At 32.3% G+C, this 57671-nt stretch carries 54 protein-coding genes (2 of these 54 running past the window's edge); 24 read left to right on the top strand and 30 right to left on the bottom strand.

Translation table 11 applies throughout. The features are described from left to right. From PBN93_RS10495 to PBN93_RS10485, 3 genes are all read right to left on the bottom strand, one after another. A protein-coding gene (locus PBN93_RS10495; protein ID WP_077406836.1) for a DUF4136 domain-containing protein crosses the window boundary here: on the bottom strand, positions 1–69 show its start. The gene continues 456 nt to the left of window position 1, outside the view; the window shows 69 of its 525 coding nt (coding positions 1–69); its start codon is at positions 67–69; its stop codon lies off the left edge, out of view. A 101-nt stretch (positions 70–170) separates the two neighbouring features. Further along, positions 171–1172 carry a GTPase ObgE gene (obgE, locus tag PBN93_RS10490; RefSeq protein WP_077406838.1) on the bottom strand — a complete coding sequence of 334 codons (1002 nt, stop codon included), beginning with the start codon at positions 1170–1172 and terminating at the stop codon, positions 171–173. Between the two features lie 41 nt (positions 1173–1213). Next, positions 1214–2320, bottom strand: coding sequence for an adenylate kinase (locus PBN93_RS10485; protein WP_077406841.1), 1107 nt, complete (start codon positions 2318–2320; stop codon positions 1214–1216). Positions 2321–2447: 127 nt separating this feature from the next. Here PBN93_RS10485 and PBN93_RS10480 point away from each other — a divergent pair, with 127 nt between their 5' ends. The 3 genes from PBN93_RS10480 to PBN93_RS10470 are packed head-to-tail and all read left to right on the top strand — an operon-like array spanning position 2448 to position 6171. Further along, complete coding sequence (locus tag PBN93_RS10480) at positions 2448–3602, top strand: 5-(carboxyamino)imidazole ribonucleotide synthase (protein ID WP_077406844.1); 1155 nt, start codon at positions 2448–2450, stop codon at positions 3600–3602. Positions 3603–3605: 3 nt separating this feature from the next. Then, on the top strand, positions 3606–4097 hold the full coding sequence (gene purE, locus PBN93_RS10475; protein ID WP_077406847.1) for a 5-(carboxyamino)imidazole ribonucleotide mutase: 492 nt from the start codon (positions 3606–3608) through the stop codon (positions 4095–4097). Positions 4098–4155: 58 nt separating this feature from the next. Beyond that, positions 4156–6171 carry a M3 family metallopeptidase gene (locus tag PBN93_RS10470; RefSeq protein ID WP_077406850.1) on the top strand — a complete coding sequence of 672 codons (2016 nt, stop codon included), beginning with the start codon at positions 4156–4158 and terminating at the stop codon, positions 6169–6171. Between the two features lie 81 nt (positions 6172–6252). Here PBN93_RS10470 and PBN93_RS10465 read toward each other — a convergent pair whose 3' ends face one another. After that, a complete protein-coding gene (locus PBN93_RS10465) occupies positions 6253–6834 on the bottom strand; it encodes a DUF4494 domain-containing protein (protein WP_077406853.1) in 582 nt (193 codons plus the stop codon). A gap of 342 nt (positions 6835–7176) precedes the next feature. Between PBN93_RS10465 and PBN93_RS10460 the strand changes: the two genes are divergently transcribed. The 3 genes from PBN93_RS10460 to PBN93_RS10450 all read left to right on the top strand — a co-directional run bounded on the left by PBN93_RS10460 (position 7177) and on the right by PBN93_RS10450 (position 9279). After that, on the top strand, positions 7177–8193 hold the full coding sequence (locus PBN93_RS10460; RefSeq protein WP_077406856.1) for an LLM class flavin-dependent oxidoreductase: 1017 nt from the start codon (positions 7177–7179) through the stop codon (positions 8191–8193). A 110-nt stretch (positions 8194–8303) separates the two neighbouring features. Beyond that, positions 8304–8888 carry a hypothetical protein gene (locus PBN93_RS10455; protein WP_077406859.1) on the top strand — a complete coding sequence of 195 codons (585 nt, stop codon included), beginning with the start codon at positions 8304–8306 and terminating at the stop codon, positions 8886–8888. A gap of 13 nt (positions 8889–8901) precedes the next feature. Further along, positions 8902–9279 (top strand): hypothetical protein, encoded by a 378-nt coding sequence (locus PBN93_RS10450; RefSeq protein WP_139344269.1) that lies wholly within the window; start codon positions 8902–8904, stop codon positions 9277–9279. 6 nt (positions 9280–9285) lie between these two features. On the opposite strand, the gene PBN93_RS10445 is transcribed toward PBN93_RS10450, so the two are convergent. The 7 genes from PBN93_RS10445 to PBN93_RS10415 form a co-directional block, all read right to left on the bottom strand. After that, positions 9286–11028: a leucine-rich repeat domain-containing protein gene (locus tag PBN93_RS10445; protein WP_077406865.1), complete on the bottom strand. Its 1743-nt coding sequence runs from the start codon at positions 11026–11028 to the stop codon at positions 9286–9288. Positions 11029–11068: 40 nt separating this feature from the next. Next, entirely contained in the window at positions 11069–11953 is an 885-nt protein-coding gene (locus PBN93_RS10440; protein WP_077406869.1) for a hypothetical protein, read from the bottom strand. 35 nt (positions 11954–11988) lie between these two features. Then, complete coding sequence (locus PBN93_RS10435) at positions 11989–12384, bottom strand: hypothetical protein (protein WP_077406872.1); 396 nt, start codon at positions 12382–12384, stop codon at positions 11989–11991. 10 nt (positions 12385–12394) lie between these two features. Then, entirely contained in the window at positions 12395–12913 is a 519-nt protein-coding gene (locus PBN93_RS10430) for a hypothetical protein (RefSeq protein WP_077406875.1), read from the bottom strand. Between the two features lie 15 nt (positions 12914–12928). Beyond that, entirely contained in the window at positions 12929–13450 is a 522-nt protein-coding gene (locus tag PBN93_RS10425; RefSeq protein ID WP_077406878.1) for a hypothetical protein, read from the bottom strand. A 362-nt stretch (positions 13451–13812) separates the two neighbouring features. After that, positions 13813–14229, bottom strand: coding sequence for a hypothetical protein (locus tag PBN93_RS10420; protein WP_077406881.1), 417 nt, complete (start codon positions 14227–14229; stop codon positions 13813–13815). A 122-nt stretch (positions 14230–14351) separates the two neighbouring features. Next, on the bottom strand, positions 14352–19343 hold the full coding sequence (locus tag PBN93_RS10415) for a DUF4132 domain-containing protein (protein WP_271080595.1): 4992 nt from the start codon (positions 19341–19343) through the stop codon (positions 14352–14354). Positions 19344–19603: 260 nt separating this feature from the next. Between PBN93_RS10415 and PBN93_RS10410 the strand changes: the two genes are divergently transcribed. Genes PBN93_RS10410 through PBN93_RS10385 form a run of 6 tightly spaced genes read left to right on the top strand, consistent with a single transcriptional unit; the run spans position 19604 to position 23276 of the window. Beyond that, positions 19604–20107: a GbsR/MarR family transcriptional regulator gene (locus tag PBN93_RS10410; RefSeq protein WP_077406890.1), complete on the top strand. Its 504-nt coding sequence runs from the start codon at positions 19604–19606 to the stop codon at positions 20105–20107. A gap of 7 nt (positions 20108–20114) precedes the next feature. Further along, complete coding sequence (locus PBN93_RS10405) at positions 20115–20492, top strand: DoxX-like family protein (protein WP_271080594.1); 378 nt, start codon at positions 20115–20117, stop codon at positions 20490–20492. A gap of 1 nt (position 20493) precedes the next feature. Beyond that, positions 20494–21228 (top strand): DUF2071 domain-containing protein, encoded by a 735-nt coding sequence (locus PBN93_RS10400; RefSeq protein WP_077406896.1) that lies wholly within the window; start codon positions 20494–20496, stop codon positions 21226–21228. Continuing rightward, positions 21222–21974, top strand: a complete 753-nt coding sequence (locus tag PBN93_RS10395; RefSeq protein WP_271080593.1) for a methyltransferase domain-containing protein — start codon at positions 21222–21224, stop codon at positions 21972–21974. Before PBN93_RS10400 ends, PBN93_RS10395 begins: the two co-directional genes overlap by 7 nt. Positions 21975–21985: 11 nt before the next feature. Beyond that, positions 21986–22384 (top strand): hypothetical protein, encoded by a 399-nt coding sequence (locus PBN93_RS10390; protein WP_271080592.1) that lies wholly within the window; start codon positions 21986–21988, stop codon positions 22382–22384. Positions 22385–22388: 4 nt separating this feature from the next. Beyond that, complete coding sequence (locus PBN93_RS10385; protein ID WP_271080591.1) at positions 22389–23276, top strand: TIGR01777 family oxidoreductase; 888 nt, start codon at positions 22389–22391, stop codon at positions 23274–23276. A gap of 4 nt (positions 23277–23280) precedes the next feature. On the opposite strand, the gene PBN93_RS10380 is transcribed toward PBN93_RS10385, so the two are convergent. After that, positions 23281–23640, bottom strand: a complete 360-nt coding sequence (locus PBN93_RS10380) for a rhodanese-like domain-containing protein (protein ID WP_077406908.1) — start codon at positions 23638–23640, stop codon at positions 23281–23283. A gap of 71 nt (positions 23641–23711) precedes the next feature. Between PBN93_RS10380 and PBN93_RS10375 the strand changes: the two genes are divergently transcribed. Together PBN93_RS10375 and PBN93_RS10370 are read left to right on the top strand one after the other, a co-directional pair. Next, the gene (locus PBN93_RS10375) at positions 23712–24260 is read left to right on the top strand and encodes a sigma-70 family RNA polymerase sigma factor (protein WP_077407158.1); all 549 of its coding nucleotides are present in this window, start codon (positions 23712–23714) and stop codon (positions 24258–24260) included. Between the two features lie 2 nt (positions 24261–24262). After that, a complete protein-coding gene (locus PBN93_RS10370) occupies positions 24263–24496 on the top strand; it encodes a hypothetical protein (RefSeq protein ID WP_077406911.1) in 234 nt (77 codons plus the stop codon). Here the strand turns inward: PBN93_RS10370 and PBN93_RS10365 are convergent. Next, positions 24489–25313 carry a UbiA prenyltransferase family protein gene (locus tag PBN93_RS10365; RefSeq protein ID WP_271080590.1) on the bottom strand — a complete coding sequence of 275 codons (825 nt, stop codon included), beginning with the start codon at positions 25311–25313 and terminating at the stop codon, positions 24489–24491. The genes PBN93_RS10370 and PBN93_RS10365 overlap by 8 nt on opposite strands. Positions 25314–25448: 135 nt before the next feature. On the opposite strand from PBN93_RS10365, the gene gcvP reads away from it, so the two are divergent. The 4 genes from gcvP (at position 25449) to PBN93_RS10345 (ending at position 30915) form a co-directional block, all read left to right on the top strand. After that, positions 25449–28301, top strand: a complete 2853-nt coding sequence (gcvP, locus tag PBN93_RS10360) for an aminomethyl-transferring glycine dehydrogenase (protein ID WP_271080589.1) — start codon at positions 25449–25451, stop codon at positions 28299–28301. 157 nt (positions 28302–28458) lie between these two features. Continuing rightward, the gene (locus PBN93_RS10355; RefSeq protein ID WP_077406920.1) at positions 28459–29517 is read left to right on the top strand and encodes a 3-oxoacyl-ACP synthase III family protein; all 1059 of its coding nucleotides are present in this window, start codon (positions 28459–28461) and stop codon (positions 29515–29517) included. A gap of 1 nt (position 29518) precedes the next feature. After that, positions 29519–30043, top strand: a complete 525-nt coding sequence (locus PBN93_RS10350; protein ID WP_077406923.1) for a class I SAM-dependent methyltransferase — start codon at positions 29519–29521, stop codon at positions 30041–30043. A 20-nt stretch (positions 30044–30063) separates the two neighbouring features. Further along, a complete protein-coding gene (locus PBN93_RS10345) occupies positions 30064–30915 on the top strand; it encodes a glycosyltransferase (protein ID WP_271080588.1) in 852 nt (283 codons plus the stop codon). On the opposite strand, the gene pafA is transcribed toward PBN93_RS10345, so the two are convergent. Then, a complete protein-coding gene (pafA, locus tag PBN93_RS10340; RefSeq protein WP_271080587.1) occupies positions 30912–32606 on the bottom strand; it encodes an alkaline phosphatase PafA in 1695 nt (564 codons plus the stop codon). The two genes, PBN93_RS10345 and pafA, sit on opposite strands and share 4 nt — an antisense overlap. Before the next feature lie 113 nt (positions 32607–32719). On the opposite strand from pafA, the gene PBN93_RS10335 reads away from it, so the two are divergent. Together PBN93_RS10335 and PBN93_RS10330 are read left to right on the top strand one after the other, a co-directional pair. After that, positions 32720–33457, top strand: a complete 738-nt coding sequence (locus PBN93_RS10335) for an MlaE family ABC transporter permease (RefSeq protein WP_077406932.1) — start codon at positions 32720–32722, stop codon at positions 33455–33457. Further along, complete coding sequence (locus PBN93_RS10330; RefSeq protein WP_077406935.1) at positions 33457–34224, top strand: ABC transporter ATP-binding protein; 768 nt, start codon at positions 33457–33459, stop codon at positions 34222–34224. Before PBN93_RS10335 ends, PBN93_RS10330 begins: the two co-directional genes overlap by 1 nt. Here PBN93_RS10330 and PBN93_RS10325 read toward each other — a convergent pair. From PBN93_RS10325 to porV, 9 genes are all read right to left on the bottom strand, one after another. Then, positions 34221–35726 carry a DUF389 domain-containing protein gene (locus tag PBN93_RS10325; protein ID WP_077406938.1) on the bottom strand — a complete coding sequence of 502 codons (1506 nt, stop codon included), beginning with the start codon at positions 35724–35726 and terminating at the stop codon, positions 34221–34223. The two genes, PBN93_RS10330 and PBN93_RS10325, sit on opposite strands and share 4 nt — an antisense overlap. Before the next feature lie 11 nt (positions 35727–35737). Continuing rightward, the gene (locus PBN93_RS10320) at positions 35738–36808 is read right to left on the bottom strand and encodes a mannose-1-phosphate guanylyltransferase (RefSeq protein ID WP_077406941.1); all 1071 of its coding nucleotides are present in this window, start codon (positions 36806–36808) and stop codon (positions 35738–35740) included. Positions 36809–36813: 5 nt separating this feature from the next. After that, positions 36814–37413: a SprT-like domain-containing protein gene (locus PBN93_RS10315; protein ID WP_077406944.1), complete on the bottom strand. Its 600-nt coding sequence runs from the start codon at positions 37411–37413 to the stop codon at positions 36814–36816. A 179-nt stretch (positions 37414–37592) separates the two neighbouring features. Then, the gene (locus tag PBN93_RS10310) at positions 37593–38273 is read right to left on the bottom strand and encodes an SDR family NAD(P)-dependent oxidoreductase (protein ID WP_077406946.1); all 681 of its coding nucleotides are present in this window, start codon (positions 38271–38273) and stop codon (positions 37593–37595) included. Then, positions 38273–39235: a M28 family metallopeptidase gene (locus PBN93_RS10305; protein ID WP_077406949.1), complete on the bottom strand. Its 963-nt coding sequence runs from the start codon at positions 39233–39235 to the stop codon at positions 38273–38275. The genes PBN93_RS10310 and PBN93_RS10305 overlap by 1 nt, the downstream gene beginning before the upstream one ends. An 85-nt stretch (positions 39236–39320) precedes the next feature. Then, positions 39321–40946: a pyruvate dehydrogenase complex dihydrolipoamide acetyltransferase gene (locus tag PBN93_RS10300; RefSeq protein WP_271080586.1), complete on the bottom strand. Its 1626-nt coding sequence runs from the start codon at positions 40944–40946 to the stop codon at positions 39321–39323. A gap of 3 nt (positions 40947–40949) precedes the next feature. Continuing rightward, positions 40950–41948 carry a pyruvate dehydrogenase (acetyl-transferring) E1 component subunit alpha gene (gene pdhA / locus PBN93_RS10295; protein ID WP_077406954.1) on the bottom strand — a complete coding sequence of 333 codons (999 nt, stop codon included), beginning with the start codon at positions 41946–41948 and terminating at the stop codon, positions 40950–40952. 168 nt (positions 41949–42116) lie between these two features. Further along, entirely contained in the window at positions 42117–42599 is a 483-nt protein-coding gene (locus PBN93_RS10290; RefSeq protein ID WP_271080585.1) for a cytidine deaminase, read from the bottom strand. Further along, positions 42600–43751 (bottom strand): type IX secretion system outer membrane channel protein PorV, encoded by a 1152-nt coding sequence (gene porV, locus PBN93_RS10285; RefSeq protein WP_077406961.1) that lies wholly within the window; start codon positions 43749–43751, stop codon positions 42600–42602. It lies immediately after the preceding gene. Between the two features lie 405 nt (positions 43752–44156). On the opposite strand from porV, the gene gldJ reads away from it, so the two are divergent. After that, positions 44157–45824: a gliding motility lipoprotein GldJ gene (gldJ, locus tag PBN93_RS10280; RefSeq protein WP_077406964.1), complete on the top strand. Its 1668-nt coding sequence runs from the start codon at positions 44157–44159 to the stop codon at positions 45822–45824. A 65-nt stretch (positions 45825–45889) separates the two neighbouring features. Continuing rightward, on the top strand, positions 45890–47167 hold the full coding sequence (locus tag PBN93_RS10275; RefSeq protein WP_271080584.1) for a UDP-N-acetylmuramoyl-tripeptide--D-alanyl-D-alanine ligase: 1278 nt from the start codon (positions 45890–45892) through the stop codon (positions 47165–47167). Positions 47168–47202: 35 nt separating this feature from the next. On the opposite strand, the gene PBN93_RS10270 is transcribed toward PBN93_RS10275, so the two are convergent. Genes PBN93_RS10270 through PBN93_RS10250 form a run of 5 tightly spaced genes read right to left on the bottom strand, consistent with a single transcriptional unit; the run spans position 47203 to position 51579 of the window. After that, complete coding sequence (locus PBN93_RS10270; RefSeq protein ID WP_077406970.1) at positions 47203–47979, bottom strand: RMD1 family protein; 777 nt, start codon at positions 47977–47979, stop codon at positions 47203–47205. Between the two features lie 2 nt (positions 47980–47981). Next, positions 47982–48281, bottom strand: a complete 300-nt coding sequence (locus PBN93_RS10265) for a hypothetical protein (RefSeq protein WP_077406973.1) — start codon at positions 48279–48281, stop codon at positions 47982–47984. Between the two features lie 2 nt (positions 48282–48283). Next, positions 48284–49258 (bottom strand): deoxyhypusine synthase family protein, encoded by a 975-nt coding sequence (locus tag PBN93_RS10260; protein WP_271080583.1) that lies wholly within the window; start codon positions 49256–49258, stop codon positions 48284–48286. Then, positions 49248–50192 carry an agmatinase gene (gene speB / locus PBN93_RS10255; protein WP_271080582.1) on the bottom strand — a complete coding sequence of 315 codons (945 nt, stop codon included), beginning with the start codon at positions 50190–50192 and terminating at the stop codon, positions 49248–49250. Before speB ends, PBN93_RS10260 begins: the two co-directional genes overlap by 11 nt. Beyond that, entirely contained in the window at positions 50176–51579 is a 1404-nt protein-coding gene (locus tag PBN93_RS10250) for an arginine decarboxylase (RefSeq protein ID WP_077406982.1), read from the bottom strand. Before PBN93_RS10250 ends, speB begins: the two co-directional genes overlap by 17 nt. A gap of 588 nt (positions 51580–52167) precedes the next feature. Between PBN93_RS10250 and PBN93_RS10245 the strand changes: the two genes are divergently transcribed. Beyond that, the gene (locus tag PBN93_RS10245; protein WP_271080581.1) at positions 52168–54090 is read left to right on the top strand and encodes a DUF294 nucleotidyltransferase-like domain-containing protein; all 1923 of its coding nucleotides are present in this window, start codon (positions 52168–52170) and stop codon (positions 54088–54090) included. Beyond that, a complete protein-coding gene (locus PBN93_RS10240) occupies positions 54087–54752 on the top strand; it encodes a 3'-5' exonuclease (protein ID WP_271080580.1) in 666 nt (221 codons plus the stop codon). The genes PBN93_RS10245 and PBN93_RS10240 overlap by 4 nt, the downstream gene beginning before the upstream one ends. Positions 54753–54816: 64 nt before the next feature. Here PBN93_RS10240 and PBN93_RS10235 read toward each other — a convergent pair whose 3' ends face one another. Then, entirely contained in the window at positions 54817–55230 is a 414-nt protein-coding gene (locus tag PBN93_RS10235) for a heavy-metal-associated domain-containing protein (protein ID WP_271080579.1), read from the bottom strand. Between the two features lie 73 nt (positions 55231–55303). Beyond that, positions 55304–57671, bottom strand: the 3' portion of a protein-coding gene (locus PBN93_RS10230) for a heavy metal translocating P-type ATPase (RefSeq protein ID WP_271080578.1). It continues 128 nt past the right edge of the window; the window shows 2368 of its 2496 coding nt (coding positions 129–2496); the start codon falls outside the window, past its right edge; it ends in the stop codon at positions 55304–55306.

The raw sequence follows: 57671 nt of genomic DNA, 5'->3' as shown, positions 1-57671 counted from the left end.
ATAATTTACACGTACAGCATTACAAGAAACTAGCAGTATAATTAACAGTAGAGATATATAATTTTTCATTGGTATATTATTAATAGTCTTATTAATTATACGGTACAAATAAGACGTATGGCCTTTTAAAGTTATCAAAAAGATTTAATAACACCCTAAAATATAACTTATTAATTGTTTAGCTGTTGCCACAATTTATCTTTTAACTCTTGTAATCCTTGCTGTGCAACAGAAGAAATAAACATATAAGTAGCACCGTCTAAATCTTTGTCTAATTCTGCACTCATTTCAGCAATAAGCTCATCATCTAACATATCACTTTTAGAAATTACAACAAAGCGCTCTTTATCTATTAGCTCTGGGTTGTACCTCTTAAGTTCATCTAACAGTATTCTATATTCCTTTCCAATATCTTTACTATCTGCCGGAATTAAAAATAACAATGTAGCATTACGTTCTATATGTCTTAAAAAATAATGACCAAGACCTTTACCTTCTGCGGCACCTTCAATAATACCAGGAATATCTGCCATTACAAAACTCTGAAAGTCTCTGTATTTTACAATTCCTAAGTTAGGTTTTAGCGTGGTAAATTCATAATCTGCAATTTTTGGTTTTGCAGAGGTTAGCACAGATAGCAATGTAGACTTACCTGCATTAGGAAAACCAACTAAACCTACATCTGCCAAAACTTTTAGCTCTAAGGTAATTTGCATTTCTTCGCCAGGTAAACCAGGTTGTGCGTACCTTGGTGTTTGGTTGGTACTGCTTTTAAAGTGCCAGTTACCACGGCCTCCTAAACCACCTTTTAGTAGTATAACCTCTTCTCCGTGTTCTGTAACCTCTAGTACAATTTCGTTAGTTTCTGTATCTCTAACAACTGTACCTAGTGGCACATCCATAAACACATCTTCACCATCTGCACCAGTACTACGGCCTTTACTACCGTGTTCCCCGTGCCCAGCTTTAAAATGCCTTTGTACCTTATAATTTAATAAGGTCCATAAGTTTTTATTGCCACGTAAAATAATATGACCGCCACGGCCACCATCACCACCATCTGGACCTCCTTTGGTAATATACTTTTCTCTATGCAAATGCACAGAGCCTTTACCTCCGTTACCAGAAGAAACCGTCATCTTTACATAGTCTACAAAATTACCTTCGGTCATTGTTTTAGGTTATGGAATTAATATTATCTGTGTTTTTAGGTTTATAAAGTATCTATTACTTTACTTAACCTAGCTGTAATTTCTTTTATTTCTCCTATACCATTTACGGTATGAAACTTACCTTGCTTATCATAATAAGCCTGTAATGGGGCTGTTTTTTGGTTGTATTCTTCAAACCTGTTACGAATTTTGCTTTCGTCTTGGTCATCCGTTCTTCCACTTACTTTACCACGTTCTAATAAACGCTGTATTAAAACTTCATCATTAGCATCTAAAGCAATTGTAGCATCTATCTTCATATCTTTAGTAGATAAAAAGTTGTCTAATGCTTCAGCCTGTGCAGTTGTTCTAGGAAAACCATCAAAAATAAATCCGTTTGCTTCAGGATTTTTTTCTACTTCTTCCTTTAACATATTAATAGTTACCTCATCTGGTACCAACTCACCCTTATCTATAAAAGACTTAGCTAACGTACCCAATTCTGTACCATTTTTTATATTGTAACGAAAAACATCTCCGGTAGATATATGTTTTAAATTGTACTGTTCTTTTAAAAAATTTGCCTGTGTGCCCTTGCCAGCTCCCGGTTTCCCGAATAGTACAAGATTTATCATATTATTTTGATTTAGTTGATACACTTCTCTTAGGTTTCTACCAAGCTCATTATAATCTAGCCCGTAACCTACAATAAATTTATTTGGTATTTCTATACCTACATAGTCTATGTTATACTCTCCAGAATATACAGATGGTTTATAAAATAATGTTGCAATTTTAAACTCCTTAACATTACTATTGCTAAACATATGTACTAGCTGTTTTACAGTACGTCCTGTATCTATAACATCTTCTAGTATTATTACGCTTCTGCCTTCTATAGTGTCAGACACGTCTATAAGTGTTTCTACAATACCAGTAGAAGATAAGCCACTGTAAGAACTTAATCTAACAAAAGAAACTTCACAATTGTGTTGGTACTCTTTTAATAAATCTGCTACAAACATAAAAGAACCATTAAGTACACCAATAAATACTGGAGTCTCGTTTTTATAATCATTGGCAATCTGACCTGCAATTTTTTTTACTGCAGCTAATATTTCTTGCTCTGTTAAATAAGGTCTAAAATATTTGTCGTGTAGCTTAATCAATTGAATGTTCTTTTAGTAAAAGCGCAAATATACCATTTTGATTTCTCTTTTTAGGATATACAAGAGCAGTTTTAAGATTTAAGTGTATTTTTGTTACCAAGTTAACAATACTGCTAAAATTACAAAAATGAACTTTTTTTCTTCAGATTTTAAACTTGGCATCTTAGGTGGTGGCCAATTAGGAAAAATGATGCTTTATGAAACCCGTAAACTAGACATATTTACTAAGGTTTTAGAGGCCTCAGAAGATGCACCGACTAGCATTGCCTGCAACCAATTTGTGAAAGGTGATATTTTAGATTTTGATACTGTTTACAATTTTGGAAAAACTGTAGATGTACTTACCATTGAAATAGAAAATGTAAATTTATCTGCGCTTGAAAAATTAGAAGACGAAGGCAAAAAAGTTTACCCACCGACTAGTGCTCTGCGCGTTATACACAACAAGGCTACCCAAAAGTTGTTTTATGTAGACAATGCAATACCTACTGCAGATTTTACCAGGTTTGCTTATACAAGTGAAATTAAGGATAGTGTAGAAAATGGAGGTTTAGCTTTTCCGTTTGTTTGGAAATGTGCACAATTTGGGTACGATGGTCAAGGTGTAAAAGTTGTTCGTAATTTTTCTGATTTAGAAGGGTTGCCAAATGTAGAGTGTATTGCTGAAGAAATGGTACCGTTTAAAAATGAACTTGCGGTAATTGTTGCACGTAGTAGTAACGGTGAAGTTAAAACATACCCTGTGGTAGAAATGGAATTTCATCCAGAAGCTAACCAAGTAGAGTATGTTATTTGTCCTGCTAGGATACCAGATGACGTTTCAGAAAAAGCACAAAAAGTGGCTTTACAAGTAGCAGATAAAATAAAACACGTTGGTTTATTAGCTGTAGAAATGTTTCAGACTAATGAAGATGAAATATTAGTAAACGAGGTTGCACCTAGGCCACACAATAGCGGACATTATAGTATTGAAGCAAGCTACACCAACCAGTTTGAGCAACACATACGTGCTATTCTTGGTTTGCCTTTAGGTAACACAAAAAGTAAAGTTGCTGGTATTATGGTAAACCTAGTTGGTGCAGAAGGGTACACTGGCAATGTTGTGTACCAAAATATGGAAGACATTTTAAAATTAGAAGGTGTTACACCACATATTTACGGTAAAAAACAAACAAGACCTTTTCGTAAAATGGGACACGTAACTATTGTAAATAAAGATATAGATAAGGCTCGGGAAATAGCAGAGCAAGTAAAAAATACAATTAAAGTAATAAGCGAATAAATTATGAGCAAAGTAGCCGTAGTAATGGGAAGCACAAGTGACCTTCCTGTAATGCAAGACGCAATAGATATTTTAAAAGGATTTGATATTGAGGTGGATGTAGATATTGTTTCTGCACACCGTACACCAGAAAAATTATTCGACTTTAGTAAAAATGCACACACAAACGGTTATGCAGTAATTATTGCAGGTGCAGGTGGTGCAGCTCACCTACCTGGTATGGTTGCATCTATGTCTCCTTTACCTGTAATTGGTGTTCCTGTAAAAAGCAGTAACTCTATAGATGGTTGGGATTCTGTTTTATCTATATTACAAATGCCTGGTGGTGTACCTGTTGCAACAGTAGCTTTAAATGGCGCAAAAAACGCTGGTATATTGGCTGCACAAATTATTGGTGCATCTGACAAATGTGTATTGGATAAAATAATTTTTTACAAAGAAGGATTAAAACAAAAAGTTATTGAAGGAGCTGAAAAAGTTAAAAGTATAAAGTAACAATTACAGTATACCTTTTTAAAACTTCTCATTATTCTAATAAGTAAAATATTAATAAATGAATCCATTATTATCCACTTTTGATACTGCACCGTTTTCCAAAATTAAAAATGAGCATTTTATGCCTGCTTTTACAAAAGCTATGGCAGATGCAAGAGCAGAAATAGATGCTATAACAAATAACACCAACACTCCTACATTTAAAAATACTATTGAAGCTCTAGATTTTGCTGGTGAGCAATTAGACCGTATCTCAAGCGTATTTTTTAATTTAAATTCAGCAGAAACTAATGAAGAAATTCAGAAAATAGCACAAGAAGTTTCTCCTTTATTGTCTGAGTTTGGTAACGATATTACTTTAAACGAGGCTTTATTTAAAAGAGTGAAAACCGTTTATAAGCAAAAAAATAGTTTAGACCTAACTGTAGAACAACAAACGTTGTTAGATAAAAGATACAAAGGCTTTAGCAGAAACGGTGCAAACTTGGCTGATGATAAAAAAACAAGACTTAGAGAAATAGATGCAGAATTGTCTAAACTTAAACTAAAGTTTGGAGAAAATGTATTGGCAGAAACCAATAAATTTAAAATGCATTTAACTAATGAAGAAGATTTAGATGGTTTGCCAGAAGGTGAAAAAGAAGCTGCTGCGCAACTAGCCAAATCTAAAGACTTAGATGGTTGGTTAATAACATTAGATTATCCTAGCTATATACCTTTTATGAAGTATGCCAAAAACAGAGAACTTCGTAAAAAATTATCATTAGCCTTTGGCAGTAAAGCGTTTAAAGGTGATGAGTTAGACAACCAAGAAAATGTACTAAAAATAGCAAAATTACGCCACGAACGTGCCAATTTACTTGGGTATGCAACACACGCAAATTTTGTATTAGAAGAACGTATGGCAGAAACGCCAGAAAAAGTACATTCTTTTTTAAATGAATTATTAGTAAAAGCAAAGCCAGCTGCTGAACGCGAGTTTAAACAACTAGAAGATTTTGCCAAAGAGTTAGATGGCATAGACCAATTGCAAAAATGGGATGGCGCCTATTACTCAGAAAAACTAAAACAAAAGTTGTTTAGTTTAGATGATGAGATACTAAAACCATACTTTAAACTAGAAAATGTAATTGCTGGAGTATTTAAAATAGCCGAAAAGTTATTTGGCTTACAATTTAAAGAAGTTACCAATGTAGATAAGTACCATAAAGATGTAAAAATATATGAGGTGTATGACGCAGATAATACTTTTGTGTCTTTATTTTACGCAGATTTTCACCCAAGAGCAGGCAAACGTGGTGGTGCTTGGATGACATCGTACAAACCACAATATATAAAAGACGGTGTAAATGTACGCCCGCATATATCTAACGTATGTAATTTTACAAAACCTACAGACACTAAACCATCGTTATTAACTTTTAACGAGGTTACTACATTGTTTCATGAATTTGGTCACGGTTTACACGGTATGCTTGCAAATACTACTTACCCAAGTTTATCTGGTACATCTGTGTATTGGGATTTTGTAGAGTTACCAAGTCAGGTTTTAGAAAACTGGTGTTATGAAAAAGAAGCTCTAGAACTTTTTGCTACTCATTACCAAACAGGAGAAGTAATACCAATGGAATTGGTACAAAAGATAAAAGAATCTGCTACTTTTCAAGAAGGTATGCAAACCTTACGCCAATTAAGTTTTGGCTTGTTAGATATGTCTTGGCACGGTGTAGATCCAACAAACTTTACAAATGTAAAAGCACAAGAAGAGAAAGCTTTTACAGGTACAGATTTATACCCTAGCACAGCAGAAACGTGTATGAGCACTGCTTTTTCTCATATTTTCCAAGGAGGATATTCTTCTGGATACTACAGTTATAAATGGGCAGAAGTTTTAGATGCAGATGCATTTGCTTACTTTAAAGAAGAAGGAATTTTTAATAAAGATGTTGCTACTAAATTTAAAGACAATGTACTGTCTAAAGGTGGTACAGAAAACCCTATGGTATTATACAAACGCTTTAGAGGTGCAGAACCAAAGGTTGAAGCTTTATTAGAAAGAGCAGGACTGTTATAGTCCTAATTATTTATAAAGCACAAAGCAGGATAATAGTTATTAATTATCCTGCTTTTTTATTTTTGCAATAGTAATAACTGCTTATTCTTCTTCATCTAAATCTACGTCTGCACTAACAAGTGCTAACGCTTCATCTTCTAAAATTTCTTTAGCCTCTTCTGTTTCTTCTACTTCAGGAACAGAATCTTTTATTTCGTTAAATTTATGAATACGATCTAGTTCTCCTTCTTCACCAGAAAAATAAGGAAAAACATCCATTATTGGAGACTCTGTAATAGATGGTATAGTATATTCTCCCATAGTATCTTTCATTACAGCAACCGTATTATCATAGGCTTCTTTTACATCATTAGCTTGCACTAATAAATACATATTGGTTTTACGCTCTTTACCACTTTCTTCATCAAAAGCAATTAAAGAAACTTTACTTTTAAACCAACGATCTGTATTTTCAAAAGGATGAATTTCTGCAAAATTAGCAACCTTAATGTTTGTAATTTTAAACTCGTCACTAATGTAAGCTTTCATTTCCTCATTAATTCTAGTTTCTGCCTCTGTATAAGAAATTGCATCTACCAAATAAGGTTCTGTTGTTACTTTTTGAGCTCCTGTGTCGCTCATTTTTCTATATTTTACTTTGCATTCGTACCAAGTTGCGCTCATAATTTTTCTGTTTTTTGGGAAGCCAAATATAACCGTTACAAAAAAAAATAGATTGTAAATGCGCAAATAGATATTCACAATTTAAATATAAAAAACGTAGTGTTCTTATAACAAGACAGTTGAACACTAAACTTTTAAAATAGTTTTTGTGTTATTGCTAAACTTGACTTAAATAAGTCATAACACATCTTAAAATAGCCGTGTTATTTATTGCTTAATTGTACTTTTGTAGTTCATAATTTACACTCAACTATATACGTGTAATTAATAGGTCTTTAGTACGACAAAATAAAGTCCAAAAAACTGTTACTTTCTTAAAATAACAGCAACAAAAAGAAAAAAATGTCATCAAAAAAAATAGCATATTCGGTTTTAGAACTCGCCATTGTATCTAAAGGCAGTTCTTTACAAACCACGTTTAAAAATAGTGTAGATCTTGCGCAAAAAGCCGAAGCCTTTGGCTACAAGCGTTTTTGGCTTGCAGAGCATCATAACTCTATAACTATTGGTAGTTCTGCTACTGCAGTTTTAATTGGTAATGTTGCAGAAAACACAAAAACAATACGTGTAGGCTCTGGTGGTATTATGTTACCAAACCACTCACCTTTAATTGTTGCAGAACAGTTTGGTACACTTGGCACACTGTACCAAAACCGTATAGATTTAGGTTTGGGGAGAGCTCCTGGAACAGACCCAGAAACGGCACACGCCATAAGAGCAAACCATACACAAGCAGCACACTCTTTCCCTGAAGAAGTAGCACAAATACAACAATATTTTTCTGCAGATAACAAAAAATCTAAAGTTAGAGCTACTGTTGCCGAAGGTGTTCATGTACCTTTATATATTTTAGGCTCTAGTACAGATAGCGCACATTTGTCATCTAGAAAAGGATTGCCTTATGCTTTTGCCAGCCATTTTGCTACTGCTAAGTTGCACGATGCTTTAAAAATTTATAATGAAGAATTTGTACCATCTAGTTCTTTAGATAAACCATACACTATGGCTGGTGTAAATGTTATTGTTGCAGATACCGATGAAGAAGCAGAAAATATATCTACATCTTTGCTTAAAATTATTGTTGGTTTACTTACCAACCAAAGAGATTTTATGCTACCTCCTGTAAAAATGACTGATGATTTACGACAAATGTTTAAACACCCTGCTGTAGACCAAATGTTAAAGTATTCTTTTATAGGAAGCAAAGCAACTGTAAAAAAACAGATTAAAGAATTTTTAGAACAAACACAGGTTAATGAGCTTATTGCTGTAACAAACATTTATGACCATACAGATCGTGTAAAATCATACAAATTATTTGCAGAAATAATGAATGAAATAAATTTAGAGAAAGAATAAAAGTAAGTTTTTTTTGTTTTGATAAAGCAATTTTTTGAATTTGTATTTTCACTGTAATCCGTGTATATAAATTTGGGAAGTTGCTTTATTTTTGTTTTAAACTTAACAGAATGAAGTCTAAACTCCTATTGTTATTACTATTCTTATTAGTACACTTGCAAAATAGTGCCCAAAATAAAAAAGTTTTATTAGAAGAAACCATTACAAATGTTATTATAGCTTTTAGAGAGAAAAACACAAAAGCCATAAACAACTACGTCTCTAAAGAAAATGGTATTACTATACTTGTTAAATATGGTGTTTTAAACAATTACAAGATTATAGACTCTCTGAATTTTAAAAATCCTACACCTAATTACTTACCCTATGCAGAACCTGTGTCTAACGCTAAAATAACTTATAATACATCACCTACTTTTGATTGTAACACTTACACTTGGTCTACAAAAGGATTATTTTGTGATACATTAAAAACAAATGCTCTTTTATCTAATACCATAAAAAATTTAAAGTATGAACTAAGTTCTACAACTTACAGTAATGAATTAAAACGAGCTTTAGATTTAGAAAAAATTAGCTACAGAATTATTTTGGTTGATAAGAATGACGAAGACTTAATTTTTTACTTAAGCTATATAAATAAAAAATGGATGTTAACATTAATAGACCGTGTAACTACAGATTGTAGCGCATAAAAAAACTAAGGAAATGAAACATTTACAACTTGTCTTTATACTTATCTCATTTTTGTTTTATAATTCTTCTATTGCTCAGCACAATGATAGCATAAACTGCTACAAGAAAGTGAATAAAAAAACAAAAATGCTACAAAAAAGCACCTACACAAAAGCAGTAAAAAAAATTGGAAATACTTTTGAACAATATAACTACACTTTGCAGTTTAAAGAACTATCATCTATTTTAAACAACAAAACAATAACTAAACATTTTAAGCATACTAACAGTAATGCAAACATTAAAATACGCGAAGCCAGCTTTAAAGCATGTAATGGTAGTTTTATAACAGTTTATTACAAACAAAAGAATAATAAATGGTATCCGCTAGAGTGCTTAATTTCGCTTTAGATAAAATTAATATGGTATAACATTTATATTCTTTGCCTCTAACTGTGCTACCAACTCTTCTGAAAAATGTAAAGAATTAGTAGTTTCTAAACTAGGCAAAAACTTAATGTCTTCAATAGATTTTACATCAAAACTATCATCCTCTCCGCTCCAAAACGGAATTAATTGGGCGTAAATTTCATCTCCTCCATCGGGCAACAACTCTACAATATCTAATAATAGTGTGGCCGGAATTGGTAATTTTTTAAAATAAGCAGCAACTTCAGGAATAATAGCATACCCTTCTTCCTCTATATCAATTTTACGGTCTTTGTAATTTTTTGCAAAAAAGTGCACATTAAACTTTGGATATAAAACCTCATCTACATACATCAATTTATTTATAACCATTAATTTAAAGTTAAAGTCAGACTCAAAATAACAGTCCCCACTTGGCAATTGTTCTAATTTATTTTTAACCTCATTATTGTACAATGCCTGATTTTGTAACTCTAATTTTATAATCTTTGTTGGTATTTTCAATAATGAAGCCGGAAGCTCTACAAAAGAGTTTTTCTTTAAATTAAGCTCTTTTAAATTTGTAAGATTGCAAATACTATCTGGTAACGAGGTAAGCTGTGTTTGCTGCAGATCTAAAACCTCTAATTGTTTAAGTTTCCCAATCCAATTTGGTAAGGTTAAAAGAGGATTATTATTTAGCCTTAACACTTTTAAACGTTTTAATGTGACTAAACTCTCTGGTAATTCTGTTATTTTATTGTTAGACAAGTCTAACTCTTCTAACTGGTTTAAATATTTTATTCTTGATGTTATTCTGTTTAATGATGTATTAGATAAATTAAGGGTTTTTAAACCTGTAATTTTTACAACTGATGACCATAATGGACTTTTATTACCCGAAAAATCTAAATATTTTAAACTTTTTATTTTCTCTAAGTTAGGAGGCAACCCATTTAATGGCACACTGTAGTAATCTCCATCTCTAGAAATAGTTAAAGACACCAAATAGTTAAACTTGTAAATTTTATTAATTAAGTCAGGGGCTATTAAACTCACATTGCGCAATGTGAGTTCGTTAAGTGATTTTAATTTTAAAATTCCTGGATATAAATGTTGTACTGTTTGATTAGCTACTGATAAACACTTTAAATTAGTACAGGAAAAAATACCTTGAGGAAGCTCAAAACCATAACCGTAGTATAATTTTTGAGTAGCTAAGCCAAAATCGTTTTCGCTATTTAACTCCCAAATATCTGAATAAAATTGCCTTGGTTTTTTTTCTATATATTTTAAAACTTCTTTATGGTATGCAGATAAATCTACTTTTTCTGCATTAGGATTTGTACTATTGTACGGGTCTGATGAACAATAACCGTAAACCTGATCTTTAGTAGTTTTTCCTAATCTTTTTTTTAGCTCTAAACGCAAACCAAACCTAGTAATTAAAGCATCGTACAAATTTTGCATTTCTTCTGGCGCACTACGCTTAAAAAACGATTTTCTTTTAACTTTTAAAAACTGTTGAAAAGTAGCCGCATCAAAAGCTATTACCTGACACAAAAACATAAATTCTCCTTTTTTTGCTGGATTATGTGCAGGTCTGGTTGGTGGTAAAATTTGACAAACGGAATACACTTCTCCACCTTTTAAATCATCTTCTTTAAAAAAAATATCGCCAAAAGGTGAAACTTTCAGAACCTCCCTTTCTTTAAAGTCCTGAAATAATGCATCTAAAATTAATTCTTCCAATGGTTAGTTGTGTTTAATTTATTTTTGCTTGATACAAAAACTACTCTACCTCTAACAAGGTTTTAGCAGTAATTTTTGCATTGCTATTTTTATCCCAAATTTTTATTTGCCATTTTACCGGATTGCTAATAGCTCCTTCTGTTATAATTAAAGAAGCCTGTATAGATTGTTGTACTAATGCGGGGTTTATTTTTTGATTTAAAAACATATCTGGTTGGTCTAGTACAACACGGCCGTTATCATCTTTAACAAGCATTGTCATTCCTATTTCTACAGTACCATCTTTTTTAGTAAATCCTTCTAGGCCTTCAAATATAAACAACATTTTATCATTAAACCCAACTTTTCTATTGGTAATCACAGACTTACGGTCTGGAGAAAACAAATAAGCCTCCCCATACCCTAATTTTTCTGTATTAATCGTAATATTTGGATCTTTTATTAAATCTATTTCTAAACTAGAGGTAAGTATGCCATCTCCTTTTAAGTCTGTTAAAGTATAAAGCATAGTATAGGTTTCTTCAGAAAAAATAGGGGCAGCAAAACTTACTTGTCCTATTAAATCTTTCATACTTAAATCTAAACCACTTGCTGAGTTTTGTATTAAACTTGAGTGTTTTAAAACCGTATCTCCTTTTTTAGATATTACAGCAACGGCTAAGTTTGGATAATATTTACCGTTTTCTTCTGTAAAACCGTCTACAGAACTAAAAGTAGTAACTAAAGTTTTACCATAAATTAATGTATTATCGTCTAAGATCTGGTCATCTAAAGTAACTTCTACCTCATCTACATTTATACCGTCTCCTTTAGTAATTAAACCTATACTAAAGTTTTTTTTTACAGATTTGTTAAAACTACATGATGCAGATAACGTTAATAATATAGTTGTAATAGCTAAGCATATTATTGTATTTTTTTTCATAAGGTGAGTGTTTTCTGGTTATTTTTTATTTTTAACTAAATTGGATATCCTCCTAAGGCCTCTTTTACATATATATTAAACTCTTTACGAACCTTTTTAAAGTCTAGATTATGATACTCTGCTACTTCTTTTAACTTCCCTTTTACTTTTAATTGCTTAGTAAAATAAACACCTGCAAAAACCAATAATACTGTTATAAATATGCAGCATATTAGAATTACGGATGTTTTTATAGTGTTATAATCTGAGTAAGAATAAGATTTACCTGCTATAAATACATTGTATAACAACACTAATGCTCCAAAAAGCAGCAGAACATAGCGAATGTACTTTGTACTAGACATAAATTTTAGGTATTCCTCTAATACCTCTTTAAGCTTTGTTTCTGGTATTCTCTGTAATACTGATAGTTTATTTTCTTCTGATTTCATTACTATGATATTAATATTGTTTTTTATTCCAAGCTGGCGCTAAAGAAATTAGCTTAACGTCTTTGTGTAAAATTGGCATTACTTTAAACTTTATATTTTGATCTGCTTTAAAATTAAATTGATGCTCCTCTTCTACTCCATTATCAGTTAACAACTCTATTGTATTATTTTTATAATAAGCATACGTACCATCTGCGTTTAAATTAAAACCCAAATAGGTAATGTCTTTAATTGTATTGTAACTTAATTTTATGGTGGCGTTAAGCGTATTATCTTTTTCATAAACCTTTTTAGATATTAAAGTTAAACCTTGTAAAGAGTCGTCTAAAGATGTTTGTTCCATAGCTAATTTTAAACCAGCAGTAGCAGCTTCTTCTTGCCCTTTAATTGTAGATAAATTATGTTGCTCTATCGTTATTGCTTTAGACTCTACATCTACAAAAAACACTGTATCTGTGCTTACCAAAGGAACTTCTCCTTGTAAAAAAAAGCTAATTATAGCCATCACTAAAGATTTTACTTCTACCATATTTTATTTCTATTTTTAAGGAATTGTACTTAGTTCATCTAAAACCCAAATTTTATTTTGTTTTACAAATCTAAATGTATGTTGGCCACCTTCATGAAACTTAGTTGGTTTTGTGGTAGTTACTAAAACCTCTATATAATTAACGCCATCTATTGCGTGGTTTACATATATAGTTTCGCTTTCTACTAAAAGTCCAATAAAGTTATGTGTAAAAATTAGGTTGTAATCTTCTGCTATAAAAGTATCTACAGGGATGTAAATTTTAGTAGTGTAAAGTGCACTGTACCAATCCTCCTCTGTATCTCTAAAAGTAGTTAGTTCTTTTTCTTCTTCTGGAGTATTCTCTAAACAGGCATAACATCTAATTTTTAAAGCAGACAACCGTTTAAATTTTACAGTGTCTTTTGTTTTTAAGGTTGATAAAAAAGTAGCCCACACTTGTTTCATTTCTTTTAAAGAAACGTCTTCTGTTTTTTGCTGTGCACAAACTATGCTAACAACAAACAAAAACATTAAAACAACTATATTTTTTACCATAACAATTGTACACCAATTAATTTACCGCAATTTACAGCAATACATTGTTAAATACCTCCCTTTTTATAGGGATATTTGTAATACATTAGTTTATATAACTACTTAATTATAAGCATACAAAATTCTTCTATTTTAAAAAGAACAATCATTATCCTTCATTTGTAAATACGATGCTACTTTGTTAGCGCAATTTGTATTATTAGGACTTATTTTTTCATCTAAAACCCTATATTTTAGTGTAATTCTAGCAGATTTAGGTACCCTAGCTATGTTTTTAGCACACCCAAAGTTTAATATAAGAAGAAAAAGAAGAGTTTTTTATTCTACTTTTTATAATTAAATACATTAACTTTTATGGTAAACTACCAGTAAGTGCCTACTAAAAACGTCATACGTATAAAGGCTACAACACTGTCTTTAGTTAATTGTAAAGGAGTTTCTAAACTGGTAACCTCATCACCATCTACAAAAACTACAAATAAACCATCTTTAAAAGCTAGTAATACATTATCTATAGCTTCTTGTTCTACAGCTAAATCTTTATTTGCTAAATCTCCAAAATCTACTTTACCCCTTTGGGCTTGGTCTTGTATTTCTGCTGGACTTAAAAAGCCAACCACATTAACCTCTACCCTTTTTTTATTAAAAGCTTCTACTTGGTTTTTAACACAACCTACCAGTAACTGTTGCAAGTTATTAGGAGTTGCATCTAAGGTTAATGGTATTTGTTTTACCTTTTTTTTACCTAGTCTTTTAAGTTGTAGTGTTAGTTGTGGCATATGTGTATTTTGTTTTTTGGCGCGTTAGGGATTGGCGTGTAAAGCCCACAGTGCGTTAGCACGAGGACTTGCAACAAAAGCCCGCCCCACCTTAAGTGGGGAACGCCCTTATTATTTAAAAATTAGCTATTTATTTGAGCTAAAATGGTTGGATCTTGTATTTTGTTGTCTTCGGACAAAAGTTTCATTTTAGAGATAATTTCTGCCGATTTAGGATCATCATCTACAAAGGGTAAAAACATACGTCCTCTGTGCTGACTATGTACAGGAATTATAGATAATTGTATGCCATTTTTACTTACTTGTCCGCTTCCTAAATGTATGCTATATTCACCCAAAGTACCTGCAACCAGAATGTGGCGCTCTTTAACTGTAATGTTTTTAAGTTTAAACAGCTGTGCAGACTCTGTTGCTAATGCAGCACGCATTTGCATAGTGCTATGGCTAGCTTCTGGGTCTACACCACCAACGTGGGCAACACTTACCACAAGGTCTATGTCTCTCATAATTTCGCTAAAAACTACTGCCGGCACATCTTTTAAAGGAATTGGCTTGTAATTTTCTAAGGAATAAAATACAATGTGCTCTAAAGTTGGCGCCTCTATATCTGCTGGCGAAAACCAGTCTGCCATGGCATACATTGTTGCCATAAATCCTTTTTTATGATATACTTTTTGTAACCCGTCTTCATGACTAACCGTCCAACCACGACCACGTAATAATGCCACGGTTTTTTGTGGTTGAATTTGGTGCCCTTGGTAACGTTCTGATTTTGACCCTAGCTCCAGCTCGTCTTTAGTAACCAAATATAGCTCTCTAAATACTTGCTTAAACGGCTGCACCAAACGCTCTGCAAAAAGGTGTTTTTGGTACAAATCCCACTGTACGGCTTTGTATAGGTGAGATGGATGTGCAATTACCAAGACATCATCTTCATTTAAAATATGCCTTTTACCTTCTGTATCTGTTAGCACTCCGTCTGCATAAAAACCAGAGATTTGCTTATCTGGAGCAAACAATACCAATTTGCTAAGCATAACTTTAACTATTGGGTGTTGCATTATTTTGTGTATCTCTGCTGCGGTAAACTTGTCTTCATTTACCATTGCATTTTCTAGAGACAAACGAGTTCTACTATATTGTTTAGACAAGTAAGACTTGCCTTCTTTTAAGGCCAATACTTGCTTGTCTTTTTTATACTTAGCTGGTATAGACTTTTGTTTTTTATTGCCTTTAGTAACTATAATGTCTGTTTTACCATTGTCTGTAATTACTAGTTCTATAACGGCATCATCAAACTTTAAAACAGCATTTTCCATTATTGCTAAAGTTGCTTTACTCTCCATAGCCCAACTGAAACGTACACGATCTTGAAAACCTGCGTTTCTAGACAGGTTGTCTAATGCAATTTCTACAGCATTTTTCTCGCTCTCTTGACGCTGAGCACCAAATTGCTTACTTTCTTTTAAAAACTCTTGCAATAGGTTGTATCGTTTTAATAAATCTTTTTCTGGAATGGTTTTACTAAGCGGAATTAAACCTAATGCACGCACATAGTCCTTATCTCTTTTTTCTTTAATTTTCTTTAGTGTTTCAGTAATTTTAACCTCACCAAGCATTACACTAGAGTATAGTTTTACTTGTCTGTGCCCATTACCATCTGTAATATACTTGGCAGCATCATGCAGAATTTTCCAATTGGCTTTTCCTATACTTTTGTATACTTTATTAAACCAGTCTATATCTATGGCACCAATTGCAAAGTCGGACTTTGGAATGTTAGAATACCTAGAAATAATGGTTTCTTTTTCGCTACTCATATAATCTGATGCATGTGCTTGAAACCACCAGACAGCATCTTCTAGTTTTTCTAGTCCAAGATACTCACCAACAAAACCTGCCCATTGCGTTGCATAGCAAGCAAGCTCTACTAATCTTTTCTTAGGAATTTTAGCTTCATCTGCAAGTGCTACAAAGTCTGCATAACTTTCTGTTTCTTTTAAGGCACTCTTTTTTAATATAGAACTAAAAGTAGATTTTTTGGTGTCTCCATAATAGCTATAACCACGCTCAAAAGTATCTTTACCCATACGCTGTAGCACCTTAAAAACATAGTCTACACCTTCTATTTTTGAAAAACTAGAAATATAAGCTGTAGCATCTGTTGCTAAATCTCCACGCTCTAACTCTGTAGAAAGTATGTTTGTTTTTAAAGCATTTAAAACTCCGTACGGAACCAAGTCTACATCTAAATTACCATTACGTATTCTGTAGTTTTGTACGCCATCTAAAATAGACATTAACTCATTTGAGTTTAAAGCCTGAAAAAGTAAATCGTCTTTAGTAATTAGGCCTTTTTGATACAAAACCAATGAAACATCTAAAAGCGGTAACTGTAAACCTCTATCGGTTTTTCTTTTTTCTGTAATTGCAGCAATATTTGCAACTGAATTTGGATAACCAATATACTGAGCCATAATGTACATTTTTATATCCCAGTATTTTTTTAGTTGCTTTAAATCTCCAAATTTTATAAGTTCTTCTTCATTTATAACAACCACTAAACCATTTATAACATCTACCCAATTATAATTGTTATACCTATAACCTTCACCATAAGTGAATTTTTCTTTTTTTAGCCTCTCTGGAAAGTTTGCAATGGCGTCTTCCCACATACTTAATTTAAAGCTCAATACGGCAGGCCTATCTGCAAAAGCCCTAAACAAGCGTCTTAAAATTTTAGTATACCTAGCGTTTGTACTGTAATAACTACGGTCTGCAGGGTCTAATTTTATACCCTCTAAGTTAGGAGTGTATTGTTTTACATAGTCTTGAAGCTTTTTGTAATTGCTATAGGGAGCAGTAAATGTATTTATGTACTTAATAGCTGCATACATTTCAAAATCGTTTAACTTACTATCATTATACCATTTTATCCAAACATCTGCTAAGGGTATATTATGTAGATGTTCCTCTGCAGACATCTCTGCTCTAAACTTTTTAATTTCATGAATTGTGTTGGCTATTAAAGTTGTTGTTATACTACCATCATAAGCCTCTAATTTGTATTCGTAATTTCTATGTTCATAAACCAATGCTATTAAATTATTTATAGCACTTATTATTTTACGCTCATTTATAAAATTACTAAACTTAAATTTTGCTGTAGAAATACCAAGTTTACCAAGAAAACCTTTACTGTTATTAAACTGAGCTTGTGGTGTATATAATGGTGTTAGGTTATTATAATCTACAACACCAAACCCATTACTATAGGTGTATCCTATTTTAGTTTTAGAAAACTTATCTAAAAATACACTTTCGTTTTTAGTAAATTTAGGTCGCTCTTTATACAAGCTAATTTGTTCTTCTACAAATTCTGGATATTGCTCTTCTTCCTCTATTAAGGTTAGTATTTCTAAAGCAGCCAAACGTTTATCTACTGCTTTAGCTGTAATTAAATTTTGTGTGCTATTTTTAAAAACACCCTCTGGTTGTTTAATTAAAAGTTTTATTAAGCCAGAACGTAACGTTTTGTTTTTACGACCAAATAAATCTTCCACTACATCTAAATCTTTTTGGTATAAAGGCATATGATGAAAAACGGTTAAACCGGTAGACATTACAGACTCGTTTCTATCCTTAATTGCTTGGTGCGCCAATTGTCTACGCCACGCATCTTTAGATAAAATAAGTGTACCTGGCTTTTTACTTCCGTAATTATAACCAAAAGAATATGTATAGTGATTTGGAAATACTTTTCTAATGTAACTTTCTCTAATTTCTGATGGTAGCTTATCTAAATCATTAGATAATAATTGTAATTGCTCCTCTGATGCATTATTTACTATAAGCGTGTAAAAATAATTTGGTGTTACAGTAAAATTGTTCCAAGAGAATACCATACCTTGGTAACTTTTGCCATCTTTAGGTAAAGACTGCGCCACAGTTTGTATTCTTGCAAAAAGTTCGTTGTTTATTTCTATTGCTGGTAAATTTAAGCTTAACCAGTAATCTAAAGCTGGGTTATTACCCAACTCTTTTTTGTAATATTCTACTATAGATTTATTTGTACGTTCTGTTTGTTTTACAAAATATAGGGCTAGTAATTTTTTATCTAGTTTATCTGAGGTATATACAATATCTAAAGCCTTTTTATTAGCAGCATCTACATCTACTAAACCAATTACCCAAAGACCAACGTATACCTCTAAATTATCATTGCTTTTTAATAAGTTTTCTACATTTTTAAGATTTAAAATATGAGCCTCACTTAGTTCTAAAATTCTTTTTATAGTAGATTTTTTAGGTCCTTCCCAACCAAAACCAAACCAAGTATCTACTGCTCTTACTACACTACTAAAGCGCATTAAATCGTTATCTAAAATTACTTTAATCATATATTTTAGAGCCCCAACACTGGTTTCATCTAGAGATTCTAAAATAGTTTGTCTTAAACCTTCTTGGCGTTGTGCTGCCAATAGCAACTTAGAAACTAGCTCCCAATTTTCTTCCTTCTGGGTTAATAATAATCCCTTTATTATATCTCTACTAACTCCACCTATTTCATCTTCTGCCTGAAAAATATCTTTAACAACATTAATAACCAGCTCTGGCTTGTGCTGTAAAACTGTTGCAAAAAAGTAACTGTTCTTATAATCAAAATAAGTACTGTACTGGAACTGCTCTACCAAGGATAAATTACCAAAACCACGGCGACTTAATTTTAAAAAATTTCTAAAAAAATTAAGTTTATTGTACAAATGTTCTGTATTAGGCTTAACTCTAAAAGCCTTTCTATTATAACCCGTTTGGTACGGTAAATAATCAAATAAGCTCCACATAGCTGCTAAATATGGTGCTTGTACTTCTCCGTAAAGCAAAATACCCAAGCGCAAACCTTCTTTTGTTGTCCATGGATTTACAGTTGTAGGATCATCAAAAACATTAGAAAATATGGTTAATGTCTCATGTCTTTGTTTAGGGTTAAGCAAATCTGCAAGTAACAATCCTAATACCTCATACTTGTAACTAAATTGTTGAAAATCGTTCTCTGTTAAAGTCTCTTTTTTATGCTTTTTTACGTATTCTTCTGCTTTTTCAAATGGAATCATAATAGGTTTTATTCTTTTCTAAATTTAGGCTTTGTTTACAATGGTTTAAATATAAACTAAGTCTTTAAGTTCTTATTTTGTTTCATCTTAAAACTTTTGCAAATTATTAAGACTAAAAACATTTTTTATCACTGTATCTAGGGATAAACTACCCACTACTTTTTGTGTAATTGAAAAAACAAAAAACTAAACTTTCAATAATTACTGAAACTTTAAAACATTTAATATATATTTGTAATGAATTTAAGTTTTTTAAAAAGATGAATTACACAGAGGCTAAATCTAAATTTATAAATACTTGGGGCAGTTTAGGTACTCTTTGGGGTATAAACAAAGCAATGGCACAAATACAATCGCTCTTATTTATTTCTGCAGAACCACTTTCTATGGAAGAAATAATGGAGGAATTAAAAATCTCTAGAGGTAACACAAGTATGAACTTAAGACAACTTATAGACTGGGGAATAGTAAGTAAGGAGTTTAAAGCTGGCGAACGTAAAGAATATTTTACAACTGAAAAAGATGTGCAAGAATTAGCACGCATTATTGCTAAAGAACGTAGCCGAAGGGAGCTACAACCAACCATAAAAGTATTAAAAGAAGTTAGCAACATAACTCCTGATGGCACAAATGAAACAGATGAGTTTATTAAACAAACTAAAGCTATGTGCGAGTTAACAGAGACTGCAGATAGTCTTTTAAATAAAATGGCTAATCAACAGCAAAACTGGATTACAAAATCCATTTTAAAAATATTTAGCTAATCCAACAATGCAAAAAAACATCTTAAATAAAATAGTAACTATTGGTATTGGGCTTATTTGGCTTGCCAATGGTTTGTTTTGTAAAATACTAAACCTAGTACCTAGACACAAGGAAATTGTGGGTAGTATTTTAGGAAACACTTACGCTAGTGAACTTACAATTAGTATTGGAATTGCAGAAATAATTATGGCAGTTTGGATTTTTAGCGGATATAAATCTAGAATAAACGCAATGCTACAAATGCTAATAATAGCAGTAATGAATATTATAGAATTTGTTCTAGTGCCAGAGTTATTGCTTTGGGGTAAAAACAATATAGTCTTTGCTTTACTTTTAATTTGTGTGATATTTTACAATGAATTTCATTTAAAAAAAACAAACTAGTATGGTAGCATCATTAAAAAATCATCCGTTTGCGGTTGAAGCGTTTTTTACAAACTCTACTGTACTTACTTTTGCATTACCTAAAGAAGAATTACAAGGCAAAATACCCAAACACTTACAGCTAGACACCTTTAAAGACAAATGGGCTTTTGTAGCTGTTGCAATGGTACAAACAAAAGATTTACGACCTAAAGGGTTGCCTAAATTTATGGGTAATAACTTTTTTTTAATAGGCTATAGAGTTTTTGTTACCTACACTAATAAAGCTGGCAAACGCTTAAGAGGATTGTACATTTTAAAGTCTGAAACCAATAAAAAGAAAATGGAGTTTATGGGTAACATTTTTACACATTACAACTACACCACAACAGACATTGCAATTAAAAAAGGAGATAAAAAAACAGAAATAACCTCTTTAAAATCTAACTTTAAAATTGATTATAATAATAATTTAACCAATGTTAATCTGCCTAAAAACTCACCTTTTAACACCTACAAAGAAGCACGTAGGTTTGCAGGTCCATTACCATTTACTTTTACATACAGTAAAGAAAAAAATAGCATTTTAATTATTGAAGGTGTACGACAAAATTGGAAACCCATTCCTATACACATAAATAAATATCACTTTAATTTTTTAAAAGAAGCCGGATTTAAAAATCCAGTTTTAGCCAATGCATTTAGTATAAAAAATATTCCGTATTACTGGAAAAAAGGAAAACTAGAATTATGGTAGCAAACAGAAAAAAGTTTCAAGGAGTTCTAAACATTTTAAGCTTTAACAGGCATTTTTATGTAATTGGGTTTTTAATATTAGTAACCTTAATTACTATTATTACTAATTTAAAACTACCAAACTTGTTTTTATGGTTTGTAATAGGGGTATTTGCGTATGGCTTAGTAACTCCTCTCCTAGTTTCTGCATATGTTTACGATTTTTCCGGCTACTACAGTTTTAAATGGTTGCAACCACATATAAATAACAATGCTAGTGTAAAAAAAATTGTAAATATTAATGCTGGTTTTGATGAGACAAGTTTTATTATAAAAAACAAATTTCCAACATCTGAAATAAAAGTATTCGATTTTTACGATAAAAAACAGCATACAGAACCTGCCATAGTACGCGCACGGAAGGTTACCACAACATACCCAAATACACAGCAAATTACAACAAATAAAATTCCGCTTAAAGACAAAAGCACAGACCTTGTATTTTTATTATCTGCCGCGCATGAAATAAGATGTAATAAAGAAAAACAAGTATTTTTAACAGAATGCAAAAGAATTTGTAAAGAAGATGGAAAAATAATAATGGTAGAGCATTTAAGAGATATACCCAACTTTTTAGCATTCTCCGTAGGATTTACCCATTTTTTTAGTAAAAAAACGTGGAAGGATACATTACTAAAATCTGGGTTTACTAAAATTGAAGAAGTAAAATTTACACCATTTATGTCGGTTTTTACCTGTAATAATTAAACACACAAGCTATGCAAACTCATTTACATATTATTGGCTCATTATTAATGTTATTAGCTTTTATTCATATAATTTTTCCAAAATACTTTAACTGGAAAATAGAACTGCAACCCCTTAGCTTAATTAATCGCCAAATGATGTCTACCCATACCTTTTTTATAGCGTTAACCGTTTTTTTAATGGGCTTATTATGTGTAACATCTGGAACACAATTAATACAAACCGGTTTAGGAAATAAAATTACACTAGGCTTAGCTATATTTTGGACATTTAGGTTATTTTTTCAATTTTTTGTGTATTCTAAAAAACTATGGAAAGGCAAAAAATTTGAGACAATAATTCATATTATATTCAGTGTATTTTGGGTATATTTAACAACAGTATTTTTCACCATTTATTTTAACAATTAAATTTATGAATAAACTAGTAATTGCAGGTGGCACAGGTTTTTTAGGTAATGAATTACTAGATTTCTATACTAGTAAATTTACTGAAATTATAGTGCTAACACGTAGCAAACCTTACCAAGCAAAAAATATTAATTATGTACAATGGGATGCTAAAACTATTGGTACATGGCACTCTTGTTTAAATAATGCAGATGTGCTAATAAATTTAACAGGCAAATCTGTAGACTGTAGATTTACAAAAAAAAATAAAGCTCTTATTTTAAATTCCAGAATAGACTCTACTCTGGCACTTGGCAAAGCCATAAACTTAGTAGATAACCCTCCAAAGGTTTGGCTAAATGCTTCGTCTGCTGCTATATCTCACCCAAATAAAGAAGAAAATGGAGAAGATTTTATGTTAGATGTTGGTATAGCTTGGGAAAAGGCTTTTGAAAGTATAAAAAATGTAAATACAAGAAAAATAGCCCTACGCATATCATTGGTTTTTGGAAAAAACGGAGGTGCATTAGTTCCTTTAAAAAAAATATCACAATTAGGCTTAGGAGGCAAACAAGGTTCTGGAAAACAAATGGTAAGCTGGGTACACATTAAAGATTTTGTAGCAATAACAAACTTTGCTATCGAGAATACTAAAATAACAGGACCAATTGTAGTTGCTGCTCCAGATGCAAAGTCTAATAAAAAATTAATGGCTACCATTAGAAAAGCACTTAAAGTACCTTTTGGATTACCTGCTTATAGTTGGATGTTAAAAATAGGCGGTTTTATAATTGGTACAGAGCCAAGTTTAATTTTAAATAGTATGGATGTTTACCCAGATAAATTAATTAAAAACGGATTTAAATTTAAATACGCAACGTTAGAAATGGCATTAAAAAACTTGCTAAAATAAATTTTTATTTTGTAGCATTTTCCTTTTTTACGGCGTCATAACCTCCTTCTAAATTTATAGCGTTGTACCCCATCTCTGTTAATTTTGCTGCAGCTTTGGCACTTCTGCCTCCGCTTTTGCAGTAAACATATATTGTTTTGGTTTTTGGTATACTATCAAAATAACTTGCAAATGTATTTTGCAACACATCTACATTTTTAGCATTGCTTAAATGACCCAAACCGTATTCATCAGAAGTTCGTACATCTATTAAAAGAGCGTTTTTTATATCATTTTGTGAAAATTCTGTGATATGTTTTGATTTACTTTGTGAACAAGCAGTTAAAAACAGGAGTATAAACAGTGAATTAAAAAAAGGTTTCATAGAATTTTGTTTTATTCAAAACTAAACAAATTAATTAAAATCCCCTACATTTGAAAAATCAACAAGAACTAATGCACCACCTTAATCCAGATACTTGGGTAGATAATTACGCAGATTATTTATTTAATTATGCCGTAGCTAGAGTAAGCGATTCTGAAATTGCTAAAGATCTAGTACAAGAAACTTTTTTTGCAGGATTAAAATCTGCTAAAAACTACAAAGGAGATGCCGCTGAACGTACGTGGCTTATTGCTATTTTAAAAAGAAAAGTAATAGACCATTACCGTAAAATAAATTCTAACAAGGGCAAAGCAGAGGTTAGAATGTCTTACAACTCTAATATAGACTCAGAAGGTGACTGGTTAGAGGAGCAAGTTGCAGATCCATATAGTAAATTAGATAATAGTGATTTAGAAAATGCAGAATTAGGCCTTGCAATTCAAGATTGTATTGCTAAATTGCCTAAGAAACAAGCATTGGTTTTTAAAATGAAAACAATACAAGGTATAAGTACAGAAGATATTTGTAATGAACTTGGCATTAACTCGTCTAACCTATGGGTAATAATCCATAGAGCCAGAACAACGTTAATGGGATGCTTAAATACTAATTGGTTTTAATTATGATTTCTTGCGAAAAAGCAGCTAAAATCTGCAACAAACTACAATACAATGAAGCTTCTTTCTTTGAAAAGATTAATCTTAAGTTTCACTTATTAATATGTAAAACTTGTCCTCAGTTTTCTAAAAGAAACTCTGAATTTACGTCCCTTTGCCAAAAAGCTCATTTACAATCTTTAACCGAACAAGAAAAGATTAAAATGAAAGAAAAGCTACAAAAAGAAGTTACTAAATAAACAAACTAGTTATATAAACAATAACAAACCAAAATATAGGAAAAGCTTCTACCCAAAAAGAAGCAAAATATTTTCCTTGTTTACCTTGTGTATAAAGAACCAAAAATCCAAAACTTATAAATAAAACACCCTTTACTACTAGGTCTAAAAGTGTTATTTTGTTTTTTAAATAGGTTACAAAAAAGAAAACTAAAACTACAATACCAGTCGCTATTTTAGTGTGTATTACTCCAAACCTTTGTGGTATCGTTTTAAGAGCAGGAGAATCATACTTCAAATCCCTAATTTCAAAAGGCATTAATAGCACTAGAACTATTAAAAAACGCTGAAAAGTTTCTATCCAAACATCTTTAGTTATACCCATATTAGCAGACAAAACAGGTAACAACACAGTAACACCTGCCCAAACTAAGGCTACCATAAAAACCTTTAACGCACCAAAACTTCTTAAATTTTTAGCTTTGGGCAAAACAGGTAACGCATACAAACCAGTAAACACAGCTAAAGCACCCATACAGTACCATACATGTTTATGTAAGTAAAACGAAAAATAGACGGCAAACCCTAGTGCAATTAAACTAAATACCTGTATATTTTTATGATACTTATTAGCTACCAAAATATATTTTTTGGCTTCTACCCCGTATTTTATAAAATTATAACAAGCAATGGTGCTAAAAAAACAGAAATAAGCTAGATTTTGGTTTATGGTTATGTTTAAAATTATGGCTGTAATTTCTAGCAAACAAAATACAGAAGCAGCTACATGAATACTGGCATCTAAATAAAAATTAAAAATTCGTTTAACTAGTTTCATTACACAAATGTAAGTAAAGTGTTCATAACATTAATTAATCGTTAAAAACTTTAGATGATGTAGCTTCTAATTTAGCAATTTTGAAAAAAATTATCATTAATTTTGCGCATCTTTTTATAAAAAACACTCTAGAATATGAGAACAGATTTGTTTGCCCTAAGACACATTGGTATAAATAAAAATAATTACCAGCAGATGTTTAAAACTGTTGGAGTTAAAAATTTAGATCAGCTTATATATGAAACTATCCCAGACGATATTAAGCTTAAAAACAATTTAAATTTACCTGAAGCTTTAAGTGAAAATGAATATTTAGAGCATTTACAAGAACTTGCAGACAAAAATAAAGTTTTTAAATCTTACATAGGTTTAGGATATAATGAAGGGCTATTACCTTCTCCTATTAAAAGAAATATTCTAGAAAACCCGGGTTGGTATACTGCATATACTCCTTATCAAGCAGAAATTGCTCAAGGTCGTTTAGAAGCTTTATTAAACTTTCAGACTATGGTTTGCGATTTAACAGGTATGGAGTTAGCTAACGCATCTTTACTAGATGAAAGTACTGCTGCTGCAGAAGCTATGGCAATGCTTTTTGATGTACGTAGCAGGCCACAAAAAAAAGAAAACGTAATTAAGTTTTTTGTTTCTGAAGAAATACTACCACAAACTTTATCTTTATTACAAACGCGTGCTACACCAATAGGTATAGAACTTGTAATTGGTAATCATGAAGACTTTAGGTTTGGAGCAGATTATTTTGGTGCGTTATTGCAATACCCTGGTAAATACGGACAAGTAAATGATTATGCTAGTTTTGTAGATAATTGCAACCAAAACAACATAAAAGTTGCCGTTGCTGCAGATATACTAAGCTTAGTAAAGCTTAAAGCTCCTGCAGAATTTGGAGTAGATGTTGTTGTTGGGACCACACAACGTTTTGGTATTCCATTAGGTTATGGCGGCCCACACGCTGCTTTTTTTGCTACAAAAGAAGCCTACAAAAGAAATATTCCTGGCAGAATTATTGGTGTTACTAAAGATACAGATGGTAAACCTGCTTTACGTATGGCTTTGCAAACCAGAGAGCAACATATTAAAAGAGACAAGGCTACATCTAATATTTGCACAGCACAAGTTTTACTAGCTGTTATGGCTGGTATGTATGCAGTATATCACGGTCCAAAAGGATTAGAGTATATTGCTAACAAAGTACACAACACTGCAATAAATACTGCAACAGCAATTGAAAAGTTAGGTTTTAAACAACTTAATACTGTTTATTTTGATACTATTAAGGTAGAAGTTAAGGATGCTAATGCTCTAAAAACAATTGCCGAAAGCAAAAAAATAAACTTTAACTATATTAATGATACTACTGTATCTATCTCTATAAACGAAGCAACATCTAAAAAAGATTTTGCTACAATAGTTGCTTGTTTTGCTGAACTTAATAAAGTTGAAAATTCAGCTTCATTTACAAAAGATGTACAAACTGTTATTCCTGCTACTTTACAACGTAACACTCCATTTTTAGAAAACGTAGTTTTTAATTCTTATCACTCAGAAACAGAATTAATGCGTTACATAAAAAAATTAGAACGTAAAGATTTAGCACTAAACCATTCTATGATTTCTTTAGGATCATGTACTATGAAACTAAATGCGGCATCAGAAATGCTTCCTCTAAGTTCTGCACAATGGGGTAATATTCATCCATTTGCTCCTGTAGACCAAGCAGAAGGATATCAAATTTTATTAAAAAGGTTAGAAGATCATTTAAGTGAAATTACAGGTTTTGCAGCTACATCTTTGCAACCAAATTCTGGCGCACAAGGAGAATATGCTGGTTTAATGGTAATTAGAGCTTACCATGAATCTAGAAACGAAGCGCACAGAAACATTTGTTTAATTCCTGCATCTGCACACGGTACAAACCCTGCATCTGCTGTTATGGCTGGTATGAAAGTGGTTGTTACCAAAACAGATGAGCACGGAAATATTGATGTAAATGATTTAAGAGAAAAAGCAGAATTACATAAAGATAATTTAGCGGCCTTAATGGTAACCTACCCATCTACACACGGGGTTTTTGAGTCTTCTATTAAAGAAGTTACACAACTTATACATGATAACGGCGGACAAGTTTATATGGATGGTGCTAACATGAACGCACAAGTTGGTTTAACAAACCCTGGTAATATTGGAGCAGATGTTTGTCACCTTAACTTACACAAAACCTTTGCTATACCACATGGTGGTGGTGGTCCTGGTGTTGGCCCTATTTGTGTAGCTCCGCAATTGGTACCGTTTTTACCGGGCAACCCAGTTATTAAAACCGGAGGAGAAAAAGCTATCACAGCAATATCTTCTGCTCCATGGGGCAGCTCATTAGTTTGTCTTATATCTTACGGTTATATTGTAATGCTAGGAGAAGAAGGCTTAAGACAGTCTACATCAATAGCAATTTTAAATGCTAACTACATTAAAGAAAGATTAAGTGGTAAGTTTGATGTCTTATATACAGGAGAAAAAGGAAGAGCAGCTCATGAAATGATTATTGACTGTAGACCATTTAAACAAAACGGAATAGAAGTTACAGATATTGCTAAGCGTTTAATGGATTACGGCTTTCACGCACCAACAGTATCTTTCCCTGTAGCTGGCACATTAATGATAGAGCCTACAGAAAGTGAAAGTTTAGCTGAGTTAGATCGTTTTTGTGACACTATGCTGTCTATTAGAGCAGAAATTGATGAAGCTACAATAGACAATCCAAATAATGTATTAAAAAACTCTCCACATACATTAGATATGGTTACTAATGATGTTTGGGATTTTCCTTATAGCAGACAAAAAGCAGCATTTCCGTTAGAGCACATTGCAGATAATAAATTTTGGCCTGTAGTTAGACGTGTAGACGAAGCGTATGGAGACCGTAATTTAATTTGTACTTGCGCCCCTATTGAAGCTTATATGGAAGCGTAAAAACACTGCAAATACAATACTTAACAACCGCCTAGAGATTTTTAGGCGGTTTTTTTATTTTCTATTATTACGCTTGAACATCATACAATTTATTATGCATGCATAGTTTTTTAAAAGTGTTTTTTGTAACTTCAACCTGTTAAATTAAAATCTAAATATGCATATCGGAATTACAGGAACAGGTAGCTACATACCTACCATAACTACCTTAAATACAGACTTTATTAACCATACTTTTTTAAATACAGATGGGTCTCCTATTCCTAATTCTAATGAGGTTATTATTCAAAAATTTAAAAAAATAACAGGAATAGCAGAAAGAAGGTATGCAAAAAAAGAATTAAACACTTCTGATATTGCCTATTTAGCTGCAGAAAGAGCTATTAACGATGCCAAAATAGACAAAGAAACTATAGACTATATTATAGTTGCTCATAACTTTGGTGATGTGAACTATGGGCAAACACAAACAGACACTTTACCTAGTTTAGCCTCTAGAGTAAAACATTTATTACAAATTAAAAATCCTAAATGCATAGCGTATGATATATTATTTGGTTGTCCTGGATGGATACAAGGAATGATACAAGCATATGCATTTATAAAAGCAGGACTTGCCAACAGATGTTTAATTATTGGAGCAGAAACATTGTCTAGAGTAATAGACCCATATGACAGAGATTCTATGATTTATTCTGATGGTGCCGGAGCAACAATTATAGAAAACACTAAAAATACTGGTAATATTTTAGCTCATAACGCAGCAACGTATGCACTTACCGAAGCTAACTATTTATTTTTTGGAGAATCTTACAACAAGGAAGAAAACAACAATACTAGGTACATAAAAATGCATGGACGCAAAATATATGAGTTTGCCGTTACCCACGTACCAAAAGCTATGAAGGATTGTTTGGACCAAAGTGGTGTAGATATAAATGATGTAAAAAAAATATTTATACACCAAGCCAATGAAAAAATGGATGAAGCAATTGTGCAACGGTTTTATAAACTTTACAACAAACCAATGCCTGAAGATATTATGCCTATGAATATCTACAAGCTTGGTAACAGCTCTGTTGCTACCGTGCCTACCTTGTTTGATTTGGTTAAAAGAGGAAAATTAGAAAATCACGCTGTAAAAAAAGGAGATGTTGTTATATTTGCGAGTGTTGGCGCTGGTATGAACATCAATGCCATAGTTTACAGATATTAAAATGTACGAAAAAACATATCCTAGCAAACGTTTTAAGCATACGCTAGAGTTTCTTAATAAACACATTAATACCACAGAGAGTATATTAGATTTAGGAGTTACAAACCCTTTATCTAAACTAATGACCTCGCAGGGTTTTAACGTAACAAATACTAACGGAGAAGATTTAGACGTAGATTTTTCTTCTGTAACTACTTCTAAAACAGAAGTTGTAACTGCATTTGAAATTTTTGAGCATTTATTAGCTCCACTTAATATTTTAAAAGAAATAAAGAGTGATAAACTTGTTGCTAGCATTCCGCTTAACTTATGGTTTGCTCCTGCCTATAGAAGTAAAACTGATAAATGGGATAGACACTACCACGAGTTTGAAGATTGGCAGTTTGACTGGTTATTGGAAAAAGCTGGCTGGGAGATAAAAGATTCTGCCAAATGGACTAATCCTATAAATAAAATTGGCATTAGACCAATTCTACGTAGTTTTACACCTAGATATTATATTGTATATGCAGAAAGAAAAAAATAATATCTTTTATCTTTTTAAATATGATGTACTACATTATAATTCCCGCTCATAATGAAGAGGCCTTTATTGCAAAAACACTAAATTCTATTCTTCATCAGACCAAAAAACCAAAACAGGTAATTATTGTAAATGACAACTCTACAGATACTACAGAAGTTATCATAGACCAGTATGTAAAAAAACATTCAATTTTTAAAAAGATAAACACTACTTCGTCTACAAAGCATATGCCAGGTAGTAAGGTTGTAAATGCTTTTAATAAGGGCTTGGCTGCAACAGATAACGACTATGATTTTATTGTAAAATTAGATGCAGACATAATTTTACCTGAAAATTATTTTGAGAAAATTATTTCTATTTTTAAGTCTGATGAAAAAATTGGTATAGCTGGCGGTTTTGCTTACGAAGAAGACAAGGATGGCAAATGGAAACTAAACCACCCAATGAACAAGGACCACGTACGTGGTGCATTTAAAGCTTACCGTAAATCTTGTTTTATACAAATTAATGGTTTACGTAGTGCTATGGGTTGGGACACCGTAGATGAGCTATTAGCACAATACCATAATTTTACAATTTTTACAGACAATAATTTACGAGTTAAACATCTTAGACCTACAGGAAATGCATACAACAAGCAAGCTAAACTATTACAAGGCCAAGCAATGTACCGTATGCGTTATGGTTTTACAATTAGCTGTATTGCTTCTTTAAAAATGGCTTTAAAACAGAAAAAGGCAGCTGTTTTTTTTGATAATTTAACAGGCTATACAAATGCTAAAAAAGAAAAATTGCCCTTTTTGGTAACACCAAAAGAAGGCAATTTTATTCGTGATCTTCGTTGGAAAAATATAAAGCGTAAGTTATTTTAGTTTTCTAAAACAGCCTCAATAGGTTTACCAGTAGTACCGTTTGGCGCAGCAATACCCAGCAATGCAGAAATTGTTGGTGCAATATCAGGTATTTCTGTAAGTTTAACTGTGCTTCCTTTTTTAATTCCTTTTCCAAAAAATAATAAAGGCGCATGAGTATCATAAACCCTAGGAGAGCCGTGTGTAGAACCTGTTCTAGAATAGCTTATAATTCCTGGTTTTAAAACCACGATTACATCTCCAGAGCGTTTTTGATTGTATCCGTTTTGTAAAATGTATGGTAGACCTTTAGTATATTCATTTTGCCACATTTGGTATGCTGTATACGCTTTATCCACATCATTAAAAGTTAGTAATTCTTGCGCAAAAGCTTCTTGAACTGTTTGCAGGTCTAAATCAAGATTAGCAATAACCTTATGGTCTAAAAATACCTGATCATTAGAAACGTTTTTAATTAAATCCTCTGATCCAAATTTAAATTTAGCCCATTCATTTAATTTAGTAGTTATTTCTTTATAGTTAACATAACCGGCCGGTATTTTACTGTCTTTTAAATAAGTAGGGACATGCACTGCTGCATGGTCTGCACTTAAAAAAACTGTATATTCTCCTTTACCTACTTCTGCATCCAACTGGTTAAATAATCTTTCTAAATCTTGATCTAAACGTATATAAGTATCTTCAATTTCTTTAGAGTTTACACCAAATTGGTGTCCTACATAATCTGTAGAAGAAAAACTAACGGCTAAAAAGTCTGTTATATTATCTTTTCCTAAATTTTCACCTTTTAGGGCAGCTATAGCAAAATCTGCTGTTAAACTGTTACCGTAAGGAGTTGCTTTTATAATATCAAAACCTCTGTTTTGATCCCAAATTGCAGGTAAGTTATGAGGAAAAGAAGTTGTTGTTTCTCCTTTAAACTTACCTTCATAGTTATTTTCATCTGTACCACTCTCCTGGTAAGTAGAAATATCTCTTAATGTATTCCATATTTTTTTATATTTCTCCGCAGCATCAGAAGCATTAAAATTATTAACCCAAGCAGGTAAACTATTCATATAATAAGAGCTAGTTATAAAGTTAGCCTCATCTTTACCAACAAACCAATACGCAGCATTTGCCGCGTGGCCACCTGGTAATACAGCTCCTCTATCTTTAATTGCTACAGCTATTACTTTACCTTTTTTTTGAGTATGTAAACGTAATTGATCTGTAACAGTTGTAGTTAACATTCTGTGTGGACTCATCTTCCCTTCTGCGCCACTTGTACCTACAGAGCTATAGTTACTATCCCCAGCACAATATACATTTACACCCAAATCTTTATCATACCAATTATTACCTATTACACCGTGCATAGATGGTGTAGTACCAGTATAAACAGAGGTATGACCAGGACCTGTACTTGTTGGAGCATAATTAAAATGATGATTTTTAGCATTAAAACCTTCATTAATCATACGTTTAAATCCTCCTTCTCCGTATTGATTGTAAAAACGCGTAAGATAATCGTACCTCATTTGATCTACAATAATACCCACCACTAACTTAGGAGTGGTTTTTATTGGGTTAGAAGTTTGCACCTCTACTTCGTTTTTATTTCTTTTTTTAGATTTTTTTTGTGCATTAATAACGCCCGTGTTTGCTATAAAACAAACACCTAATAATGCAACAAATAGCCTTCTCTTCATTGTAAATAATTTTATTGATAGCGTAAAAGTAAATAAATAAACTTTTAATTTTTTTATTTGAATGTCAAATGAGAGTTAATATTATTATTTTTACAAACAGAAGTCTATTTTATATGAATTACATAGCATCTATTGGCAGTTATTTTATAATGATTAAAGAGGTTTTTAGAAAACCTACAAAATGGTCTATTATGAAAAAACTTATTTTAAAAGAAATAGACGAATTGGTTTTTGGTTCCTTAGGTATCATTATATTTATTTCGTTTTTTATTGGTGGTGTGGTAACCATACAAACTGCTTTAAACCTTACAAACCCTTTAATACCAGAAAGTTTAATTGGTTTTGCCGCAAGACAATCTGTTATACTAGAATTTGCTCCTACTTTTACCTCTATAATTATGGCTGGTAAGGTTGGCTCATACATAACATCTAGTATAGGTACAATGCGTGTAACAGAACAAATTGATGCCTTAGAGGTTATGGGTGTTAACTCTTTAAACTATTTGGTATTCCCCAAAATTATAGCGTTAATGCTTTACCCTTTTGCTATTGCAATTGCAATGTACGTTGGTATTTTTGGCGGGTGGATAGCTGGTGTTTTTGGCGGGTTTACCACAAGTGCAAGTTTTATAGAGGGAATACAGTTAGATTTTATTCCGTACCATGTTACATATGCCTTTATAAAATCTATAATATTTGCTTTTGTAATTGCTACAATACCTTCTTTTCATGGGTACTTTATGAAAGGCGGAGCATTAGAAGTGGGTAAAGCAAGTACCACTGCCTTTGTTTGGACCAGTGTTGCTATTATTATTTTAAATTACATACTAACCCAATTATTATTAGGATAATGATAGAAGTAAACAACCTACACAAATCTTTTGGTGAAGCGCATATATTAAAAGGAGTAACTACAGACTTTGAAAAAGGAAAAACAAACTTAATTATTGGCCAGAGTGGCTCTGGAAAAACAGTTTTTTTAAAGTGTTTACTAGGATTATTTACGCCAGACGAAGGTTATATAAGTTATAATGGAAATATTTATAACGATTTAAGCCCAGATGAAAAAAGGAATTTAAGACAAGAAATGGGAATGGTTTTTCAGGGAAGTGCCTTGTTTGACTCTTTAACGGTAGAGGGCAACGTAATGTTTCCTTTAGAAATGTTTACAAAGCAGTCTAAATCTGAAATGCAAGATAGGGTAAACACCGTTTTAAAACGTGTTAACCTAATAGATGCTCACCACAAATATCCTTCAGAAATATCTGGAGGTATGCAAAAAAGGGTTGCAATTGCAAGAGCAATAGTTATGAACCCTAAATATTTGTTTTGCGATGAGCCAAACTCTGGCTTAGATCCTAAAACGGCAATTTTAATAGACAATCTTATTTTAGAAATTACACAGGAATACGATATTACTACTATAATAAACACGCACGATATGAACTCTGTTATGGAAATTGGAGAAAAAATACTTTTTCTAAAAAACGGACATAAAGAATGGGAAGGAACAAATAAAGAAATTTTTAAAACAGACAATAAGGCTGTTACAGATTTTGTTTATTCTTCTGAGCTGTTTAAAAAAGTAAGACAAATGTATATTGAAGAACGCAATTAATTAGCTAATTCTCTAACCTGAATATTTTTATCTTTCAATCTTAATTTTAACCAATCTGATATTTTTTTAGTATCAGTTACTTTGTCTTTAGATTTTGTTTTAGGCTTCCAATTAATTTCAAAAACAGGAATAGTATCTATTTTTTTAAAATCTGTACGTATAGTGTAAGAATACCCAATAGATGCTAAGTTTTCATAATTAGCTTTAGCCTCTGCACTAACATCATTAAAAGGTATTTGTTTAGATACAATTTTTTGTAGTTGAGTTAGTTCCTTCTCTAACAAGGCAATTTTTTCTTCTTTACCCATTAGCTCAGCCTTTTTAGCTTGGTATAACTCGTCTACATATTTTATTTGGTCTACTTCCTTATTTTTAGAACCTTGTATTATTTTTAACTCGGTATTTTGTAACTCTTCAAAATCCTCATTTTTAATTTCGTTCCAACTAGCAATAATATTATCTGGCACCAACTCTTCACCCATAAACATTACTTCTATCACAGATTTTTGCTCGTTCTTATTTTTACGAAATATTTTATCAAACAAAGACGTGTCTCCTCCGTGATATTCTATATTAGTTAAATTATTTAAATACAACCCATTACCCGAGAATTTATATTTAGCAACATTTTCTGATATAAATTGTTGCGCTTGACTCTTAAATTTAGACTCTTCCCAAGCCTTAAAAAATGTCCAACTAGCTGGAACCATAACCAATATAGCAACTATAGAAGCAAGCCTACTTATTAATCTACGACGCTCAGAGTTGGCATAACGAACCATAGGAAAGCGTAATATTTTTATGACCAAAAATGTAGCTAAGGCTATAAAAATAGTATTAATAATAAACAAATACATAGCACCACTAGCATAGTCCCAATTACCAATTGCCAAACCAAAACCTACAGTACATAAAGGAGGCATTAAAGCTGTTGCAATTGCTACTCCAAATATAACACTAGCTATAGTACCTTTTTTTGCACGTGCAATAACCAAGGCTAAACCACCAAAAAAAGCAATAAGTACATCTCTAATATCTGGTGCTGTACGCGCTAACAGCTCAGAGGATTCATCACGTAAAGGAAAAAATTTAAAGAACAAAAAGGCAGTAAGTATACTTAATACCACCATTACTCCAAAGTTTTTTAACGAACGACGAAGTGTATCAATATCGTTAATGGCTAAGGACAAACCCATACCTAAAATAGGTCCCATTAGTGGTGAAATTAACATGGCTCCAATAACCACAGCAGTAGAATTGGCATTTAAACCAATAGAGGCTATAAAAATAGAGCAAATTAAAATCCAAGATGTATGCCCTTTAAAAGGAATATCTGCCACTATAGATTCCCTAGTAGCTTCTTGGTCGGTGTTATTTCGAATATCCAAAAGTTCTTTTAAAAACTTTTTAGTAGACCCAAGTAAACCTTGAAAATCTTTTTTTACGTTGTCTGATGAATCGTTGCCAGATACGCTATTATTTTGCTCTGTATTATTACTCATACATAATGGTATTACTTACCAAACTTATCTTTTACTTCGTTTAAAATAACTTTAATATCTTGTTCTTTTTCTTTTGGGCAAATTAACAAAACATCTTCCTTATCTACTACAATAAAATTATCTAAGCTATCTAAAACTACAACTTTATCATTTTTAGTGCGCACAATGTTGCCACTTGCATTACGGTCTAATAATTGCGCACCAACTACCGCATTACTATTATCATTTTTATCTAACTTATCATACAAAGAGCCCCAAGTACCTAAATCATTCCAATCAAAAGTAGCTGGTAATACATAAATACTTTTAGAATGTTCTAGTATAGCATAATCTATAGATATATTTTCTGCTAACGCATAATTATTTGCTATAAAACTTTTTTCTTCTGCAGTGTTATAACTATCCATACCAGAATAAAATAATTGATATTGTTCTGGCTGAAAAGCCTTAAAAGCATCAACTATTGTTTTTACACTCCACATAAAAATACCTGCATTCCATAAAAAGTTACCCTTACTAATAAACTCTTTAGCAGTTTTATAGTCTGGTTTTTCTCTAAACTGATTTACTTTTTTAATTTCCAAGTCTGGATTTTTATCAAACTCTATATAACCAAAACCTGTATTAGGAAATGTAGGCTTTATACCTAATGTACAAAGAACCTCCTCATTCTCGCATTTTGCAAAACATTGTTTAACATCATTTTCAAAAGCGTTTTCATCTTCTATCCAGTGGTCACTAGGAGCAACTATCATTACTGCATTAGGATTCTGTTTTTTAATTTTTAATGCTGCATATAAAATACAAGGAGCGGTATTACGCATAGCTGGTTCCAAAACAACTTGTTCTTGTTTAAGCATTGGTAGTTGCTCCAAAACTAGGTCATTATAACTCTCGTTGGTTAAGACTAATATATTCTCTTTAGGAATAAATTTATTTAATCTATTAAATGTTTTCTGAATTAATGAAAATCCAGAACCTAACATATCATGAAACTGCTTTGGATATTCTGCAGTACTTACTGGCCAAAACCTTGACCCAATACCTCCTGCCATTATAACTGCGTAATAGTTTTTATTCATTTTGATTAGTCTTTTATGAGTTCTACTTCTGCATTCGGCTGAAAAACATAAGTTTTTCCACTAGAAAGTTCTATGCATTCGTATCGCTTTATTTTTTTTTGTCCTTTTTTAAATAGCTTACCATTATATATTCTAAATATACTACCAATAGGTAACTCAAAAATATATGTTTTATTTGACACAGGATCAAATTGCTTTAATGCTAACGATAATTTAGCATCAGTATCACTACTTGCTTTTGGGTTTTTAAAATGATTAGCAACAACTGGCAATACTTTTGTTGGAAAAATTTCTGGTCTAATAAAAGGCAACATCAATGCCTGAAAAGTTTTTTTCCATTCTAACCCATGAGGCTTAATCCTTCTGCCATATTTTTCAAAAGCTACTAAATGCGCTATTTCATGTACTAAAGTGATTAAAAACCTATATTTATTTAATGATGCATTTACTGTTATTTGATGCTTTCCGTTTGGCAATCTTCTATAATCTCCGTGTCGGGTAATTCTATCTCCAACAATTTTAAGATGCACTGCATTAACTTTTATTAATGAGGCGCAAGGTGTTACAGCCCTTTCAGGTAAGTATTTAAGAAGGATTTTCTCCATATATACAAAAATAACAGATTCTGCCTTTTACAAGTGTACACTACAGTATATTTTGTAGTAAAATACAACTTTTCTTCTTATTATTTATTTGATAATCTAATTTTTTAAACAATGTACAACAAAATAAAAACCGCCTATTAGCACTAACAGGCAGTTTTTTAATTAAATTATTTATTAAGTTACGGTGTACTATTGCTTACTTGCAACAATTTACCATTGTACATTTTATGTCCAGTAAGGGCAAAATTTTGAATATATTCTGCCATTTCTAAAGCAGTGATTGGTGCCTTGTAGCCAGGAAAAGCTTCTTCTAGCATTTCTGTTTGCACGGCTCCTAACGCAAGCACATTAAAAGACGGACCCGTTTCTTTAAACTCCTCTGCCCAAAGCTCTGTTAACGTAATTACGGCTCCTTTACTAGAACTGTATGCAGATAAGCCAGCAAATTTTAAACTACCTTGCACACCACCCATAGAACTGATAGTTACTACGTGTCCGTTTTTTGGCATTTTAGGTATTACCAATTTAGTTATACTTGCTACGCCAAAAACATTCACTTTATAAACAGCTTCAAAATCTGCTGTTGTAGTTTCTAAAAAAGGCTTATTAGCTAATTTTCCTGCATTATTAATTAATACATCTACCTGTTTCCAGTTTGCAGAAATAAAATCTTCAACTTTTTGTAAATCTTCCTCCGCAGAAATGTCAAAAGGAAAAGAAAAAATATTAGGGTTTTTAAGAGAAGCTATAGGGGCACTATTCCTGGACAAAGCCAAAACTTGGTGTCCATTGTTTGCAAATAGCTGTGCCATTTGGTAACCTATACCTCTGCTACTACCTGTTATTATAATATTTGCCATTAATTGTATTGTATTTCTTTTGTGTCTGAATTCGCAATGCTTTTTATTACCGGAGTAAATTTATTTATTAAACTGGCCATGTGATTAAAGTCCATTACACTTGGCTCATCACCTACTTTGTGGTAATGATCAAAATTTGTAAAATCAAAAGTAGAATAGGTTTGTGATGGCACCTTAAATTCGTTGTGAAACGGATAATTATCAGATCTCATAAATAATCTAAAGTCACCTGCTTTTGGTAAAAAACCAGCAATTTTTTCACCTGCATAAGTATTTGTTACAGATGCCAAGTTAGACTTATTAAACCCTGTTAAATATGCTAAATAATCTTTATTTTGCATAGGAATACCTATCATCTCAAAATTAAGCATAGTGTACAAGTTAAGGTTATCTTCCTTTAATTTTTTTGCCAAATGTTTAGAGCCCAACAAGCCCATTTCCTCAGCAGAAAATAATGCAAAAATTATGCTTCTTTTGTTAGATTTTGTTTGCCCAAAATAACGAGCAAACTCCATAACTGCAGCAGTACCAGAAGCATTATCATTAGCTCCATTTGCTATTACATCATCACCGTCTGCCTTTGCAGTACCAATATGGTCATAATGAGCTCCTATAATTATAAATTCTTTTTTTAATTTAGGATCATTACCTTCTACAAAACCCACTACATTATAGGCAACACCTTTGCTAGAGTCAAAATTTGATAATGTATCTTTGTACGTTTTAAAAAATGGCTTTACTCCGTTAGCCTTAAAGTTATTTTCTATAAAAGTAGCTGCTTCTGCTATACCATCTGATCCAGACATACGACCTTGTAAATCATCAGAAGCTAAAAAGCTAACAATTTTTTTTATATCTGCTTCTTTTGCCTCTGTTGCAGACTCTTTTACTGCTGTATTTTGAGCAACACTAGAACAAGAAATTACAGCTAATAACCCTAAAAAATAAAACGTCTTTTTCATATTTAATTTATTTAAGGTCTAAAGATAAAAAAAGCATCTCATTAATTAATGAGATGCTTTTTAATATAATTTAATACTGTAATACTTATGCAAGCATAGTAACAGGATTTTCAATATAACTTCTTAATGTTTGTAAAAACTGAGCACCAACAGCACCATCTACAGTTCTGTGATCACAAGCCAATGTTAACTTCATTGTATTACCTACTACAATTTCTCCGTTCTTAACAACTGGTTTTTCTACAATTGCACCAACAGATAATATTGCTGAGTTAGGCTGATTAATTATTGACGTAAACTCTTGTATTCCAAACATACCTAAGTTAGATACTGTAAATGTACTACCTTCCATTTCTGAAGGAGCAATTTTTTTAGATCTTGCCTTACCTGCTAAGTCTTTTACAGAAGCACCAATAGTTGTTAAGCTCATTTGATCTGCAAACTTAAGCACAGGAACAACCAAACCTTCATCTACTGCTACAGCAACACCCATGTGAATGTGTTTGTTATAACGTGTTACATCATCTTTCCAAGTTGTATTTACTTGCGGATGTTTTCTTAATGCCATTGCACAGGCTTTTAAAACCATATCATTAAATGATACTTTAGTATCTGGCAAACTATTAATTTGTGCTCTGGATGCTTTTGCATTATCCATATCTACCTCTATAGTAAGGTAAAAATGTGGAGCTGTAAATTTAGACTGACCAAGAACTTTTGCAATAACCTTACGCATTGAAGAGTTTTTAACATCTTCAAAACCTTCTTCTCCTGCAGGTGTATAAACCGCTGGTTGAGGCGTAGCTGACGCTACTGAACTAGAAGAAGCAGTTGTAGAACTAGCAGCCGCAGATGGCTTATAGTTTTCTACATCTTTTTTAATAATTCTTCCGTTATCACCAGAACCAGTTACGTCTGATAAATTTATTCCTTTATCTGCTGCAATTTTCTTAGCTAATGGAGATGCAAAAATACGTTTACCGTCTGTAGCTACATTTTCTACTGGAGCCGACTTTTCTTCTTTTTTAGTTTCTTTCTTAGGCGCTTCAGTAGGTGTACTAGAAGAAGCAGAACCACTACCTGCATTAAGTACAGCATCTACATCTGTACCTTCTGGGCCAATAATTGCTAAAACTTCATCAACTGGAGAAGATTCTCCTTCTTTTATACCTACATATAATAGAGTACCTGAGTAAAAAGACTCAAACTCCATTGTTGCTTTATCTGTTTCTATTTCGGCAAGAATATCTCCTTCTTCAACTTTGTCACCAACTTGTTTCAACCAAGCAGCAACAGTACCTTCTTCCATAGTATCACTAAGGCGCGGCATTTTAACAACCTCTACTCCTTCAGGAATAACAGCTGTAGAACTTTCTGTTGTAGGTGCTGCAGTTTCTTTGGTTTCTTCTTGTTTTTGCTCTGTAGCAGTATTGGCTGAAGCATCACCAGATAATAATCCAGAAATATCTTCACCTTCTTCACCTATAATAGCTAAAAGAGAATCAACAGGAGCTGTATCTCCTTCTTGAATTCCTATATGCAAAAGAACACCTTCATTAAAAGACTCAAACTCCATTGTAGCCTTATCAGTTTCTATTTCTGCAAGAATATCTCCTTCTTCTACTTTATCTCCAACATTTTTAAGCCAAGCAGCAACAGTACCTTCTTCCATGGTATCGCTTAATCTTGGCATATTTACTATAACTGCCATCTTTTATAATTTATGTTGTACAAATGGAAAATCTTCTTGTTCGTAAACCATATCATATAATTGATTTACTGGTGGGTAGTCAGAGTTTTCTGCAAATTCCTCACACTCTTTAACCATACGCTTTACTTCTTTATCTATAGCTGAAATTTCTTCATCTGTAGCGTATTTCTTGTCTTTTATTACATCTAGAACCTGAGTAATAGGATCTATTTTCTTGTACTCTTCTACCTCTGCTTTAGTTCTATAGTGCTGAGCATCAGACATAGAGTGACCTCTGTATCGATATGTTTTTATCTCTAAAAATGTAGGTCCGCCTCCAGATCTTGCTCTTTCTACAGCTTTACTAACCTCTTCAGCAACAGTTACAGGGTTCATACCTTCTACTGCTTTACAAGGCATTTCATATCCTAAACCTAGTTTCCAAATTTCTGTAGAATGAGATGTTCTGGCAACAGACGTTCCCATTGCATAACCATTGTTTTCACATATAAAAACAACTGGCAATTGCCAAAGCATAGCTAAGTTAAAAGTTTCATGTAAAGATCCTTGCCTTACAGCACCATCTCCCATATAACATAATGTAACCGCATCATTACCAGCATACTTGTCTCCAAATGCAAGTCCGGCTCCCAAAGGAATTTGGCCACCAACAATACCGTGACCACCGTAAAAACGGTGTTCTTTAGAAAATATGTGCATAGAACCACCCATCCCCTTAGATGTACCAGTTACTTTACCATAAAGTTCTGCCATTACTTTTTTAGGGTCTACACCCATACCTATGGGTTGTACGTGGTTACGGTAAGCCGTAATCATTTTATCCTTAGTAAGATCCATTGCATGTAACGAACCAGCTAAAACAGCTTCTTGTCCGTTATACAAGTGTAGAAAACCTCTAACTTTTTGTTGAATATATACTGCAGCAAGTTTATCCTCGAACTTTCTCCAGAATAACATATCCTTGTACCAATTAAGGTAAACTTCTTTGGTTATTTTTTTCATTGAAAACTATTTTAAAAAGTCTGTTTTACAGAATAGCAAAAATACACATTAAATCCACTATCAAAAAAAAATTAAAGAAAAAGCACAGACTAGTTGATGAATGTTTTTTTTAATTAAATTTTTATCAAAAAATTAGGAATAAAAAAATAATTCATCAAAAAAAACAGCTTATAAGAAAGAATTACTAAATGCTAAAGGTAAAATATCTGATATAGAATTACATTTTACCACACTACCTTCTTCTCCCATTAGCAATAAAGTAATAGGTTCTTTTTGTTTTTGCTCATACTCTATCATAGATTGCCTACAATTACCACATGGTGCTGCAGGTTCTAAAACTTTATAATTTTTTGATGTTGCCGATATAGCCACAGATAGTATTTTTACATTAGGGTATATTGCTGCTGCTTGGTATATAGCAACACGTTCTGCACACAAACCAGATGGGTAAGCCGCATTTTCTTGATTATTACCTAAAACAATTTTTCCGTTTTCTAATAATACTGCTGCACCTACAAAAAAACTAGAGTAAGGTGCGTATGCATTATTACGTGCTTCTACGGCTTTGAGCATTATTTTTTTGTCTGTTTCAGGCAACTCATTTATAGAGTCGTAAACAGACATATCAAAAGATAAGGTATGTTTCTTCATTTAGTCGTTTAATAATTCTTCACCTAGGTTAAAGGTAAGAGAAAAACGCAAAGTATTTTCTAAAGGATTCTTTATTTTTGATGTAGAGAACAAATAAGATAAGTCTACTTGTGCTGCTTTAAATTTAAATCCTGCTCCTAACGAGAAGAATTTACGAGCGCCTTTTAGTTCATTTTCATTAAAGTAACCTGTTCTAAGCATAAATGCATCTTGGTAGGTGTACTCTGCTCCTAAAGCCCAAGTTACCTCTTTAATTTCTTCACTAAAGCCGTCTGGCGCATCTGTAAAAGAATCAAAAGCACCTTCTAAAAAGCTAATTTGCTGGTAACGCTCATTATCTTCACTATCTATTTGTCCGTCCTCATTAAAATCCTGTGGCGTTGGTACCAATAACTTATTAAATTCTGTTGATAATGATAAAACATTGTCTTGATCTAAAATAAAATCAAACCCAGCTCCAAATTTTAAGTTTCCTGGTAAAAAGTTTTCTTGCCCGTTGTTATCGTAAGCTATTTTACTTCCTAAGTTAGAGATGTTAAAACCTGCTCTCCATCTACCGTCAAACTTTTCATAAGCAATTTCTGGAGACCTGTAAAAACCAGATATATCTACTGCAAACGCCGTAGCTGCACTAGTATCTTCACTCGCATCATCAGACGGGAATTTTAAATTTGATGTTATAAACCTACCTCCAACACCCATAGAAAAAGTGTTAGATAATTTTAATGCATACGCACCTTCTAAAACAAATTCGTTAGGTTTTGCAATTCTTGCTGGTTCGTCTATCGTCTGTCTTAATTCTACTTCTCCTAAACCAAAATAACGTAAACCAAATGCAAAAGCACTTCTATCATTTATTTTGTTGTGAAAAGTGGCATTAAGCAAAGCTACATCTGTAACTATGTTTTCAAGGTAAGGAGTATAACTTATACCTACTCCCATTTTTTGCTCTGCAAAAGCAAATTTAGAAGCGTTCCATTGTAAAGAATACGCATCTGCAGAAGTAGCTACACCCATATCTCCCATACCTGCGGCTCTTGCATCTGCAGCTATGTTTAAAAAAGGTACTGCTGTTGTAATTGCTCTGTTCTGCTCTTGAGCATTACCAAAATATACGGACACCAAAAGTGCTAAGGCTAGTATTTTTTTCATCATCATTTTTATAATATCGGTTCTTTATCCTAATATCACTACAATAAATAGTGCAACATTTTAATTAACGCTCTTTTTTAAAATATCTTATAAATTAAGAACTTTATTTTCAAAATTACATTACAATGCCCAATATACTATAAAAAATAAAACTCCTTATTTACTTATTATTAAGCAACTATAAATTTCTATTAAAAAGAATTCACAAAATAATACTAATATAATATTTACACCGTTATAGATGTGTTGAACAATGTTTTATTGCTTGTTTTAGTTTTTTTTAGGATTTATAAAATATTCTAAGAAAATTTGCGTTTAATAAGCCGATAGTAAGCAAAGTTTAAACAGAAAATAAGTATAGTATAACTGCAATTAGCAGTAAAGTATAGAACTCAAGTCTTAATTATGAAAAAACAATTCATTAAAGTTGTACTCTCGTGTGCTGTTGTAGCAGGTAGCATAACTAGTTGTAAAAAATCATCTTCATCTAAAGATGTATCTCGTGCCACAGGTTGGAAGATAAATGCCAAAGAGGGTGGTTTTCAGCACAACTCTGATTTTAAAGAGCAAGTTACCGCACCGGGACTTGTATTTATAGAAGGTGGTACATTTACAAAAGGTAAAGTACAGGATGATGTTATGCATGATTGGAATAATACTCCAACGCAACAACACGTACAGTCCTTTTATATGGATGAAACTGAAGTAACTAATAAAATGTACCTACAATTTTTAGATTACTTAAAATCTGTTTACCCACCGGAAGACCCAAAATATGCAAATATTTATAAAGGTGCTTTGCCAGATACTTTAGTGTGGAGAAACAGACTTGGTTTTAACGAAACTATGACAAACAACTACTTAAGACACCCTGGCTATGCAGAGTATCCTGTAGTTGGTGTTAACTGGGTACAAGCTACGCAATTTGCAGAATGGCGTACAGACCGTGTTAACGAATTAATGTTGGAAAAAGAAGGCTACCTTAATAAAGAAGCTAAATACAAAGCATTAAATGGTGAAGCTGCTGGTACTTTTAGCACTGAAGCTTACCTAAACAGACCAGAGTCTGTTTATGGCGGACAAATAGATTCTTTACAAGGTAAAGCTAAAAAGAACGACTCTGTACCATCTTTTGCTAAAAGAAGTAGTGGTGTAATTTTACCAGAATATAGATTACCTACAGAAACAGAATGGGAATATGCTGCACAAGCTAACCAAGGTTCTAGAGAATATAACAACTACAGAGGTAGAAAAAAATATCCTTGGGAAGGAGATTACACTCGTAACGGACAACGTGTTGGTAGAGGTGATCAACTAGCTAACTTTAAACAAGGAAAAGGTGATTATGGTGGAATTGCTGGTTGGTCTGACGATGGTGCAGATATAACTAACGCAGTAATGTCATACAAGCCAAATGACTTAGGTCTTTACGATATGGCAGGTAACGTATCTGAATGGGTTGCAGATGTATACAGACCAATAGTAGATGATGAAATTAGTGATTTTAACTACTATAGAGGTAACATTTATATGAAGACAGCAATTGGTGAAGATGGTAAAGTAAACGTGCTTAGAGACTCAGTAGTTTATGACACATTACCAAACGGAAAAATAGTAGCTGTTAATTTACCTGGTGAAATTAAAATGGTTGCCGTAGATGAAGAAGAAACTTACTTAAGAACAAACTTCTCTTCTAGTGATAACAGAGGATATAGAGACGGAGAGCCTGGATCTACTAGATTTTATGACAGATTTAATGAGGCTGATGGCGATGAGGAAAACAAAGTGTCTATGTACAATTCTCCTACTAATAAAATAGAAAGAGACAGCGCCGGAAACTTTGTTAGAAACTACGACAAGTCTAACTACAGAACATCTTTAATTAATGACGAAGTTAGAGTATACAAAGGTGGATCATGGAGAGACCGTGCATTTTGGTTAGACCCAGCACAACGTAGATATTTACCACAGTATATGGCTACAGATGATATTGGATTTAGATGTGCAATGTCTAGAGTTGGTTCTAAGTCTAAAACTAAGAACAAAACTGCAAGAGGTAAAAAAGTAAAATAAGTTACTACAACATATTTTTAAAAAAGACTGCTCATTAGAGCAGTCTTTTTTTTTATATTCGCTTTATGACAATAGCACAAATACACCAACTATTTTTAACATATTCTACTGTTTGCACAGACACTAGAAAAATAACTAAAGACTGTATATTTTTTGCTCTAAAGGGCGATAATTTTAATGGTAATAAATACGCGGCTGAAGCATTAGAAAAAGGTGCTGCATATGCCATTGTAGATGAAAAAAAATATGCAACAACCCACAAGTTTATTTTGGTTGAAGATGTACTCCAAACATTACAAAAATTAGGTAATTACCACAGAAAGCATTGTACTGCCAAGGTAATTGGACTAACAGGTAGTAATGGAAAAACAACTACCAAAGAGCTTATAAAGGCAGTTATTCAAAAAAAGTACAAAACTGTTGCTACAGTAGGCAACTTAAACAACCATATTGGAGTTCCTTTAACGTTGCTTACCATTAAAGAAGATACTGAAATTGCTATTGTAGAAATGGGTGCTAACCATCTTAAAGAAATAGAATTTTTAAGTAGCTTAGCAGAACCAGATTATGGATACATAACAAATTTTGGAAAAGCGCATTTAGAAGGCTTTGGCAGTACGGAAGGTGTTATACAAGGTAAAAGTGAATTGTATAATTACTTAACCACAAACCAAAAGCATATTTTTTTAAATGCTGATGACCCAATACAAGAAAAAAAACTTGGGAGCTATGTAAAAAAGATTGGGTTTAGTGCTACTAAAGAAAATTATTATAACATTGTCTTACTAGGAGCGGATCCGTTTGTGACAATTAAAGTTGAAGATGCCACCATAACCTCTAACCTTGTTGGCGCCTACAATTTTACAAATTGTTGTGCTGCTATAATAATGGGTAAGTACTTTAATATAAGTTTACCACAAATAAAAGAAGCTATAGAAGGTTACGTACCTGCTAATAACAGGTCTCAGATACTAGAACAAAATGGTTACAAAATAATACTAGATGCCTACAATGCCAACCCAACAAGTATGGCTGCAGCCTTAGATAATTTTAATGGTATACAAGCTACGCATAAAATTGTTTTTTTGGGAGATATGTTTGAGCTTGGTACAACTGCAGCAACAGAACACCAATACATTGCTGATAAAGCTTGTAAAATGAATTTTACTTCTACTTTTTTAATAGGAGAAAACTTTGCAAAAGTAAAAACTGAAGCAGAACAACTAGCTAGTTTTGATCACTTAAAAGAGTATTTAAAAAAACATCCATTACAGCCAAATAGTAATCTTTTAATAAAAGGCTCTAGAGGAATGGCTTTGGAACGTATTTTAAATCTATTATAAAAAAACCTCTCTGTAAAAAGAGAGGTTTTTAGTTTTTAAAATAATTTTAAAATTAGCATATCTAATACTTCTATTACAATAAGTATTATAATAATCCACTCTAGCCTACTGCTTTCCTTGTGGTCCATTATGTCTTTAAACAACTCTAAATTTTCTTTAATAATCTCTAGTCGCTCATGAATATACCTGTACCTATCTTTTAAGTCAAACGTTTTTTTTAACTCTAAATTTAAATGACTTAAAGCCTCATTATCCCAAGTTATGTCTGGAGAATCAAAAATATATAAGTTTTCAGAGATTTCATTTTTAATATTTAAAACCCTACCTATAAATCGTTTTAACTTATTACCAGAGATATCTAATTTCCCTTTTTGTTCTAGATATTTAGTATGCTCGTTTGTTTCTCCTAATAACTGTTCAGTAATATCAAAATAGTTATCTAAAGCTACAGACTGTGATGCATTTAGTACTATTAAACGTATGGCCTCATAATCAAAAGTAGGTATTACTACTTTGTAAAATGATACCTCTTGCTTTCCTGGCTCTATTACTACATTAACTTCTTCAGAAAAGCGTTCGTCTTTTAAGCCCTTACAAAAGGGCTTAATACTATCTAAAATTGTTCTTTTTTCTTCTAAAGTATGATTAAAAAAGCCAACCATACCGTACTGAAAAATATAAACAAATTTTTCATCACCCATTTTGTAAAATAACTCATCCCCGTCTGAAAAAAGAAGATCCCAAGTTAAGTTACGTTTGCATTCTCTAATACTTATAGAGGCTGCAATTTGGTATGCATCTACGCTATACATGGCTAATCTTCATCATCATCTAAAGGTATATCTGGTATAGCATTAGGATCATCATCATCAAAATCTTCATAATCGTCCTCATCATAATTAGCCATAGTTACCTCTAACTTTTCACTAATTTTTACCAAATATTTAGTGTCTTCTGTTAAAACCTCAACAGCTTCTATACGCTCTCCTTTTGCGTTATAAAAACTTATAACGTTAAGGTCATCATAACCATCTGGGTACTTTTCTACCAAAAGTTTTAAAACCTCTGGTGTAAGCTTTTTAAAATCTACAATAACTCTTTTTAAATTATCCATAGTTACATATCTAACAAATAAGCAAATATTAATGGTGCAACAATAGTAGCATCACTCTCTATTATAAATTTAGGTGTATCTATGTCCAGCTTGCCCCAAGTAATTTTTTCGTTTGGCACTGCCCCAGAGTAAGACCCGTAACTAGTTGTAGAGTCGCTAATTTGACAAAAATAACTCCAGAATGGTGTATCTGTACGTTCCATATCTTGGTATAACATTGGCACTACACAAATAGGAAAATCACCTGCAATACCACCACCTATTTGAAAAAATCCAATTCCGTTTTTAGAGTTATCTGTGTACCAATCTGCTAAAAAAGTCATATACTCTATACCAGATTTCATTGTACTAGCTTTTAATTCTCCTTTTAACACATAAGAAGCAAAAATGTTACCCATAGTACTATCTTCCCAACCTGGACAAACAATAGGCAAGTTTTTTTCTGCAGCTGCATACATCCAAGAGTCTTTTAAATCTATTTCATAATACTCTTCTAACACACCAGACAACAACATTTTATACATATACTCATGAGGTAAATAACACTCACCAGCAGCTTCTGCATCTTTCCATATTTTAAAAATATGCTCTTGTAAGCGTCTAAAAGCTTCTTCTTCTGGTATACAAGTATCTGTAACTCTATTTAAACCTTTCTCTAGTAAATCCCACTCTTCTTGCGGAGTTAAATCTCTATAGTTAGGCACACGCTTGTAATGTGAGTGTGCTACTAGGTTCATAATATCTTCTTCTAAGTTAGCACCTGTACAAGAAATAATTTGCACTTTGTCTTGACGAATCATTTCTGCAAATATTTTTCCTAACTCTGCAGTACTCATAGCCCCAGCCAAAGAAACTAACATTTTAGATCCTTTGTTTAATTGATCTTCATACCCCTTTGCAGCATCTACTAAAGCAGCAGCGTTAAAATGCAAATAGTATTTTTCTATAAAATTAGAGATAGCTCCTTTAGTCTTCATCTTCTTCAAATTTTGATATATTAGAGTTGCCAGCTTTTAGATCTATAGCATATGTATTATCATAAGCATCATCTACACCTTCACCCATAAATTTATAACTTAACATTTTGTAGTATAATTTTGCTGCTAAAAAATCTGAAGATTTATCTGCCTTATTAGGGCAAAGCTCAACAATATCAAAACCTACAACATTTTTTTCTGTAAATACTTGTTTTAAGAACTCTAGCGTTTCATACCAAAACAAACCTCCAGGCTCTGGTGTTCCTGTAGATGGCAGTATAGATGGATCAAAAGCATCTAAATCTAACGTAATAAATACGTTTTCTGTCATTTGGTCTACTACCTTATCCATCCAATATTCATCATTAACCATATCATGGGCAAAAAATGTTTTTTCTTCATCCATATATGTTTTTTCTATAGCATCCATACTGCGTATACCTACTTGTAACAAATTAGTTTGCTGGCTAGCTTCATGTACAGCACAAGCGTGGTTGCAAGTAGTACCCTCATAAGACTGTCTTAAATCTGCATGCGCATCAATATGCAAAACAGTTAGGTTATTAAAACACTCATTAAAAGCCCTAATAGTACCTATAGATATAGAGTGTTCACCACCAAACAACGTAACAAACTTGTTACGTTTAATGTACTTTTTAGTTATTTTATGCACCTCATCTACCATAGCTTCTGGCGAGCTATTCTCTGTAATTGCATCAGCAAGGTATATTCCCTGTTGGTATGGCTCTGTACCTGTTTCAATATCGTACAATTCCATATTTTCTGATGCATTTAAAAAAGCCTCTGGCCCTTTATCTGCTCCTTTTCCCCAAGTACTAGTTCCGTCATAAGGAACTGGGATTAAAACTACTTTTGCGGTCTCCAATTGCGCAAACTCATCTGGAATGCCTGCGTAATTATTTGTTGTGCTCATATCCTAAAATTTTTAGCAGATCTTCTGCCTTTTGTTGTTCATTAAATAATTTGGTTGTTATTTTTCCTTCTTCATCTTTGTTTATTAATATATGCTTTGGTTGCGGTATTAAGCAGTGTTGTAAACCACCGTAACCACCAATACTTTCTTGGTAAGCGCCTGTATTAAAAAACCCAATGTATAAAGGCTTATTTTTTTTATATTTTGGTAAATAAATAGCATTTGTGTGTTGCTCACTGTTGTAATAATCATCACTATCACAAGTTAAACCACCAAGCAAAACACGCTCGTACTCATCATCCCATCTATTAATTGGCAACATAATAAACCTTTTATTAATTGCCCAAGTATCTGGCAATGTTGTAATAAAAGAAGAATCTATCATATTCCACTTTTCTCTATCGTTTTGTTGCTTTTGATATAAAATTTCATAAATAGCACCACCTGTTTCACCTACAGTAAAACTACCAAATTCTGTAAAAATATTTGGCACATCTACACCAGCTTCGTCACAAGTTAGTTTTATCTGATTAATAATTTCATCAATCATATATTGGTAATCATAATCAAAAACTAAAGAGTTTTTTATAGGAAAACCACCACCAATATTTAAACTATCTAGAGACGGACAAATCTTTTTTAATTTTACATAAACCTTTAAACACTTTAAAAGCTCGTTCCAGTAATATGCATTGTCTTTTATTCCTGTATTTATAAAAAAGTGCAACATTTTTAACTGCACCTTATCATTATCTCTAATTTGATTTTCATAAAAAGGAACAATGTTTTTGTATCCAATCCCTAAACGAGAGGTATAAAACTCAAATTTAGGCTCCTCTTCAGATGCAATACGAATTCCTACTTTAAAATCGTCATTAATTTCATTAGACAACAAGTCTATTTCTTCGTAATTATCTATAATTGGTATACAATTGCGGTGTCCTTCGTTTATTAACCTTGCTATGTTTGTTATGTATTGATCTCTTTTAAAACCATTACAAATTACATACGTATCATCTTTAATTTTTCCTTCTAATTTAAGGTGCTCAACAATATTAATATCAAACGCAGAAGACGTTTCTATGTGTATATTATTGTTTAAAGCTTCATGCAATACTGGTTTAAAGTGAGAACTTTTAGTACAATAGCAATAATGGTATTTGCCTTTGTATTGGTGTTTTTCCATTGCTATAGCAAACCAATTTTTAGCTCTAGAAATATTATCAGAGATTTTTGGTAAATAGGTAAACTTTAATGGGCTACCATATTGCTCTACTAGTTGTTTTAAAGGAATGTCATGAAACATTAGGTTTTCACCATCTAACTTAAATTCTTCTTGTGGAAAATGATAAGTCTGGTCAATTAAATCGATATATTTAGTATTCATTAAATTGTTATTTGATAAATTAAAATTTTAAAACACAGAGAAACCTTTGTGTTTTTTATGCAATATTTTGCTGTTAAAACTTTAAAATACTAAACAATGATTTGACGCTCCGTGGTTGGCACGAAGAAGTAGTCATGCTGACTGCTGACTATAGAGGTGTTACCGGAAGTTAGCTTTAAAATTCGGTTTCCTATCTTATAGGTTGTTTTTGGGTATGACTTCCTAATTCCCAAAAACCCGAACATAGAAACATTATACATTTATGCTCAGCTATATGCTAAATTATCAAAAACAAATACTTTGTTTTGACGGGACAAATGAAAACAAAAAAAATGAAAAAACTAATGTTCCATCAAAAAAAATAAAAAAAATAATTTTACACTAACACTAAGCTAACAAAAACCTGCGCAAACCCTTTAAAAACAATAGTTTAAACAAATACTAGCAATACATAAAATAACAAAAAAAATATAATTATATAAAAAAAAAGAACCTTTAAAAGCTTAAAACACATACTAGTTTAACCATTTTTAATACCGTTTTTAACTTATTCTCACTTAAATTTACAAAACAATAGTAATAAAACGTATGAAAAATACCATATCTCATAGAGTAGCAGATTTTTTAAAAAATTACCCGCCTTTTAACCAATTATTGCTAGAAGAGCTACAAGAGTTAGCTACACAAATCTCTATTGTTTACAAGGAAAAAGATGCTATTATTTTTAATGAGAATGATGCTCCTCACGACCACTTTTATATTATACACAAAGGTGCCGTATCATTAAGTAAAACTCAAAATAATACCATTGTAGACATTTGTGATGAAGGTGATATTTTTGGTTTACGCCCTTTAATAGCAAATGAAAACTATAAAATGGAGGCAAAAGCACATGAAGAAAGTATATTATACGCCATACCTATTAACACTTTTAAACCTTTTGCAACCAGCAACAGAGATGTGGGTAATTTTTTAATAGATAGCTTTGCCTCTAACACCAGAAATCCTTACTCTAAAAGCCATAGAGGAACATTATATGGAGAACCAGAAAGTACAGATGTTTACAACCCTAGTGCAGAGTTGTTTGACTTACAACCCGTAAAGTACTCTAAAAAATTGGTAAGTTGCTCCCCTAAAACGCAAGCAAAAGTATTAGCTGCTAAAATGACAAGCAAAAATGTTGGTGCTATATTGGTTTTAGAAAACAAACTACCTATTGGCATTATTACAGATAAAGATTTGCGTAACAAAATTGTTACTGGCAAGTTACCAATTTCTGCTCCTGCTAAAGATATTATGACATCGCCAGTAATTACATACTCTAAAAAATTAACTATTACCCAGGCACAAATGGCTATGATAAAAAGCAACATTAGCCATTTATGCTTAACCAAAGATGGCACTATTAACTCCAAAGCTGTAGGTATTTTATCTAAACATGATGTTATGCTAGCAGTTGGTAACAACCCAACGGTTTTAATAAAAGCTATAAAAAGGGCTACCAGAACTAAAGAAATAAAACAGGTTAGAAAAGGTATTATGATGCTATTAAAGGGCTATTTAAACCAAAATATACCAATGACATTAATTTCTAAAATTATATCTGAACTTAATGATGCCTGCATAAAACAAATTATAACCAACTCTATAGCAAAATTAGAAACACCCTTACCAGTATCTTTTAGCTGGTTAGCATTGGGTAGCCAAGGCAGAAGCGAACAATTATTGCACACAGACCAAGACAATGCTCTTGTTTTTGAAGATGTACCTGCAGAAAAACTAGAAGAAACCAAAGCAATATTTATAAATTTTGCCAAGCAAGTAACCCAAAGACTAAATGTAATTGGGTATGAATACTGCCCTGCAGAAATGATGGCTTCTAACCCAAAATGGTGTTTAAGCCTTAGTGAATGGAAAACAAATGTTACCTCTTGGATTACAAATCCTGGTAAAGATGAAGTATTGTTATCATCTATATTTTTTGATTATAACAATGTATATGGCAACCAAGAGTTGGTTACAGAACTATCAAACCATATATTTGAAACAGCTAAAAATTACCCAAATTTCTTTTTACATTTAGCTAGCGGATCTTTACAAAACCCATCTCCTACCGGTTTTTTTAGACAATTTTTAGTAGAACAAGATGGTGCAAATAAAGACTTTTTTGATATTAAAAGACGTGCGCTTATGCCATTAACAGACGCTGCCAGAGTTTTAATATTATCGCATTCTATAAAATCTATTAACTATACTGCAGAACGTTTTGAAAAATTAGCAGAATTAGAACCTAACAATGCAGAATTATTTATGGCTGCCTCCTATGCAACAAAAGCATTGTTAAAATTTAGAACCAAACAAGGATTATTACATAACGATTCTGGCAGGTACATATCATTAAGCAAACTAACTAAAGCAGAGAAAATAAAACTTAAACGTACATTTAGAACCATTAAAGAAATTCAGGAATTAGTGTATATTAGATTTAAAGTATCAAACCTATTAAGATGATAAATTTCTTTAAAAAAAGTAAATTAGATTTACCAGATTATTGGCTTAAATATGAAAATCTTTTTAAAACCAAACAACCAGAAAACATACAAGATATTACGTTTGTTGTTTTAGACACAGAAACTACTGGCTTTAGTTACCAAGAAGATCGTATGCTTTGTATTGGTGCTTTAAAACTTAAAAATAATGATATTAACATAGGTGATAGTTTTGAGGTTTTTATACACCAAGATCATTACAACCAAGAAACGGCAGAAATACACGGAATATTAAAAGAAGGTAAAACTACTAGACTTGAAGAGTTAGAAACCCTAAAGCTTTTTTTAGATTATTTAAAAAACGCAGTTATTGTTGCGCACCACGCGGGTTTTGATATTACCTTTATAAACATAGCATTAGAACGCCACGGTTTACCAAAACTAAAAAACAAAATTTTAGATACATCTACCTTATATAAAAAAACACTTATACGCTCTAACTTATTAGTAAAAAAAGAGCACTATAGTTTAGATGAACTAGCAGAAAAGTTTAATATTTCTGTAAAAGACAGACATACAGCTCTTGGTGATGCTTATATTACCGCTATTGCTTTTTTAAAGATTTTGGTAAAATTAAAAGAGAAAAAAATTACCACCCTAAAACAGTTACTCCGTATTTATTAAAACAACATAAAAAAAGCGACAAACTAGGTCTACCAGATTGCCGCTTTTTTAAGTTATTTGCGTATTATTCTTCTACACTCATAGCCATTTCATGATCATACTTGCAACAGGCAGGTAATTCTTTATAAGCTTCTTCACTTCCGGAAGACTTTTCTGTATCGTAACCAGATTCTGCTATAGCTTTATGAAATGCTTCTTCATTAGTTTTATCACCATTAAAAGCAATAGTAATTTGTTTCTTTTTAACATCCCAATTTGCACTAGCTACACCATCTACAGATTTTGCTGCTTTTTCTATAGTACTTTTACACATACCACAGTTACCACGCACACCAAAAGTAGTTTTAGCCGTAGCCAACTCATCTTTTACATTTACACTAGTGCTGTTACCACCATCTGTAGTCTGCTTTGCATCATTTTTACAACTGGTAAAGGCTAATAAGCCAAGTACAGCTGTAGTCAAAATCATCTTTTTCATAGTAGATATTTATTTATTGATGTTAATATAGTAATTTTTATTTTTTATACATTTAAAAAATGCATCTACCTATTTATATTTTTATGTTTTTTAATCGTAATGCATTTGCAATTACAGACACAGAACTAAAACTCATAGCCAAAGCTGCTATCATAGGGGAAAGCAATAAACCAAAGATAGGATACAAAACACCTGCTGCTATTGGTACACCTATAGTATTATAAAGTAGCGCAAAAAATAAATTTTGTTTAATGTTTTTAAGTACTCCACTACTTAAGTTATGTGCCTTAACTATACCGTGTAAATCTCCTTTTACAAGCGTAATCATTGCACTCTCTATAGCCACATCTGTACCAGTACCCATTGCAATGCCAACATCACTTTTGGCAAGCGCAGGAGCATCATTAATTCCATCACCAGCCATAGCTACTATTTTACCTTGTTGTTGTAATTTTTCAACTTCTTTTAACTTATCTTTTGGCAACATACCGGCTTTAAAACTACTTAAGCTAAGTGAGTCTGCTACCGCCTTAGCAGTATCACAAGTATCACCAGTAAGCATAATTACGTCTACTCCTCTACTTTGTAGTTCCTTTATTGCTTTAGCACTTGTTTCTTTAATTTTATCAGCAATAACAACATAACCTATGACCTCTTTATTTATTGCTACATAAGAAACTGTTTTTCCTTGTTTCTGAAAAACTTTCACCTCTTCTTCCATTGCTGAAGAAATAGCAGCATTGGTAAACTCCATCATTTTAGCATTACCCAAACTTATTTTAGTATCAGAAATAACACCTTCTACACCTTTACCTGTAATAGCATTAAAGTTTTTTGTTTTTAAAAAATCAACATTATTGTTTTTACCATAATTTACAGTAGCTTCTGCTAAAGGGTGCTCACTAGAACTATTTAAAGAAGCTATATATTGTGTAATTTGTTCTCTATTGAAATTAGTAGAAAAACTACCCACTTTTTCTACCGTAGGTTTTCCTTCTGTAATGGTACCTGTTTTATCTACAATTAATACATCTACTTTATTCATTAACTCCAAAGCTTCAGCATTTTTTATTAAAACACCATTTTGAGCTCCTTTACCAACACCAACCATAACAGACATTGGTGTTGCTAAACCTAAAGCACAAGGGCACGCAATAATTAAAACCGCAATAGCATTTACTAAGGCAAAAACGTAAGCTGGCTCTGGACCCCAAATTGCCCAAGCAATAAATGTAAATATTGATATTACAACTACTGTTGGAACAAAATAGCTAGAGACTTTGTCTGCTAATTTCTGAATTGGAGCTCTACTACGACTAGCATCATTCACCATTTTCACTATCTGAGAAAGTAATGTATCTGCACCAACTTTTTCTGCTTGCATTAAAAAAGATTGATTGCCATTAATTGTACCACTACTAACCTCATCTTTTACAGTTTTACTCACTGCAATGGGCTCTCCAGAAATCATAGACTCATCTACCGTTGTTTTTCCTTCAGTAATAAAACCATCTACCGGAATTTTTTCTCCTGGTTTAACTTTTAAAATATCTCCTTTTACAACCCTATTAATAGAAACTTCTTCTTCTACACCATTTACAATTTTAACTGCTTTGTTAGGTGCAAGTTTAAGTAGTTCTTTTACCGCTGCATTTGTTTTGCTGTGCGCACGTGCCTCTAACACTTGCCCCATTAAAACTAATGTTAATATTACCGTTGCAGCTTCAAAATATACGTGTACTGCACCGCTATCTGTTTTAAATTCTGCCGGAAAAAAATCTGGGACCAACAAACCAAAAACACTAAATAACCAAGCTACACCTGCCCCAATACCAACTAGTGTAAACATATTTAATTTCCACGTTTTTACACTTCTGTAAGCACGCTCAAAAAATAGCCAAGTTGCATAAAAAACAACAGGAAAGGAAAGTGCCAATTGTACCCAATTCCAATATTTTTGATTTAAAATAGTATACAATGGGTTATTAGGTAGCATCTCGCTCATTGCTATTAAAAAAATAGGTAAAGTAAACCCTAACGCTACCCAAAATTTAGCAATAAGCTTATTGTATGTTTTTTCTTCTGCAGAAAGACTTGGCTTCATTGACACTAAGTCCATACCACAAATAGGACAATCTCCGGGCTCATCTTTTACAACCTCTGGATGCATTGGACACGTATATTGTTGTTGAGTAACAGGATTTAAGTTCTGTTCCTCAACCAAATCCATTCCGCAGACAGGACAGTCGCCAGCCTGGTCATAAGTTTTATCATCCTCACAATGCATAGGACAATAAAAGACACCTGTGCCTTGCCCTTTTGGCTGTGCTTCTTTTTTTGGAGTATGCACGTGCTCACCTACATTATGTATACTATACCTGTCGCCATCTTTTTTTAAAGCTTCTTTAAAAGTATTTATAGGTATATGAGATTCGGATTCT

It is taken from the genome of Cellulophaga omnivescoria, assembly GCF_027915275.1.
Lineage (GTDB): Bacteria > Bacteroidota > Bacteroidia > Flavobacteriales > Flavobacteriaceae > Cellulophaga > Cellulophaga omnivescoria.
The sequence above is the reverse complement of the archived record's forward strand: the minus strand, read 5'-3'. Positions and strand labels throughout refer to the sequence as shown.

What these genes read in the sequence shown, in the direction of transcription:
- PBN93_RS10365 (WP_271080590.1), bottom strand. Translation starts at nt 25,313, where the DNA reads ATGAAACTAGTTAAACGAATTTTTAATTTTTATTTAGATGCCAGTATT.
- PBN93_RS10290 (WP_271080585.1), bottom strand. Translation starts at nt 42,599, where the DNA reads ATGAAGAAACATACCTTATCTTTTGATATGTCTGTTTACGACTCTATA.
- obgE (WP_077406838.1), bottom strand. Translation starts at nt 1,172, where the DNA reads ATGACCGAAGGTAATTTTGTAGACTATGTAAAGATGACGGTTTCTTCT.
- PBN93_RS10415 (WP_271080595.1), bottom strand. Translation starts at nt 19,343, where the DNA reads ATGATTCCATTTGAAAAAGCAGAAGAATACGTAAAAAAGCATAAAAAA.
- PBN93_RS10265 (WP_077406973.1), bottom strand. Translation starts at nt 48,281, where the DNA reads ATGGATAATTTAAAAAGAGTTATTGTAGATTTTAAAAAGCTTACACCA.
- speB (WP_271080582.1), bottom strand. Translation starts at nt 50,192, where the DNA reads ATGAGCACAACAAATAATTACGCAGGCATTCCAGATGAGTTTGCGCAA.
- PBN93_RS10400 (WP_077406896.1), top strand. Translation starts at nt 20,494, where the DNA reads ATGGTAGCATCATTAAAAAATCATCCGTTTGCGGTTGAAGCGTTTTTT.
- PBN93_RS10395 (WP_271080593.1), top strand. Translation starts at nt 21,222, where the DNA reads ATGGTAGCAAACAGAAAAAAGTTTCAAGGAGTTCTAAACATTTTAAGC.
- PBN93_RS10460 (WP_077406856.1), top strand. Translation starts at nt 7,177, where the DNA reads ATGTCATCAAAAAAAATAGCATATTCGGTTTTAGAACTCGCCATTGTA.
- porV (WP_077406961.1), bottom strand. Translation starts at nt 43,751, where the DNA reads ATGAAAAAAATACTAGCCTTAGCACTTTTGGTGTCCGTATATTTTGGT.
- PBN93_RS10310 (WP_077406946.1), bottom strand. Translation starts at nt 38,273, where the DNA reads ATGGCAAATATTATAATAACAGGTAGTAGCAGAGGTATAGGTTACCAA.
- PBN93_RS10240 (WP_271080580.1), top strand. Translation starts at nt 54,087, where the DNA reads ATGATAAATTTCTTTAAAAAAAGTAAATTAGATTTACCAGATTATTGG.
- PBN93_RS10315 (WP_077406944.1), bottom strand. Translation starts at nt 37,413, where the DNA reads ATGGAGAAAATCCTTCTTAAATACTTACCTGAAAGGGCTGTAACACCT.
- PBN93_RS10380 (WP_077406908.1), bottom strand. Translation starts at nt 23,640, where the DNA reads ATGAAACCTTTTTTTAATTCACTGTTTATACTCCTGTTTTTAACTGCT.
- PBN93_RS10430 (WP_077406875.1), bottom strand. Translation starts at nt 12,913, where the DNA reads ATGGTAGAAGTAAAATCTTTAGTGATGGCTATAATTAGCTTTTTTTTA.
- PBN93_RS10375 (WP_077407158.1), top strand. Translation starts at nt 23,712, where the DNA reads ATGCACCACCTTAATCCAGATACTTGGGTAGATAATTACGCAGATTAT.
- PBN93_RS10390 (WP_271080592.1), top strand. Translation starts at nt 21,986, where the DNA reads ATGCAAACTCATTTACATATTATTGGCTCATTATTAATGTTATTAGCT.
- PBN93_RS10300 (WP_271080586.1), bottom strand. Translation starts at nt 40,946, where the DNA reads ATGGCAGTTATAGTAAATATGCCAAGATTAAGCGATACCATGGAAGAA.
- PBN93_RS10245 (WP_271080581.1), top strand. Translation starts at nt 52,168, where the DNA reads ATGAAAAATACCATATCTCATAGAGTAGCAGATTTTTTAAAAAATTAC.
- PBN93_RS10275 (WP_271080584.1), top strand. Translation starts at nt 45,890, where the DNA reads ATGACAATAGCACAAATACACCAACTATTTTTAACATATTCTACTGTT.
- PBN93_RS10330 (WP_077406935.1), top strand. Translation starts at nt 33,457, where the DNA reads ATGATAGAAGTAAACAACCTACACAAATCTTTTGGTGAAGCGCATATA.
- PBN93_RS10350 (WP_077406923.1), top strand. Translation starts at nt 29,519, where the DNA reads ATGTACGAAAAAACATATCCTAGCAAACGTTTTAAGCATACGCTAGAG.
- PBN93_RS10235 (WP_271080579.1), bottom strand. Translation starts at nt 55,230, where the DNA reads ATGAAAAAGATGATTTTGACTACAGCTGTACTTGGCTTATTAGCCTTT.
- PBN93_RS10385 (WP_271080591.1), top strand. Translation starts at nt 22,389, where the DNA reads ATGAATAAACTAGTAATTGCAGGTGGCACAGGTTTTTTAGGTAATGAA.
- PBN93_RS10480 (WP_077406844.1), top strand. Translation starts at nt 2,448, where the DNA reads ATGAACTTTTTTTCTTCAGATTTTAAACTTGGCATCTTAGGTGGTGGC.
- PBN93_RS10345 (WP_271080588.1), top strand. Translation starts at nt 30,064, where the DNA reads ATGATGTACTACATTATAATTCCCGCTCATAATGAAGAGGCCTTTATT.
- PBN93_RS10320 (WP_077406941.1), bottom strand. Translation starts at nt 36,808, where the DNA reads ATGAATAAAAACTATTACGCAGTTATAATGGCAGGAGGTATTGGGTCA.
- PBN93_RS10325 (WP_077406938.1), bottom strand. Translation starts at nt 35,726, where the DNA reads ATGAGTAATAATACAGAGCAAAATAATAGCGTATCTGGCAACGATTCA.
- PBN93_RS10420 (WP_077406881.1), bottom strand. Translation starts at nt 14,229, where the DNA reads ATGCCACAACTAACACTACAACTTAAAAGACTAGGTAAAAAAAAGGTA.
- PBN93_RS10435 (WP_077406872.1), bottom strand. Translation starts at nt 12,384, where the DNA reads ATGAAATCAGAAGAAAATAAACTATCAGTATTACAGAGAATACCAGAA.
- PBN93_RS10410 (WP_077406890.1), top strand. Translation starts at nt 19,604, where the DNA reads ATGAATTACACAGAGGCTAAATCTAAATTTATAAATACTTGGGGCAGT.
- gcvP (WP_271080589.1), top strand. Translation starts at nt 25,449, where the DNA reads ATGAGAACAGATTTGTTTGCCCTAAGACACATTGGTATAAATAAAAAT.
- PBN93_RS10450 (WP_139344269.1), top strand. Translation starts at nt 8,902, where the DNA reads ATGAAACATTTACAACTTGTCTTTATACTTATCTCATTTTTGTTTTAT.
- PBN93_RS10335 (WP_077406932.1), top strand. Translation starts at nt 32,720, where the DNA reads ATGAATTACATAGCATCTATTGGCAGTTATTTTATAATGATTAAAGAG.
- PBN93_RS10440 (WP_077406869.1), bottom strand. Translation starts at nt 11,953, where the DNA reads ATGAAAAAAAATACAATAATATGCTTAGCTATTACAACTATATTATTA.
- PBN93_RS10260 (WP_271080583.1), bottom strand. Translation starts at nt 49,258, where the DNA reads ATGAAGACTAAAGGAGCTATCTCTAATTTTATAGAAAAATACTATTTG.
- PBN93_RS10370 (WP_077406911.1), top strand. Translation starts at nt 24,263, where the DNA reads ATGATTTCTTGCGAAAAAGCAGCTAAAATCTGCAACAAACTACAATAC.
- pafA (WP_271080587.1), bottom strand. Translation starts at nt 32,606, where the DNA reads ATGAAGAGAAGGCTATTTGTTGCATTATTAGGTGTTTGTTTTATAGCA.
- gldJ (WP_077406964.1), top strand. Translation starts at nt 44,157, where the DNA reads ATGAAAAAACAATTCATTAAAGTTGTACTCTCGTGTGCTGTTGTAGCA.
- PBN93_RS10425 (WP_077406878.1), bottom strand. Translation starts at nt 13,450, where the DNA reads ATGGTAAAAAATATAGTTGTTTTAATGTTTTTGTTTGTTGTTAGCATA.
- PBN93_RS10455 (WP_077406859.1), top strand. Translation starts at nt 8,304, where the DNA reads ATGAAGTCTAAACTCCTATTGTTATTACTATTCTTATTAGTACACTTG.
- purE (WP_077406847.1), top strand. Translation starts at nt 3,606, where the DNA reads ATGAGCAAAGTAGCCGTAGTAATGGGAAGCACAAGTGACCTTCCTGTA.
- PBN93_RS10355 (WP_077406920.1), top strand. Translation starts at nt 28,459, where the DNA reads ATGCATATCGGAATTACAGGAACAGGTAGCTACATACCTACCATAACT.
- pdhA (WP_077406954.1), bottom strand. Translation starts at nt 41,948, where the DNA reads ATGAAAAAAATAACCAAAGAAGTTTACCTTAATTGGTACAAGGATATG.
- PBN93_RS10465 (WP_077406853.1), bottom strand. Translation starts at nt 6,834, where the DNA reads ATGAGCGCAACTTGGTACGAATGCAAAGTAAAATATAGAAAAATGAGC.
- PBN93_RS10405 (WP_271080594.1), top strand. Translation starts at nt 20,115, where the DNA reads ATGCAAAAAAACATCTTAAATAAAATAGTAACTATTGGTATTGGGCTT.
- PBN93_RS10250 (WP_077406982.1), bottom strand. Translation starts at nt 51,579, where the DNA reads ATGAATACTAAATATATCGATTTAATTGACCAGACTTATCATTTTCCA.
- PBN93_RS10305 (WP_077406949.1), bottom strand. Translation starts at nt 39,235, where the DNA reads ATGAAAAAGACGTTTTATTTTTTAGGGTTATTAGCTGTAATTTCTTGT.
- PBN93_RS10270 (WP_077406970.1), bottom strand. Translation starts at nt 47,979, where the DNA reads ATGTATAGCGTAGATGCATACCAAATTGCAGCCTCTATAAGTATTAGA.
- PBN93_RS10470 (WP_077406850.1), top strand. Translation starts at nt 4,156, where the DNA reads ATGAATCCATTATTATCCACTTTTGATACTGCACCGTTTTCCAAAATT.